Genomic DNA, 57671 nt, shown 5'->3' with positions numbered 1-57671 from the left:
AAAGGCGACATTCCAACCGCTTGTTATCAGTCAATCAGCCGTTATTCGCTTTTGAATTTTTTAGCCAAATCGTCCAATTTTGCCTGAACGTTAGCTTTAAATTCATTGAATTTTGCTTGGCGTTCTTGGGCTTTTTGAGCTTGTTCGGCGGATTTTTCGATGTTGTGTGCATCGATTTCGGCTTTTAATTTTTCTGCGACCGTATTTTGTACCGCTTGCACATCAAAACGGGCAATGGTGGTGTCGTATTGTCCAAAGAAAGCGTCTAATGTGCGTTCCTCTTTTTCGAGGGCAAGCACTAAAATCACGGTGTCGCCATCTTGCATTTTATCGGTGAGGCTGTACAAAAGCCCTGCCTCGCCTAAGGTTTCGGTTGCGCCTAATCCGCTACCGAACAACGCCCCTAATGAACCGCCGAGCAATACGCCGAATGGTCCACCAAGAATACCGACCACCGAGCCGATTAAGCCGCCCGTTAAGGCTTGATTATTGGTTTCATCAGCAAAATCATAGTTATCTAATCGGGTGATGACACCATTTTCTTTTTTTAACAAAATAGCTTGGGCAAGTGCCGTTTCTGCCGTTTGGCGATAGGCTTTCAATTCACTAAACGCTTGAAATGCTTGCGGTTGGTTATTGAACAAAGTTGCGATAATGTTTTGTTTCATTTGCTTTTCTCCATTGGGTTAAAGATATGGCTATTATAAATTTCCAGCTTGCAAATGATTGCCTAATCCTAGAAAAAATTTGCCTGATCGTCCGAAATGATTAAAATACCGTAAAAATACAGGAGATAAAATGCACCTGCACACCATTGATCACTTGCTATGCCACACCAAATTATTCAATCAGCATAACCAAACAGTGATTGACGATTTGATGATCACCGCCTTAAAACCACCCACTTTTTTCAGCGATTTAACCGACCGCACTTTTGTTTCTTTTATTATTTCAGGTATGCAAGAGGTGATGTTGGGCGAGCAAAAATTTTTAATGCAGGCGGGCGATATGTATTTTATGCCGTTTAAATTGCCCGTTTCCCTGACCTATCGCATTATCGACAAACGTCCGCAATTTCTTGCCCTCACTCTAGCATTAAATGAACAAGTGATTGTGGAAACGGTGCAAAAACACCAGCTCAAAACGCAATCTTCACTGGTAACAGGGGTAGCGGTGGCGAAAATCAATTCGCAAATTGAAAATTGTTTGACACGTTTGATTGATTTATTAGACGAGCCGTCCAATTATTTAGCCTTGGCGGATCTTTATAAAAAAGAGTTGATTATTCATTTATTAAATACGCCGTTAAAAACGCATTTAATTTTATTTGCCAATCAAAATAGCCATTTGCAAAAAATAAAAAAAGTTTGTCATTATATACAGACAAATTTAGCCGAAAAATTTTCGGTAGCACAATTAGCCCGAATGGTGAATATGGGGGAATCGTCTTTTTATCAGCATTTTAAAATCATCACGGGTTTAACGCCGATCCAATATCAAAAATCAATGCGTTTAAATCAAGCACAAAAATTACTGGCGGAAAATCAATTTTCTGTCACGCAAACCGCCTACCAAATCGGATACGAAAGCCTAAGCCAATTCAGCCGAGAATATAAACGACAATTCGGAGTCAGCCCGAGGGAAAATGTGGAGTGATAAGTGGTGGGATTTGGTAAAAGTTTTACGTTTACGAAAAATGCTTGAGAGGATACAAGGTCGCAATGCATTGCGATCCCACGGAAGATATAAGCGGTGCGATCCTGCAAATTTTTTGCCAAATCCCACCGCTTGTCTGTCAGTAAATTTATCGGCTTTGTTTAAACAGCCACTCGCGGGCAGGAGCTAGCAAATAGGCATAATCAAACGAGTACATATGCTCGCCGCCTTTGTGGGTGTTGCCTTGTGGCACAACGGTGTTTGGCGTGAAGCGGATAAAGTTGGCGGATTTGTTTTCCGCCAACATTTTGGCGACCGTTTGATTTTGCTCGGCTTGCGGCAGTTTGGCGGAAAATTCGGTTTCGGCATATTTCACGCCGTTTTTGTTCATCAATCCAATCACTTCTTTCATACCGACCGAAGCTTTCGGGTCGGCGGCGGAGACGGTGTAGATGAATTTGGCACGGGTCAAAGGTTGCAACACATTGATGTCCCACTGGCTGCCGACAAACATTGAAGCGGCAAACAAATTCGGCTCAATGCTGTTGAGATAAAACGAAATCATACCGCCCATAGATTGCCCCGTGGTGTAGAGGCGTTTGCTGTCAATCGGGTATTTTTTGGCGATTTCACGCACCAAATTCGGGGTAACTTTGACTTGGTCGCTGGTTTGCCAATCATCGCTGGTGGCTTTGGTGTCGTAGGCAGGCACCAGCACAAACGCCGGATTTTTGGCTTGGCTTTCTTCGCTCGCCCAAATAATGCCGCCCCAGCCCTGCATCAGCGGTGCTTTCGCCCCTTTGCCGGCGGTGGACGCGTCCGCAATAAACATCACCAGCGGATATTTTTTGTTCGGGTCAAGATTTTTCGGCGTGTAGAGATTGTAGGTAATTTTCACGCCCGATTTATCCACAAATTCAAACACTTGGAATTGCGGGGCGATGATTTCACGCATTTTCAGCAATTCGCTGTCGTAAGATTTGTCGGCACCGCCATATTGCGTATCCCACGCAGGATTGGTCTGGCTGACGGTTTGCGTTGGCTGATTGCTTTGCGGTGCGGTTTGGCAAGCGGTTAAAAATACACCGCAAATTGCTAATGTCATCAACGATTTTTTCATATAAAGTTCTCCTAAATTAATGGAATGAATATGTCAATTTACTGTTCAGATAATACGTTAAAACCCCGTTTTTGTGCCTGCGCCCAATCTTTTGTATCAATCGTATAGATATTGACGCTGCCCGTAGCACCGCCGCACACGGCAGGATAAACACGATTAAGCTGCCCCTTACGCATTTGATAAACCGCAATATTTTGCAACTGTTTTTTCATTTGCCCGGGCGAAATGCCTTCGCCACCACACTGCACCGATTCATCGCTTTTGTAAATGTCCATGCGTGCGCCGTTTAAATCAGGGTTTTGTGATTGGCATGCGGTCAAAAATACACCACATATTGCCAACAAAAATAAGGATTTTTTCATTTAAAAGATCTCTAAAATCAAACAAATTTAAAATGAAACATTCAATCTTTTCAATGCATCCATCGCAGGCTGGCTGATGTGGTCGCCCCTTTGGGCAGATTTTTTATACCACGCAATCGCTTGATTTAAATCCGATTTTGTTCCAATACCATTTTCATAGCAGTAGCCCAACCAATATTGCGAAGTGATGTCGCCATTTTCACCGGCTTGTTTGAAATAGGCAAAGGCTTGCCTTTCATCTTTTGCCACACCCTCGCCGTTTAAATACATCAAGCCGATGTAGCGTTTGGCTTTGAAATGGCCTGCTTTATCCGCTTGGTAAAATGCATTTAAGGCAGCCTGAAAATCTCTTTTATCATAAAAAGCAACCGCTTGATTGAGTAATTGACCTGCCTGAAATTTATCGGCGGTCATCACATCTTTGGCGGCCTTGCTCTGCATCAAAAGCCACTCGCGTGCAGGGGAAAGTTTGTAAGCATAATCAAAGGAGTACATATGCTCGCCGCCTTTGCTCTCCGTATTATTAGCAGGCAGCACAGTGCCTTTGTCAAAATAAACGATGTTAATCGGGCTGCCTTTGGCAAGCAGTGCCGACACTTGGGCATTTTGCTCATTTTGCGGCAGTTTTGCCGATAAATTTATCTGTTCAAACACCACTTTGTCGGCGTTCAGCATTTGGGTCAATTCGCGATAAGTTTTTACCGCACCCAAATCGCCATCAGCAAGCGTAAAAATCCATTTGTTTTTTTCAAGCGGTTTTAACACATTGATATCCCATTTTGAGCCGACAAAATAAGAAGCTGCAAATAAATCAGGCTCTATACTGTTGAAATAAAAGGAAATCATACCGCCCATAGATTGTCCTGTGGTATAAACCCGATTGGCATCAATAGGATAATCGGCTAGCGTTTTTTTGACTAAATCCAAAGTCATCGCCACTTCGGGGCGGGTCGTCCAATCATCATAAACCGCCTTTTCGCTGAATGCAGGCACCAGCACAAACGCAGGATTTTTGGCTTGGCTCTCATCGGTTGCCCAAATAATACCGCCCCAACCCTGCATTAACGGCGCTTTGATACCCTTGCCGGCTGTGCTTGCGTCTGCCATAAACAGCACCAATGGATATTTTTTGTTCGGGTCAAGATTTTTGGGCGTAAATAAATTGTAGGCAAGCGTTTTGCCTGTTTTCAAATCTTTAAATTCAAGCTGTTGGAATTTTGCCGCCAACATTTCACGCTGTGCCAAAAGCCCGGTGTCGTAGGATTTGTCCGCACCGCCGTACAACTCCCTATCCCAAACGGTCGGCTGTGCTTCTGTGTTACCTGTGGCGACTGGCGTTTGGCAAGCGGTTAAGGCCGCCAAAAGAGCGGTGGTTAAAATCAGTTTTTTCATTGGTTTATCCTCCGGAAAATAAAGGGGATTTTAGCATAAATGAAAATGGTTTTCAGACGGCCTGAAAACCACTTTGCAAAATTTAGATAAAAAAACACCGCTTGAACCGAAATCCAAGCGGTGTTTTGATTTGCTATTCCACCCCTTCCCACCATTTTTCAAATTGAGGGTGATCATCAAGGTAGAACACTTCGCCGATTTTTGGGGTAAGTAACGGCAAGTTTTCTTGTTCGGCAGATTGGCTTAACCGTCTCATCGGCTCGTCCCACGCGTGCTTGGCAAGGACAAATTTACTGTTATGCACCGCCACCAGTTTTTGAGGATTTAAATCTTTTACCGCTTTAACTAAATCATCGGGCAGAAAATGAATGTTTGCCCAATCCTTATCATATTGTCCATTTTCCATAATCGCTACATCAATACGGGGAAATTGATGGGCAATTTCTTTAAAAAATACATCATAACCACTGTCGCCACCCACATAAACCGTTTTACTGCCAGTTTGCACCATAAACGAAGCCCACAGTGTTTGATTTTGTTTTAAGGCACGCCCTGACGAATGGCGAGTGGGCAAAGCGGTAATGGTTAAATCGTCCAAAGTGATGTCTTGATACCAATCTAATTCAATCAGTTGATTAGGCGAAAATCCCCAGCGTTCAAAATGCGACCCATTGCCTAGCCCTGTCACCACTTGCCCAATCCTATCTTTGATGATTTTAATGGTGTCATAATCCAAATGGTCATAGTGGTCGTGGCTGATAATCAAATAATCCACGCTGGGAATATCCGAAGGCTGATAAATATCCGCCCCCTTAAAAGCCTTTCCGCCAAAAGGTAGGGGCGTTGCCGATACCAACACGGGGTCAATCAAAAAGGTTTTGCTGTTGATATTGAGTAGATAAGACGAATGCCCAAACCAAACAAAATAATCTTGGTCTTTGGGCAAAGTGTTTAAATCGGTTTTAACGGACGGTATAAACGAGCGGGGTTTGACCCGCTTGTCGGCACCGAAGAGCATATCAAAGGTTGCTCGAATCACGCTTTTGTCGCTCGTGAGCATAGGGGTATCAGAGAGATTTTGAAATTTGCCATTTTGGTAATTGGGCGACTTTTGAATGCGTGCCAGCCGTTCACCGAGAGGGTTTGCTCCAAAAACAGGTAATTGCAGATAGGCGACCACAATAAGCACCAAAATACCGATGATGAGTAAAAAGAGCATTAGCATTTTTCATTGTTATCCAGTTAAATATAAGGGCGGTATGGTAGCATTTTTTGATAGGATTTATTTGCCTAATTTGATTGAAAACTTGCCTGATTGGATAATTTTTTCAGGCAGCCTGAAAACCACTTTGTAAAATTTGAAAAGAAAAACACCGCTTGTATGGCGACAAGCGGTGTTCTACATAATGTTCTTATTTAAAGTTGGCTGGTCTGGCAAATTTTTCTGCTTTGTACCAGACAAACAAACACAGCCACGCCCCGAAAATGACGATCAAACCAGCAGGTAAAGTGCCGATTATCCCTTTAACATAGCCTCCAATCGCCACTACCATCAACAAAATATGATAGATCACTGCCACGCTGATGACGGTCGTGATAGCAAACGCTCGCTTGCCTGATTGCAAAGAGGCATAAAAGCACCATAAACCATAAGGCACAAATAATAGCCAGCTTGTGAGCAGTCCAGAATTATACCCACCTGCGGAGATTGCACTGACGGTATGCACCATTGCGTTCATCAAAACAAAACCAGCCATTCCCACAGGCATCACATACAGGCGTTTTTTCCAAGCCAAATAGCCTGCAAGTGGGGCAACAATCCAAAATAAAGGTAAATTTGTCGCCACAATCAGCCAATCGTTAATGTTCGTTTGGCTTAATTGTTTCATTTCATTGGCAAAACCATAGGTTTGACCTAGCATATTGATACCGTATTCCTCAAAATTATGTGGCAGGTAAATGATACCGCCCAGCCAGCCGAGCCAATAACGATCATAAAAGCGGGACACCGATAAATCGGTTCGCATCATATCCGTACCGAACAGCAATGCACCAAGTGCTATCGCCCCGCCCAAACCAATCCAAGCCCAGTTGTAAAAAAATAAATCAAGCATTTTTACCTCTTTCAAATTTGTATCACTCAATATGGACGAAATTATAGCGAGTTAATTGATAAAAAATACCATCAAAATTACTGAGTTCTGCTATGATAAGCATACAAATTTTAAAATTTGTATTGTTAAATAAGCATTTGGGAGCAAAATCGTTATGCCGTATGAAAAACAGGATTTGAGGGTTGTCCGCACTCACAAACTCATCAGAAACGCTTTGATAGACTTATTGAAAAATCAAGCATTTGACAAAATTACCGTGCAAGACATTGTGTACAAAGCAATGGTAAACCGTGCGACTTTCTACAAGTATTACTCGGGCAAAAGCGATTTGGCAGGCGAAATGATTAAAACCTTTAAAAACAATTTTGCCGCCTTGCAACAAGAGCGCTTAACCGCGCCAGAATTAGTGCCGTTTTTTCAAAAAGCGAGCGATTTCTATTTTAATGAACGGGATTTGTTACTGGCACTTTGGAAAATCAAAACACGCCGTCATCATTTATGGGACGATATGCACCAAATGGCCGAACGCACTTTTATTGCCCACGCCAAAAATCATTATCCCAAAAGCGATGAAAGCGAATGGCAGTTTCAAGCCTATCTGTTTGCGGTAATGCTGTTGAATACCTTGAAATATCAATTAGAAAAAGGGGAAAGATTGCAAATGAAAACGCTTTTTAAGCAATATGAACAAATCATTGAATTGATGAAAAAATAGCTTTTCAGGCAGCCTGAAAATGTTTTGCATGCTTTGTAAACAAAAACACCGCTTATATTTCTATAAACGGTGTTTTATTAAACCCAATCACTCCACCACAAATACGGTTTTGCCTTTGGGATTTAAATGCGTGTTCATCACATTTTCACAGGTCAAAGGTAGAATTTGCGTAGGATTGAATTGCAATTTTTGCTCGGCAAGTTGATTTAATATAGTTTGTAATTGTTCGGCATTGTTTTGTGCTAAGACAAAATGCGTGCGAACTTGCTTGCTGTCGGCTTGTTGTTGAAGTGTTTCACTGATGTTTTCGGCAACCGACATCAGCAGTCCACCTTGTTTGACCACCATTAAACTGTCAGCTAGCGTTTGAGCACCCACCGTGTCAATAACTACATCAACCAAATCAATATTTTTAAAATCTTGTTTTTTATAATCAATAACTTCTCCCGCTCCCAATGCTTTAACTTTGGCAATGTCATCGGTGCTGGCAGTTGTAACAACAAATGCCCCTTGTGCTTTGGCAAATTGCACCAGTAGCGAGCCGACACTACCTGCACCACCGTGTATCAAAACCCTGCTATTTGGCTGAATTTGGGCAAAATCCATTGCTTGATAAGCCGTAACCCCCACCATCGCCACCGCAGATGCCTGCTCAAATGACACGGCAGACGGTTTTTTCGCCAACACATCAGACGGCACGATCACATTGTGGGCATACGAGCCAAATCTTTGGGTAGGCACTCTGGCAGACACTTCATCTCCCACACCAAAATCTTTGACTTGACTGCCTGTCGCCACCACCACACCAGCCATATCCCAACCCAACACAATCGGCATTTCAAAAGGATAAAATTCCTGCAATGCTCCTGTGCGTAACCATTTGTCAGCTGGATTATAGGAAGTGGCTCTGACCGCTACCAATACTTCATTGTCTTTTAAATCAGGCAACTGGATTTCACTTTGGGCAAAATGATTGGGTTCGCCATATTGTGTTAAAATAATTGCTTGGGTTTTCATAACCATCTCTTGTGCTTATTGATAATAGGATTATTATAACATTTAAGAAATTTGAAAAGAATGGTAATTTTGGGAATACTGATTTTTGGTTTTGGAAAATGGATTTTCAGGCTGCCTGAAAACCACTTTGCAAAATTTGAAAAGAAAAACACCGCTTGGCTGTTTAAAAAAACAAATCCAAGTGGCTTTTCATTAAACTTTTTGATAAATCAAATGCAATGCACCGCTTTTTAATACATCGTATTTGGATAATTCATAACGCGGTAAAACATTATTTTGATCGGATTGAAATAAAGAAATGCTGTTGGCATTGCTTTCTACCAAAGGTGTTTGCACCAAAATAATGGTATCAATTAAGCCTGCCTGCATAAAACTGCCGTTGATAGTACCGCCACCTGTTAATAATATTTCATTTAAGCCTAATTTTTGATGTAATTTATCCAACATCAGCACCAAATCTAGGGGTCTGTTTCCTGCAAAAAGATACGATACACCGATATTTTGTAAATAAAGCAAATAATCATCGGCAACCGTTTCGCTTAATATGCTGACAATGTGGCTGTTTTTTAAAGTGGGGTACTGAATTTTCATTTGGGCGATATTGTCTTTTGTCCAGCCCAATTTTCCATCGGTATCCAATACGATAAAAAAGGTCGTCTCTTTATCAAATGGCACAATATAATCATCTCGTGTAATGGTTTTTCCCTTAAATTCATCGGTATTTACCTTATGATAATGAGTAAAATTTTCATCAACCGACACGCGTCCTGTAATGCCATTTTTCATTTGTTTGAAATAAATATCAAATAATTCATAATAATCGGCGATATAAGGTTCGCATTGCGGATTGTTTAAATAATTGCCACTGACTTTGCCGTCAATAGATGTGGTCATATGACAATAAAGATGATAAGGTTTCATAGTTAATACTCTTAAAAGTTTATTTTGCAAAATTTAGATAAAAAAACACCGCTTGTTTTGTTTTAAAATGCAATCCAAGCGGTGTTTTTATAATAACTTTGTAAGCCTTAGGCTAGGTGATACAAATGATTGAATTGCGGGTCAAGCAAACTCAATGTGAATTGTTCGTGATCGACCAAGCCCACCACCTTGTCGCTGGCATAGAGCTGGTACAAAAAGTCTGCCATCTCTTCGGCGGTATTAAATTTACTGAAATAAATGCTGTCATCGCCATAGGTAACGGTTTCGTCCTGCATCGCAGTTTTGGCAAAATCGGTTTTGGTGCTGGCTGGGGCAAGCACTTTGACTTGCAATTTTGCCCCTGTCATTGCCATTTCGTGAGCCAAGCCCTCGCTAAATGCACTGACAAAATATTTTGTCGCACAATAAGAGGTCGCAAGCGGAGCAAGGTTGTAGCCTGCACCCGATGAAATGTTGATGAGCTTTGCCCCGTCCACATCAGCAAAATCTTTGACAAACAAAATGGACAACACGGTCAGAGCCTCGACATTGAGTTTAATCATACTCAAAACGCGGCTGATATCGTGTTCTTTTACCGTTTCCAAAATGCCGAAACCTGCGTTGTTAATCCAAGTTTCAATCGGGTATTGGGTCAAGTCTTGATACAATTTGGGCAATTCTTCAATTTGGCTCAAATCAAAAGGCTTAACGACTACATCAATATGGGGAAAATCCGCCAAAATGTTGGCTTTGATTTCGTTCAACTGATTTTCACGGCGTGCCACCAAAATCAAATTTTTGCCTTTTGAGGCAAATAATTTAGCGCTTGCCTCGCCAATGCCGGCACTTGCACCTGTAATCACAATGTATTTGTTCTGCATAAGATACTCCAAAATCAAAATGGCTTGAAAAATAAGTCATTATTTTAAAGATTGACTGCCAAATAACGGTAGATTGATTTTATAAAAAACTTGCCTAATCCTATCATTTTTTATTTCTAGCTGACCTGAAACAATAAACTTGCCCAATCCTATTGAAATTAACTTGATTGTGCTAAAATAATCCACCTGATTTTAGGATACAGATGAGGCAAAAAATGTCCGATACCTTAACCCTGCTCGTCAATCAACTCATTGCTTATTTGCAGCCTGACGAAGTGCAAATGCTTGATAATGTCGGCTTGACCTTATACCGTGCCGATACCCCCATTTCCCGCGTCAGCTATGTGCAAGAGCCGTCTGTGTGTTTTATTTTGCGTGGGCAAAAAACCGTGTATTGGGGCGACAATACCATCACTTACGGTGATGGGCAGTTTTTGTGTTATTCGGTTGAAATGCCTCTTGTGGGCGAAGTTTTGGGGGCGAGTGCGGATTATCCTTATACAGGCATTCAGATGAAATTGGACAATGCCACTATCCTAAATCTATTAAATGAAATAAAAACATTTCCACCAAATACCACGCAATCGGGCATTGAAATCGGGCAAGTTGATGAGCCTATGCTGGACGCTTTGCACCGTTTGGTGAATTTGGCGTGTTATCCTGATGATTTAAAAGTATTAGCCCCACTTATCCGCCACGAATTGCATTATCGTTTATTAAAAAGTCCGATTGCCCCTATTTTGGCTCAAATGGGGGCAATTGGCGGACACAATCAACGTATCAGCCAAGCCATTGTTTATCTGAAAGAAAATTTTGCCCACACCGTTACCGTTGAAACGCTGGCAGACATTGCCAAAATGAGCGTCCCTAATTTTTATAAACATTTTCGTCAAATTACCGCCATCAGCCCCTTGCAATATCAAAAGTCATTGCAATTAACCGAAGCGAGACGATTGATTTTGCTCGGACAATTATCGCTTGCCCAAATCGCCCATCAAGTCGGTTATGAAAGTCCCAGCCAGTTTAGCAGGGAATACAAACGCTATTTCGGTATCAGTCCCAGTGCGGATAAATCGCAGGGATAGGCAAGTTTCAGGCAGCCTGAAAACCGTTTTGCACAATTTGCAAAGAAAAACACCGCTTGCACTCCCCAAGCGGTATTTTGCCCAACCCAATTATCCCCCAATCATCTTTTGAATGGCATTATTTCTTAATCTAAAAAATTCCTGTGCCAATGCACTATCGGGGTTAAAACTTTCAAAAGCGTGCGGAACGCCATTTAAAATATGAAACTCGGTCGGTACGCCTTGACGGATAAGTTTGTTGGCAAAATCGATATTTTCATTGACAAACAAATCTAAGCTGCCCACCGCCATAAAAGTGGGCGGCAAGCCCGACACATCAGCCACTAATGCAGGCGAGAAAAATCGCATTTTATCGCTTGCCAAATCCTGACCGCCTTGCGAAGTTGTCCAGCCCAGCTGATTGGTGGCTCTTGTCCACACCAATTCCCCAGCAAATTCATTGCGATAAATATCGTCATCGCTCCCTGTGCGGTAGTCCAGCATTGGGTAAATCAGCACCAACCCCTTGGGCGTGTATTTGCCTTGCTCGGCATTGTAAAGTGCCAAACGGCTTGCCACCGTACCGCCACCGCTTTCGCCCATTATGATGAGGTTGTGTTTATCAAAGTTTAAATGCTCTGCATTTTCAAACAGATATGCCAAGCCGTGATAAGCGTCCAACATATCGGCAGGGTGCGGAGCGACAGGGACAAGCGTATATTCAAGACTAACCACCGCCACCTTATTGGCATTGGCGAGGGCTTTTAAGGCAGCATTTTGCTGATTGGCATTGCCGACAATCAAGCCGCCACCGTGAGCAAAATAGACCACAGGCAAGCGTTCATTCTGATGGTTATCTGGATAAAACACATACAAATCCACCGCCTTTTGCGTGCCAGTGGCAGGGGCGACAAGGTGCTTATCGGCAGAGATTGGCTCACCGCCAGCCAGCGATGTCATCATTTGGTCAAGCAGAGCAAAGCCTTGTTGTTTTTTGTCGGCGGTTGGATTTTGGTGCAAGTCGTCAAAAAATTGGGTTGCTTGTTTGACTTCGTCTGATGAAAACATTTCGAGCAAAAATTGATAGTCGTCATTGAACAAATGCGCAGATTTTAAAGCGGTCATAAAAACTCCAATCAAGAATGAAAAATTACGGTCTCACTTTGGGACGCACGGTTTTGGCGAATTTGATTGCCGACATAAGCCATATCAGGCTTGCCAAACGATACGCCCAACATCAAATAGCCATCAGGCACGCCAAGCGTTTCACGCACCACATCAGGATAATAAGCCAAAGCTAGTTGGGGCAAGCTGCCAAAGCCCCGAGCGGTCAAGGCAAGCATAAAACTTTGCACCAACATTCCCATATCCATCGCAGGATAAACATTGTCATCGCTGACTTTAGGCATAAAGAAAAAGGCACAATGCGGAGCATTATAAAAACAGAAATTCCCTTCGGCAAAGTCATTGCGAGCCTTCTCATCGTCTCTGGCAATGCCGAGCGTGCCGTATAAAATTTTAGCAGAATCCATCATTCTTTGCCCATAAATGCCGACAAAATTGCTGGGTTTATAATCAAAATCGGGGCTTGGCGTGGCAGCCTGAAACGCGGTCAATAATTTATCCGACAACTTGGCAAGCGTTTGCCCCGACACAATGTGAATTTGCCAAGGCTGAACATTGGCGGCAGACGGCGAACGCAAGGCGTCATCAAGCACCGCCTGAATATCGGCTGACGATAAAGGTTCTGGCAAAAACGCACGAATGGATTTACGGCTTTGAATGGTGGTGGAAAAATCTAGCATAGTGCTTCTCTCATTGAGTTTTAAAAGTGATGCCTATTATAGAATTTTACACGCAGTAAAAGAATGGTGGTTTTTGGAAAGATAATTTTTCATAAATGGAAAAGATAAGCCGTTTTTGCTAAAATAAAGCGGTCTTTTTTTAAACTGAAACCTATGAACCTCAACACCCTTCACCTCTTCGTTGCCGTGATTCAATACGGCTCACTTTCCAAAGCATCCGAACGCACGGGCGTGCCGATTGCCACCATCAGCCGTCAAATTTCCGATTTGGAACAAGAACTCAATTTGCAACTGCTTGACCGCAAAAAATCAGGGGTCAAGCCGACAATGGCAGGGCAACGGCTGTATGAACAGGTGTATTTGCCCCTTGAACAGCTGGGCAGTGCCAAAGATGTTTTGCTGGGCGAACAATGCCATTTAAAGGGCAGACTTCGCATTTCAGCCAGCCCTGCGTGCGAAACTGTGCTCGCGTGGATTGGTGATTTTCAGATTGCCTATCCCAACATTCAGGTGCATTGTACGCTGACCGACCGTGTGCAGGATTTGTTTTCAGACGGCATTGATGTGGCGTTTCGGCTGGGCAATTTGCACGGCGAGCAGTTTATCGCCAAAAAAGTCGGCACAATGAGCAGTAAATAGGTTGCCCACCCTGATTTATTGGCAAAATCAGGCACGCCCAACTCGCTGGCTGAACTGCAACATTTTCCGATTGCGGTTTGGGAGCGAAACGAAAACCCGACGGTTCGGCTTGGCAGTGGCAAGCAAGCGGTTGAAATACCGTATCTTTTTGCTAGTAATGATAGCTATGCTATTGAATATATGGCAAAACAAGGCAAGGCGATTGCCCAATTAGCTCGTTTTACGGCGGACAGATTGATCGCAGAAAATGGGTTGGTAGAAGTGCTTGCCGATGTGGAAAGTACCAAATTGGACATCACGATGATTTACGCCCAGCACCGCTACCCACCGAGTATTGTGCGAGCGTTTGTCGGGTTTGTGTTGGAGAGGGTTCAGGCAGCCTGAAACAACTTTGCAAAATTCCCGAACAAAAACACCGCCTGTATTGCGACAAGCGGTGTTTTTATCAAAAATTATTGCAAATTTGCCTGATAAAATTTCGTTAATTTATCAATAACTTGACTGACATATTTATCTTGGTCGTATAAATCCATATGCCCTGCCCCTTTTACCAAAAACAGCTCTTTATTTTTGGCATTTTCGGCGACATTGTAAATTTCTTCACTCTGCCAGCGAGAACCAGATACATCGCCTGATACCACCAAAAGCGGTTGCGTCAAAAGTTTGTCCACATTGTTTAGGGCATTATAACCCATCATATATTGCAAACTGCTGACGGTAAAACGATTATTGGCGGTCGGATAAAAGCCTCGCTCGGTCAGATAATAGTCATAGGCTTCTGCCAAATCTTTGGGTGTGTCGGCATTCACAGGGAACAACACTTCCATCAGTTTGACTTCACCGCCTTTGGCTTCAAGACTTCTTTGTTCATTGGCGGTTTTGATGGCGGTCTCTTTTTCAGGCAGGCTCATCTCTTTGCCGTCCCAAGAATGCGTGTAGCGGTGAAACGCACTCACGGTTGCGAGAGCCTTGACACGCTTGTCGGTCAGGCTTGCCTGCGCGGTAGCCGGCACAAATACCCAACAGTGCGATTTTATCTTTATCCACATAAGGCAAAGCCGTCAGATAATCCACCGTGGCGTGAAAATCACCAATGCGGTTTTCAGGCTTTTCCAAACGGCGTGGCAAGCCGCCGCTTTCGCCTTGGTAAGATGCGTCAAAAGCAATGGCGACAAAGCCGTTTTCCGCCAAAAGTTTCGCATACAAACCCGACGCTTGCTCTTTCACGCCACCGCCGGGGTGTCCGACAATAATCGCAGGATAGCGTTTGTCTTTATCAAAATTTTGGGGGAAATACACATTGCCCACCATCTCGATGCCGTTATTGTTGTAACGCACTTTTTGCATATTTGGGGCAATGGATTTTCTGTGTGCTTCGGAATAAATTTTGCCCTGCTCAATGCTGATGCCGTAAATATTCACCGTTGCCGACTGAGTTTGTGCTGAAGCGGACTTGTTTGCGGTGCTGTTTGCAAATACGGCAGTATTCATAGCCAATGCTCCCAAAAGTGCGGTAGAAATCACGCTGGTTTTAAAAAACTTGTTCATCAGAACCCCTTATAAAATTGAAAAATAAAATTACCGAACTGATGTGCGTATTATACGGATTAAGATTGTTTTGATAATGCAGCCAAAAATGAATTCAATGGCTTGAAATTTTGAACAATCCCTTTCAGACGGCCTGAAAAAATCTTGCAAAACGGCTGTTATTTTTACATAATAGATACAAATCATAGCTATTTTTTCGGAGGAAAAAATGACCGCCACCGCAAAATTATTTTGGACTGGCAATTCCCAAGCCGTGCGATTGCCCAAAGAATTTCGCTTTGAAGGCAAGGAAGTCCGCATTTTCAAGCAGGGAAATCAAGTGATTATTGAGCCGATTGCGGACGATTGGGATTGGGTCAATGATTTGGAGCCGTTTGACGACACAATGGAACACGCCATTTTGGAACTAAAAAACGATGTGCCGCAAGAGCGGGATTGGAGCGTTTTTGAATGAAATATTTGCTGGATACCAATGTCATCATCGCTTTTCAAAAACAACATCAAGGCTTGTTGGCACAAATGAAAAAGCATTCGGTCAGCGATTTTGCTTTGTCCAATATTGTGTTATTTGAATTGGCATTTGGGGCGTACAACAGCCAAAAAGCAGATGAAAATTTGCATAAATTAAGCCGATTACGCTTTCCCACTTTGCATTTTAACAGCCAAGACGCTTATCACGCAGGCAAAATCCGTGCCACTTTACAGCAAAAAGGCACACCAATCGGTGCGTATGACACGCTGATCGCAGGTCAAGCCATTGCCCAAAACTTAACTTTAATCACCCGCAATACCAAAGAATTTGAGCGGATTGACGGCTTGAAATTGGAAAATTGGCTACGCTGACAATGCACGAACATCACGACTGGCGGCTGTTTTTATCGCTTGCCCACACCCAAAGTTTTACCAAAACCGCTCACCAGCTGGGCTTGGCTCGTTCATCTGTATCGCAAGCGGTCGGGGGCTTGGAACAAAAATTGGGCGTACGCCTGTTTCACCGCACCACCCGCCAAGTGGCTTTAACGGACGCAGGACAAGCCTTATTTGACCGCATCTCGCCCCTGTTTGCCGAAATTGACAGCCATATCAATGAAGTATTGAACCTGCAAAACGAACTGCGTGGCATGCTCCGCATTAACGGTACGCCCAATTCCATATATTTGCTGTGGGATAAATTTCGTCAATTTGGCGAACAAAATCCCGATGTGGTATTGGAACTGGCTTGCGACATCCGGTTTGTAGATATTGTCAAAGAAAAATTTGATGCCGGTATCCGCACGGGCGATGTATTAAATCAAGATGTGGTGGCGGTGAAAATTTCTGATGAAAATACTATGTGTTACGTGGCAAGCCCTGCCTATTTTGCCAAATACGGCACGCCCCAAACGCCGCAAGATTTGACCAGGCACAATTGTGTGCAAATGCGTCTGCCGACTTACGGCGGTCTTTTGGATTGGCAATTTCGCCCGCCGCAAACAGGCGAAGCGTTCACGCAAAAGGTCACAGGAAAGTGGATTGTAAATGATATACAAATGCTGATTTTATCGGCATTGGACGGTGCGGGTTTGGTGTGGATTGAACGGGCTTTGGTGCGTGAATTTTTAGAAAACGGGCGGTTGATTAGCGTGCTGGATGATTTTGCGATGATTTATCCGCCCGATTATCTGTATTATCCCAACCGCCAAATTTCGCCCACATTGCGGGCATTGGTGGATTTTTTAAGGGTTTAGGCTTTCAGGCTGCCTGAAAGCCCAAAATGCCGTCTGAAAGTGTGAGCCGCTTTCAGACGGCATTAAGCATTTTTTCTGCTTCTATTCATCATTGGCTTTATGTTACGATGATTAACAATTACTTAACCTTACATTTAATATGATGAACTATACCGAATCTGCGATTGAGCAAAAATTTATCCGAAAACTGATCGACTTGAAATATACGCACCGCCCCGATATTCAAGATAAAAAAACATTGGAACAGAATTTCCGTGAGAAATTTGAAAAGCTCAACCGTGTGCGTTTAACCGACAGTGAATTTGAACGCTTGAAGCTGGAAATCATCACGCCCGATGTCTTTGCCGCTGCCAAAATTTTGCGTGAAACCAATACTTTTATCCGTGAAGACGATACGCCGCTGAATTACACGCTGGTCAATATCAAAGACTGGTGCAAAAACGATTACGAAGTCATCAGCCAATTACGTATCAATACCGAAAGTAGTCATCATCGCTATGATGTGATTTTGCTGATTAACGGCATTCCCGTGGTGCAGATTGAGCTGAAAACCCTGCAAATTCCGCCCAAAAAAGCCATTGAGCAAATCATTGAATATAAAAATGATACTGGCAACGGTTACGGCAACAGCCTGCTGTGTTTTATGCAGCTTTTCATTGTCAGCAACGAAAGCAGCACCTACTATTTTGCCAACAATCAAAACAAACATTTTGCCTTTGCAGCCGATGAACGATTTTTGCCCGTGTATCGTTTTGCCGATGAAGCCAATCGAAAAATCAACCATTTGAGCGACTTTGCCGACAAATTTCTGGAAAAATGCACGTTGGGCAGAATGATCAGCCGTTATATGGTGCTGGTGGCAAGCGAGCAGAAACTGCTGATGATGCGACCGTATCAGATTTACGCCGTCAAAGCGATTGTGGACTGCATTCACGAAAATCGCGGCAACGGTTATATCTGGCACACCACAGGGTCGGGTAAAACGCTGACTTCATTTAAAGCCTCTACTCTGCTCAAAGACAATCCCGATATTGACAAATGCCTGTTCGTGGTGGACAGAAAAGACCTAGACCGCCAAACTCGGGAAGAATTCAACCGCTTTCAGCAAGGCTGCGTAGAAGAAAACACCCATACGCACACTTTGGTGAACCGCCTGTTGTCTGATGATTATGCCGACAAAGTCATCGTAACCACCATTCAAAAATTAGGCTTGGCACTCAAAGAAAACGGGGCTTATCGCACTCAATTAGGCAGCCTGAAAAACAAACGCATGGTATTTATTTTTGACGAATGCCATCGCAGCCAGTTTGGCGAAAATCATCAGGCGATTAAAACCTTTTTCCCCAATGCCCAATTATTTGGTTTTACAGGAACGCCGATTTTTGAAGAAAATGCCAGCTACAAACGCATTGACGGCACAGACGCGTCTTATCAAACCACCGAAGATATTTTTGAAAAGCAGCTGCACGCCTACACCATTACCAATGCCATTGACGACGGCAATGTATTGAAATTCCATATTGACTATTACAGAACTGAGGGCAATAAAGGCGTATCGGCACACCACCCTGTAACCAAACAGGCGATTGTGGATTCCGTTTTAAGCAAACACGACGCCGCCACAGACAGCCGCCGTTTTAATGCCATTTTCGCCACCGCCTCCATCAATGACGCGGTGGAATATCAGCGTATATTTAAAGAAACGCAAGCAAAATTACAGGCAGCCAACCCTGATTTCGTGCCGCTCAATATCGCTTGCGTCTTTTCTCCACCGGCCGAGGGCAATAAAGACATCGCCCAAATTCAGGCGGATTTGCCGCAAGAAGAACAGGACAACAAAAATGACCCGAACGGCAAAAAAGCTGCCTTAAAAGCCATTATTGACGATTACAACCGTCAATACCGCACCAACCACAGTATCAACGAATTTGACTTGTATTATCAGGATATTCAAAAACGGATTAAAGACCACCAATATCCCGACAAAGATTATCCGCACCAAGACAAAATTGACATCACCATTGTGGTGGATATGCTGCTGACAGGCTTTGACAGCAAATATTTAAACACGCTGTATGTGGATAAAAACCTGAAATATCACGGTCTGATTCAGGCATTTTCCCGCACCAACCGCGTTTTGAATGCCGCCAAACCCTACGGCAATATTTTGGATTTTCGCGGGCAACAGACACAGGTTGACGAAGCCATCAAACGCTTTTCGGGGCAAGACCAAGACCGTGCCAAAGAAATCTGGATTGTCGATCCTGCCGAAACCGTGATGGACAAACTGCAACAAGCGGTGAGCAGGCTGCAAGACTTTATGTCTGCACAAGGTCTGGCGTGCGAACCGTCCGAAGCCTACAATCTCAAAGGCGACACCGCACGGGCAGGCTTCATCAACCTGTTCAAAGAAGTGCAACGCTGCAAAACCCAGCTTGGGCAATATACCGATTTAAGCGAAGAACAGCGGCAAGCCATCGAATCCATTTTGCCGAATGACACGCAACGTGCTTTCAAAGGTGTATATCTGGATATGGCGCAGCAAATCAAATCGCAAACGGCACAAGAAAAAACACCGCTTGCACCCGAATTGGAACAACTTGATTTTGAATTTGTACTGTTTTCATCGGCGGTGATTGATTACGACTACATTATGAAGCTGATTGCCGACAACAGCGGCAAGCCAAAAAAACAGCAGATGAGCCGTAAACAGCTGGTTGAACTCATTGCCGCCAGCAGCGATTTGATGGAAGAAAAAGACGACATCATCGCCTATATTGACAGCCTGAAAGCAGGCGAAGCCCTGAACGAAAAAGAAGTCAAAGCAGGTTATCAGGCATTCAGACAGGAAAAAAACAATGAAAAACTGATCGCACTTTCGCAAAAACACGGCATTGCAAGCGAAACCTTATCCGCTTTTGTGAGCGAAATTTTAGAGCGAATGATTTTTGACGGCGAAAAACTCACCGACTTGCTTGAACCTTTAGAGCTTGGCTGGAAAGACCGCCGTGTTAAAGAATTGGCGTTGATGGAAGACCTTGTGCCATTGCTTAAAAATATGGCAAACGGCAAAGAAATTTCAGGCTTGAAAGCGTATGAATAGGCAGTGAGTTTTTTTCAGGCAGCCTGAAAAGATATTAAAGAGAGTAAATATGAACAAACAAAATGATAAACAAGCGTCTGTTATCCCTAAACTCCGTTTTCCTGAGTTTCGGGCTGCGTTGGGGTGGGAACAACTCTTTACTATTGGACAAACTTGTCAATCTTTTAGTGGAGGAACACCAAATACAGCAAATAAGAATTTTTATGGTGGACAAATTCCTTTTATTAGGTCAGCCGAAATTGCTCTTAATGAAACAGAATTATTTTTGACAGAAGAGGGCTTATTAAATTCTTCTGCAAAAATGGTAAATAAAGGAGATGTGCTAGTTGCTCTTTATGGTGCTAATAGTGGTAATGTTGCATTATCAAAAATAACTGGTGCAATTAATCAAGCAATATTATGTTTGCAACATCAGGATAATAATAAATTTTTGTATCAAATATTCTCACATAATCAAGATAGAATAGTTAATACATATATTCAAGGTGGACAAGGAAATCTTTCAGGAGAAATTATAAGGTCAATAAAATTACCGTTCCCTTCCCCCGAAGAACAACAAAAAATCGCCGATTGTCTGTCTTCAATTGATGAATTAATCGCACTTGAAGAACAAGCAATCAGCACATTGAGACAGCACAAAAAAGGCTTGATGCAACAGTTGTTTCCGTCAGCCGAATAAACCCCAAACAGAGATAAATTATGAGCAAGCAAGACGACAAAAAAAGAGTAACACCTAAACTACGGTTTCCTGAATTTCAGGCTGCGTTAGGGTGGGAGCAAAATATATTAAGCAATTACTCGTATATTATTAGGGGTAGTTCGCCTCGTCCTATTGAAAAATATCTTACTCAAAATACCAATGGTTTGAATTGGTTAAAAATTGGCGATGTACAAAAAGAAGACAAATACGTTACCAAAACAGAAGAGAAAGTAACTTTAGATGCACTAACTAAAACAAGACAAGTATATAAAGGGGATTTTATTCTCTCAAACTCAATGAGTTTTGGGCGACCATATATCTTAAAAATTGATACTTGCATTCACGATGGCTGGATAGCAATTACCAACATAAATCATAAGTTGAATAATGGCTATCTATATTATTTGATGTTAACATCTTCTAGCCAAAATTATTTTAAAAAGAATGCAGCAGGAAGTAGCGTTTTAAATCTAAATGCAGAAATTATTAAATTACTGCCTATTGCTTTACCTGAACTAGCCGAACAACAGAAAATCGCTGATTGCCTGTCTTCTCTTGATGAGTTGATTGAATTGCGAGAACAAAGGCTTGCTGCCTTAAAACAGCATAAAAAAGGCTTGATGCAGCAGCTATTCCCAAGCCACAATGACCTGCAAGCAAGCAAGCAAGCAAGCAAGCAAGCAAGCAAGCAAGCAAGCAAGCAAGCAAGCAAGCAAGCAAGCAAGATAGTATATCCGAAATTGAGATTTCCGCAATTTAAAAATTGTAAAGGTTGGGAGATTGTTGAATTGAATATTATCAGTGATTTTGTAAAAGAGAAAATTGAAGTTTCCAAATTGAGTGTGAAAAATTATATAAGCACAGAAAATCTATTGGCTGATTATTCAGGAATAATTTCTGCTAATAAATTACCGACCAATAACAAAGTTACAGCTTATAAAGTCGGCGATATTTTAGTTTCCAACATTCGTCCGTATCTAAAAAAGGTATGGTATTCAGATAAAAATGGTGGGGCTTCAAACGATATTATCGTCATTAGGGCAAAACAAAATATAAATGCATATTTTTTGTCTTCAATAATTAAAAATGATGACTTTATTGAGTATATGATGAAAGGGGCAAAAGGTGTAAAAATGCCAAGAGGAGATTTAAATTTAATATCCAAATTTCTTGTTGCCATACCATCATCTCCCGAAGAACAACAAGCCATCGCCGGTTGCCTGTCATCATTAGACAAGCTAATCAGAGAAGAAAACGAATACATAGGCAGCCTGAAAGCCCATAAAAAGGGTTTGATGCAGCAGTTGTTTCCAATGTTGCAATAAACAAGCGGTGGCATTTTAGGAAAAATTTTCAAAAACAAAAAGATAACTATGGCAAAGAATAATGTACAAAAAAATGATCCATTTAAGGATTTAACAGACTTAAACGATTTGGCAACACGTTTAAGGCAACAACAATCCAAATGCCTGTTGATCTTTGCCCATAATGGCACGGGTAAAACCCGCTTATCAATGGCATTTAAAGATATTGGCAGGCGAAATGATCAACGAGATACGCTGTATTTTAATGCGTTTACCGAAGATTTGTTCTATTGGGATAATGACTTGGAAAATGATACCGATCGTGTATTGGTATTAAACGATTCATCTCAATTTTTTGCTGGGATTTGGGAATTGGAGTTAGATACCCGAATCCGCCCGTTGTTACAAAAATATGTGGATTTTGATTTTAAAATCAGTAAAGAAAACCGCGGTAAAGGAAATCAAGAGCAAACAGAACGCTGGGAAGTTGCTTTTTTCCGCCATGAAAATCCTAATGACAATATCAAGATTTCTCGAGGAGAAGAGCATATTTTTATTTGGTGTTTTTTCTTGGCAATATTGCAATTAGGCTTGGACAAACAAGAAGGATCACCATATGAATGGGTCAAATATGTTTATATTGACGATCCTATTTCATCATTGGACGATAATTATGCGGTGTCTGTCGCACACAATTTAGCGACGATGCTGAAAAGCTATAAAACAGAAAACTATGATCCCAAGCAAGATATTCAGTTTGTCATTTCTACCCATCACGGTTTATTTTTTAATGTATTGTGTAATGAATTGAACAAAGCCCCCAGATATTTGTTGTCAAAAAATGATGCAAACCAATACTCTTTCCTGAAACTGGAAGGTGATACAGCTAGTTTATATCACGTTGCAATGCTGAAAATATTAAAAGATACATTGGATAATAATGAACCAATATATCCATATCATTTCAACATTTTACGAAATATTATGGAGAAAACAGCAAATTTTCACGGTTTGGCTGGATTTAAAAAATGTATTCAACTTGAAGATGCCGAATTTTATGAACGTTTGATCCCAGTATTGAATCATGGTGGCTATTCTGTTTTTGAGCCCAAAGAAATGCTGCCTGATAATAAAGAAAAATTTAAAACCGTGTTAAAAACCTTGTTGGAAACTTATCCTTTCCATTCAGACTTAACACCTGATTTATTTAGAGAAACACATCAATGACCCAAGAACAACTCAACCAACTCGGCAAAACCCTGTGGGCAATCGCCGACCAGCTTCGCGGTGCGATGAATGCCGATGATTTCCGTGATTATATGCTGTCGTTTTTGTTTTTACGCTACTTGTCCGACAATTACGAACTTGCCGCTCAAAAAGAGTTGGGCAAAGATTATCCGCAGCTGACTGAAGACGACAAACGCACGCCGCTTGCCGTATGGTATGACGAAAATGCCAATTTTGTCGCCGATTTTGAAAAGCAGATGCGTCGCAAAGTGCATTATGTGATTAAGCCTGAATTTTTGTGGGGCAGCGTTGCCGAATTGGCACGCATTCAAAGCCACGAACTGCTCAATACCTTGCAGCAGGGCTTTAAATATATTGAAAACGAATCTTTTGAAAGCACTTTTGGCGGTTTGTTTTCCGAGATTAATTTGAACTCTGAAAAACTCGGCAAGAGTTATGAAGAGCGTAACAATAAATTGGTGGAAATCGTGAAACGCATTGCCGAGGGCATTAGCGAATTTTCCACCAGCAGCGATGCATTGGGCGATGCTTATGAATACTTGATTGCCCAATTCGCTTCGGGGTCGGGCAAAAAAGCGGGCGAATTTTACACACCGCAACAGGTTTCCACCATTTTATCCCGCATTGTTACGCTGGACAGCCAAAACCCTGCAAGCGGAAATAAAGCCAAATTAGATAATGTGCTGGATTTTGCTTGCGGCTCTGGCTCACTACTGCTTAATGTGCGTCATCAAATGGCTGAAAACAATGGGCATATCGGCAAAATCTACGGTCAAGAAAAAAACATCACCACCTACAACTTGGCACGCATGAATATGCTATTGCACGGAGTGAAAGATACCGAATTTACCATTCATCACGGCGATTCTTTGCTCAATGATTGGGATGTGTTAAACGAAACCAATCCAGCCAAAAAACTGACATTTGATGCAGTAGTCGCCAATCCGCCGTTTAGTTACCGTTGGGAACCAAAGGAAGAATTGGCAAACGATTTCCGCTTTAAAAATTATGGACTTGCACCAAAATCGGCGGCGGATTTCGCTTTTTTGCTGCACGGTTTCCACTTTTTAAGCGACAATGGCACAATGGCGATTATTCTGCCGCATGGCGTATTATTCCGCGGCGGTGCAGAAGAAAAAATCCGCAAAAAATTGCTGAAAGACGGTCATATTGACACTGTTATCGGGCTGCCTGCCAATCTGTTTTATTCCACAGGCATTCCCGTTTGTATTTTGGTGCTGAAAAAATGCAAAAAAGATGACGATGTATTGTTTATCAATGCCGCCGATGATTTTGAAAAAGGCAAACGGCAAAACCGCTTAAATGATGAGCATATTGATAAAATCGTCGATTGCTACCAATTCCGCAAAGAAGAACAAGGTTACGCCAGACGGGTTGCCATGCAGGAAATTGAAGACAATGACGGCAATTTGAATATTGCCCGTTATGTCAGCAACGTTGCAGCGGAACCCGAAATTGATTTGATTGCCAACCATCAAAACCTAATGGCGTTGGACGAAAAAATCAAAACGGCAACCGAGAAACACAATAAGTTTTTAAGCGAATTGGGATTGCCGCTTTTGCCGTAATAAAACAGGCTTTGGCACCGCAAGTCATTTTAGAATGCAGTTTAAGGCACGCTTTGGCGTATCGCCACAAAGTTTTAGAAAAAGCTTTGGCGGGTAAAAAAATATCGTTTATCATAGTAGGCGGTGTTTTATTTTTAAAAATCAAGCCATCAATCCATACTTGCACGCTTTTCACTCTTATACTACAAAGTGCGTAGCGTTTCAGGCAGCCTGAAAGCCGTTTTGCAAAATTCAGATAAAAAAACACCGCTTGTCTGTTTTCAAAAACAATCCAAGCGGTGTTTTTTTAACGGTTTTTTAACCAATTTGCCGCATCAGCCAGTTCTTGCCCGTCAATCGTATGCCCTATCGGATAGCGGTTAAAGTGAACGGAAAAACCGTTATTTTGTAATATCTCAGCCGCATTTTGGGCAAGTGCAATGTCGATCGGTTTATCCTCTGTGCCGTGTGTCATCAGTATGGGCAATTTATCAGAGCGTTGCAAAGCATTGCCCAATTTATCCGCCATCGGCAAATAGCCGGACAAACATACCGCACCGCCTAGCGTGTCGGGATAGGTTAAGGCGGACAACAAAGCCAAAGCACCGCCTTGCGAAAATCCACCCAGCACGATATTTTGGGAATTAACGCCTGTTTGCACCAGTTCATCAATCAAGCAATGAAGGTAGTAATTGGCTTGGTTCAGTCCTGTTTCGTCTTGGTTTTTATCAAATCTCCCCACAGGCAAATCAAACCAAGCAGTTGCCAATTGACCGCCAAGCCAAGTTACCCTTTGGGTAGGAGCGGTGGGCAAAATGATTTGCCAATTTTGCCCAAGCCGTGCCAATAAAAACTGCCCAATCGGCACAAACTGTCTGCCTGAAAGTGTCAATCCGTGTATCAAAATCAAATGCTTATCCGCTCTTTGCCCACCCAAAATAATGGGTTTGGCAGACGGTGTAAATTCCAGGATTGCCATCAGTTGCACCCATCAATGCCACAGCTTGCACCTGTCAGACTATCCGTTTGATTATCTTGATAAACTTGGTTTAGCAGACCCAAAAGACTTCCCACAGGCATTGCTCCCGATGTGGCGGTTTTGCCGTCAAATACAAAAAACGGCACGCCTTGCACGCCAACCATTTTAGCTTCGTTCTCATCGTCTTTGACCGCTTGGATAAAATCATCAGAAGCGAGCATTGCCTTGGCATCATCGCCGTTTAAGCCGACCTCGTTTGCCAGCTTTGCCAAGGTTTCCCAATTTGCCAATTCCACATTATCGGTGAAATAAGCACGCATCAAGCGTTCGTTCATTTCACTTCCTTTATCCAAACTTTTTGCCCATTGATAGAGGCGGTGGGCATCAAAGGTATTGGTGTTTTTCACGTCTGCATAATTCATTGCCAAGCCTGCTTGCTCGCCCATTTTTTCAATATGGGCGATCATTTCTAATGCCCCTTGCGGCGTTTTGGTGTATTTTTTCTCAATGCGTTCTTGGGTGGTATTGACCGCCGTTTTGCCTGCGTGTGGATAAAGCTCAAAGGCTTTAAACTCAATCTGTACGCTGTCTTTGTGGGCGAATTGTTCAAGGGCTTGTTCTAAATGGCGTTTGCCGATATAGCAGTAAGGACAGGCATAATCTGACCAGATTTGGATTTTCATCATCATACTCCAATGGGTGATTTAAAAAAGAAAGTGAGCATATTATAATGGTGTATGATGTGAAAAAACAGTACGATACTTATCGTAACATACTCACCCAAAGGAAAGTGTAAATGCTCAATGCCCCCAATTATCAAAATATCCAATCACTCGATGAAACAGGTTTTGGCTATGCCTTGTCGCTTATTGGCGGAAAATACAAAATGGTGATTTTGTTTTGGCTGCACCGCAATCCACCCAATATGCGGTTTAACGGACTGCAGCGCAAAATCGGCAAAATCTCGGTAAAAACATTGAGCCAATCGTTAAAAGAGCTGGAAAATGACGGCTTGATTATCCGCACTGAGTATCCGCAAATTCCCCCGAAAGTGGAGTATAGTTTGTCGGATAAAGGCTTATCTTTAATACCGATTTTGGACGCTTTGTGCGAATGGGGCGAAAATAATCGTTAGGTTTTCAGGCTGCCTGAAAAACGGTTCGCTTTCGTAAGTCAGCCCATTATCGGGTCGGTAAAATGGTAAATCAAAATGGAATTTGTTTTATCGTTCAACATAGCGTCCCCCAATGCCGAAAGCAGCGATGTCGGCAAATTCCACAAAAATTCTCGCTAACTCAATGTTCAAAGTGCGGTGCAAAATTCGGCTGATTTGAGCGGTCAATTCGCCGTAGCCTATGTGGTTTTCATTGGCAAACACCCGAAACACCACCCACGCCGCAGGGCGGTTTCCGCGATACCACATTGGTTTATGCTCAAAAGCAATCAAAATACTTTGGGTGGATTGGTTGGGCACACAACCCAGTTCGTCCGCTATCAAGGCTTGTTGTTCGTTTGACGCAAGATGATTGGTTTGAATGTTGAATGACATTTTTGTTTCCTTGTGTAGGGTGCGTGTGAACGCACCGAAATGTTTGTGAAATGGTGTGTTTACACGCACCCTACGTATTACAAATTTTTCGGCAAATTTGACCGCTTGTCGTTACTTATCCAACCCTTTTTCTTTTAACCATTTTTCCATCAAATCCGCCAACTGTTCGTTGTTTTTCTCGCCCATTAAAAAATGTGAGTTGCCTTTGATGCCGATTTCAGACAGATGAACCAAGGTTGCATCGCCGTCGTGGCAGTTAATAGTGGCGACAAATTGCTTCGCCATTGCAAGTTCCGTTCCCCATTTGTTTTCGCCCACGTTGTTTGAGCCAAGTTTGATGTGGTCGCCGTAGTACAGCACAATCGGGATTTGGGGCAGTTTTTTAAATTCCGCCATCGGCACGCCCACGGCGATTTGCAGCCAGTGGGGGGGCAGTCATATGGATTTTGCAGGTGAAATCGTCAGTCAGGTGGAATGGCATTTCGGTAAACAGGTGCTTGGAGAGCAAAATACCGCTGATACAAGCGGTCAAAAAAAGCAAAAAAGTTGCAAAATTTACTGCCGTTTGAAAGGTACGATAACCGTGGTATTCGCTTGTAAACAGCTTTTTCAGCCACCACGTATTGAGCGTTAAATGGGAAATAATCAGCGCAAAAAATACCAGCCCCAGCCACTCGTGGGTGATTTCTTCGTATAAGTGATAGCCGAATAAGGACAACAGTGCGGTGGTCATTATCAGGTCTTGGGCGAGTTGGAAAAGGTATTTCTTCTTCATAATTGTACTGCCCAGTACGAGCCGTACTGGGTTCGGTAAACCAAGCCGCTCTGCGGCTTTTGCCGATTGAAAATAGCCCCAACGGGGCTAGGTTTATAGAGCCTTGCACGGTGCGAGGTCGGCGCTTTTGTGCAGGTAGGCTTCAAAGCCGTCTTTGACGGTGGCGTTCGGCTCTAATTTTTCAACTCACGATCTGTACCGCTGAAACGGCTGCCGCCGTGTCCGACAATCGGCACAATGGTTTTACCACTGAAATCGGTCTGTTCAAGCAAGCTGTACCACGCCATCGGTGTTTGATACCACCAGATCGGATAGACCAAAATCATTTTGTGCGTAATCCAACAACGGTTGGTGCGCGGTTGGATAAGGCTTGACGGTTTCCAAACGGAACAAGTCGCCGCCTGCAGTTTTCTAAATCTCTTTGGCAAGATATTCATTCGCCCCAAGCATGTCATTGTTTTTAATCAGCTTGCTCGCACCCGACACACCGTCCACCAGCTGATCGGCGGTGTAATTTTCAGGCTGCGAAAAGTAGATAATCAGGTTCTTCGTCTGTGCCACCTGCGCGGCAAACAGGGCGGTAAAAAGTGCGGTCACAAAAAACATTGTTTTTTAAACGTTGGTAAAGCCAACGGCGGCGAAGCTGTGAACAATCCAGTCAGGGATTGTGAATAATTTTTTCATCGTTTTTCTCCCAAGTGAGTTTATGAATGTTGTTTTGCAATTAGTTTAACGAAAGTATAGCCCTTTGATTAGCTAGGTAATTTTGATTAAGGTAATGAATAAAATTCATAAATAAATGCCGTCTGAAACGAAATTCAGACGGCATTGTTTTTATCGCACTTCCGAGAACTTCAAAATCGCTTCGGGCAGGCGGTCGCCTTGAATGGTGATGGCATCTAATTCTTTGCGGAATTGGGCGAGTTCGTCGGCGGTGAAACTCACGGCAGTTGAACCTAGGTTATCAAACAAATGGTTGATTTTGGTCGTGCCTGGAATCGGCACGATGAAATCGCCTTGAGCTTGCAGCCACGCCAGTGAAAGTTGGGCTGGTGTGCAGAGTTTGGTTTGTGACCATTTGCGGATAAGTTCCAGCAATTTCACGTTATTTTGCCAGTTTTTCGCTTCAAATCTCGGCAAGATTCCACGCAAATCCATTCTCGGATCTGAACCGAAATTGGTGTCGGCATTCACATAGCCACCGAGCGTTCCCATCCCCAACGGCGACCAAGGCACAAAACCGATACTAAGTTCTTGACACACAGGCAATACGTCGTTTTCACGTCCACGGAAGAGAAGTGAATATTCACTTTGAATCGCTGCAAGCGGTTGAATTTTATGGGCTTTGCGAATGGTTTCAGGGCTGACTTCGCACAAGCCGTAACCCAGCACTTTGCCCGCTTTCATCAAATCTTGAATTGTACCAACAACTTCTTCCACCGGTACTTCTGGGTCGGCACGGTGTTGGTAAAGCAGGTCGATGCGATCGGTTTGCAGGCGTTTGAGCATATTGTCCACCACCATTTTGATGTGGGCTGGTTTGCTGTTTACCTTGCCTGTGCGTTGCCCTGTTTTTTGATCGATGTCCCAGCCGTATTTGGTCGCCAGTACGATTTGGTCACGGAACGGCTTAATCGCTTCGCCCACCACCAACTCGCTTTTGAACGGCCCGTAGGCTTCGGCGGTGTCAAAAAAGGTTACGCCGTGGTCGAACGCTTGACGAATCACGTTAATGGATTGCGCTTTTGACGGCTCTGGCACGCCGTACATATTCTGCCCGAAACCCTGACAGCCCAAGCCCACCGCCGACACAGTCAAATTACCCAATTTGCGTTGTGGCAACAACGGATTTTCTGCTGCTTTGCCTGTGCGAGCGGTCGGATTTACCGAATTTTTTGCAAAACCTGCGGCACTCAAACCTAAGCCCAATGCGACTAAACCGCCTGATTTAAGAAGATCACGTCTGTTCATTTTGTTTTCCTTCTGATGAATCATTTTGATGGCATCATTCTAATGATTTGACTATTGAGAGAGAAGTGCGAATTTGAGAAAAGAGTATTGTGTAATTTGCAATAATGGCAAATCGGAAACGAAAGCATTTCCGACCGCACTTTTATTTGCTCAACTGAATCACTACAATGCCGCTTAGCAAAATCGCTAGTCCTAAAATCTGCCAGATATTGATAGGCTTGCGAGTAGCACCGAGTAAGCCGAATTGGTCGATGATGAGACTGCCTGCAATTAAGCCGAAAAGTGAGGCGATAATCGCTCCGCCTGTGCCGATAAGCGGTACGAGTAAAATAATACCGAAGACATAAGCTGCACCAAGCACGCCGCCTGTCCATTGCCAGAAGGCGGTGTTATGGCAGGCGGTGGCAAGGCGTTGCCACGCAAGGGGTTCGGTTAAACTGACGAAGAGTGCCAGCAACACGGCAGCGGTGAAAAATGGCACGAAGGCGGATTGCAATGGAGAGCCAAGCGTGTGGCGTAAGGCGGCGTTTACCGCAGGGGTCATTCCCACCAATACGCCGCCGAAAATGCCGAGCAACTGCCAGCCGAGCAGCGATTTTTCGTCATTTTTGACCGCACTTTTGGCTTTCAACGAGGGCAAAATGATTGCCACAAAAATGCCGAATAGCACTAACGCTACGCCTGCTAATCGCAACCAACTGAGAGCAAATTGGGGCGATTGGAACAAGCCGAAGGTGTCGATAATCACGCCTGTTACCACCTGCCCGAGAATCGGCATCACGGCGGTTTGCACGCTGCCTAAACGTGGGAAAATCAGGATATTGATGGTCAATCCGCCCATTGCCAACACCCCACCAATCCAGCTCCACCAAGGCGAAGCGGCGATTTGTTCAGATGAAATCAATAAGCTGTCGCCCTGTACCAAGGTTGCCACGCCCAACGCCACCGCCCCGACAGCAAGGGATACAAACGACGCCAAAAACGGCGACACCACCGCTTGGCGTAACCGCACGTTAATGGCGGTTTGAAAGGCGATCATCACGCCCAAAGCGATAGCAAAAAGTGATGTGAACATCGTTTCTCCTTATATGAAAGCGGTCGATTTTTGCCAAAACGTTGCAAAAACCGACCGCACTTTTATCCCATTTACCGACTGAACTTAGCCACGAACCTCCGCCAACCATTTGATCATTTTCGGATCTCGGTGGTCGAAAATGGCGGTGTTGGTGTTGATTGTGGCGATGTCTGCGAGATCTTGTGCATCTAACTCAAAGCCGAATAAATCACGGTTTTCGATGATGCGTTCCAATTTCACGGATTTCGGGATAATCGCCACGCCGCGTTGATTCAACCAGCGAAGCACCACTTGTGCCACGGATTTGCCGTGTTTAGCGGCGATTTTGCCGAGCACAGGATTGCTGAAAATCTCGAATTTACCTTCCGCCAACGGACCCCAAGCTTGTTGCACGATGCTGAGTTCTTTGTGGAACGCCACTTCGTCTTCACGTTGGTAGAACGGGTGGGTTTCGATTTGGTTTACCGCAGGCACGATGTCGTGGCAGGTGACCAAGTCCATCACACGATCCATATGGAAGTTACTCACACCAATCGCACGGGCTTTTCCTGCTTTGTAGGCATCTTCCATCGCACGCCATTCTTGGTGTACGTCGCCGAACGGTTGGTGCATTAAATATAAATCCACATAGTCCAAACCAAGGCGTTGTAAAGATTCGTCTAAGGCTTTTTGCGTGCCTTCATAGCCGTTTTCACGCTGAATCCAAAGTTTGGTGGTCACGAAAATTTCTTCACGCGGAATACCGCTCGCCTTAATCGCACGTCCTACACCTGCTTCATTGCCATACACCGCTGCGGTGTCGATTAAACGATAGCCAGCTTGCAAGGCTTGCAACACCGCTTTTTCCGTTTCTTCATCGCTCACTTGATACACACCAAAACCGACCATTGACATTTCGATACCGTTGTTTAATTTCACTGATTGCATCATCTGTTCCTCTGTTTGGTAAAAATTTAGGTCATTCCGACCGCTTGATGAGTGCATTATAGGCGTAAGATCATTGAGTGTTAATCGCTAAAAAACGAAAACAGTGTTGTGGAATTTGCAATAATATGCAATTTATATTTTAAACTTCATGTATAATTTATAAAAGTTTTAATTATAATTGAAACTTTTTTATTTAAAGATAAAGTTTCAATCATAAGAAAAGGAATTCTATGAAGAAAGATTTAGTGTACCGCCAGAAATACCTTGAAAAAGTTCATCCGTTTATCGGCAAAAGTTTAATTAAGGTGTTCACAGGGCAGCGTCGCGTGGGCAAAAGTTATTTGTTGTTTCAGATTATGCAAGAGATTCAAACGGCGGATAAAAATGCCCACATTATTTATATCAACAAAGAAGACTTGGCATTCAGCCACATTACGACTGCTGAAAACCTGAATGATTTTGTACAGGAACAGAAAAAGAGTGGTCAAAAAAATTACATTTTTATTGATGAAATTCAAGAAATTACAGGTTTTGAACAGGCACTACGTTCGCTTTTATTAGATGATGAATTGGATTTGTATTGCACGGGCAGCAATGCCCATTTGCTCTCACGTGATATTGCTGGAGCATTGAGCGGGCGGTCGATTGAAATCAACGTTCATTCCCTTTCCTATTTTGAATTTCTTGAGTTTATGGAATTGGACGATAGCGATAAGTCGATGTCGCTGTTTTTGAAATATGGTGGTTTGCCTTATTTGAAAGACCTGCCGTTGCAAGACAACATCGTGTTTGAATATCTGCGGAATATCTATTCCACCATTGCAATTCGTGACATTGTAAACCGTTACTCATTGCGGAATGTGCAGTTTTTAGAACAACTCACCCAATTTTTGGCGGGCAATATCGGCAATCTGTTTTCCGCCAAAAAAATCTCTGATTTTTTGAAATCGCAGAAAATTACCACTTCAAGCACGCAGGTGCAAAACTATGCAGAATACCTTGCCAACGCCTTTTTGATTCATAAAGTACCGCGTTATGACATTGAAGGAAAACGTATTTTTGAGATTGGCGAAAAATACTATTTTGAAGATTTAGGCTTGCGAAATGCCTTGAGCGGCTATCGTGTGCAAGAGCGTGGCAAACTGCTCGAAAACTGCATATTCAATCATCTTCAAATCGCAGGTTACGATGTCAAAATCGGCGGTTTAAATAGCCAAGAAATCGACTTCGTCGCCGAAAAAAACGGCGAACGTATTTATGTGCAAGCCACACTCACCATCAATGAAGAAAAAACACTCGAACGGGAATTTGGCAATCTACTGAAAATTCAAGACAACTACCCGAAATATGTGGTGACGATGGATGAATTTGAAGGAAATACGTTTGATGGAGTGCAGTGTTTGAGTTTGAGGGAGTTTTTGAAGGGATTGGAGAAAAAATAACTATGGACATTGAATACCAGTTTGAATATTTATGTCATTCTATGAGAATGCAACTTGAGCAAATTATAAAATATCCAAATTTAGTTGATGTTGATGAAAAAGAAGCAATATTTAATATAGAAATTATTGTGAAAAGTGTTCTTGATGCTTTTCATAATGTATACGATGCAATTCAAAAACTATCTAATAAACAAATAGATTTTTATAAATATCCAGAGTTACATTTGATTTTATCTATAAGAAATGCCAAACATCATAATAAAAATATGAAAAGTCTTTTATTCACAAAATTTGATGCTGTATATGTTGATTTTATTGATAAAAATGCTTTTCCTTGCATCATTTATCCTGTTAGATGGTCTGATATATCAGATTATATAAAAAGCGAACGAAAAGGAGTAGACAAATTTCCATTATTAGCAAATTATCTAAATTTAGCATGTATTGAAGAAAAAATGCGATTGATGAATTTAGATAATAAAGATGTATATATGAATATTATTCCACTAATGCTAAGGGCTGGAAAAATACTTGTTAAAGTGTCGAAAGAATATATTCCCAATGTTTTAAATAGTGTGGAGGCTAAGTTCTTTTTTAAACACTTTGAGAATATTACAGATAATTACCAAGTGAAGGTTGTTTATCCATATAATAAAGAAGTTTATAAAAAAGATATTAATAATATTATAGCCTTTTCAGATAAGCTTAGTGAAATGATGTTTGGCGATAATAAAAATCCATATCTAGAAGATATAAAATATTCACCCAAATATTGATTTAACAAATGCCGTCTGAGAACTCACTTTCAGACGGCATTTTTTAGTCTGATTGATAACCCGGATTCAACAACGCCGACAATTTCGCATCGTGTTTGTGTCTTAATTCCATTTTGTTGTCAAAAATCATCGTTGTGCCGTCGGCTTGGGTGTAATCGTCCCATTGCGGTAAATCTCCGCCGTTTGCGGATTTGCCACAAAACGGTCATTGGTTGCCAACGCTGTCGGACTTGCCGTTAATGCAAAAAGTAAAGTTGGGATTTTTGAAAGTTTCATTGCCTGTCCTTTGTAAAATGTTAGAAAAATCAAACCGCTTGGTGGGTTGATCATAAGCAGGATTTTGTTGCGTGATAACCGTAAATTCAAGAAAACAGAGCTGTGGGATTTGCAATAATGGAAGAGGATATATTTTGCAAAAGCGGGTAAAAGCAATGGGCTTATACAGTATTGATACTGGTTAAATATTATGATTGAATATCCACTGATTTTTTAACAAGAGAAAACAATGAAAAATCAAAATCCCATAGAAATTTATCAAGTCGATGACGGCTCAACGCAGGTTGAAGTGCGGTTTGAAAATGAGACGATCTGGCTGAGTTTACAACAAATGGCTGATCTGTTTGGTCGAGATAAGTCAGTGATTTCACGGCATTTACGCAATATCTATGCCGACGGTGAACTTGAACAAACTGCAACTGTTGCAAAAAATGCAACTGTTCAAAAAGAAGGGAATCGCCAAGTAACTCGTGAAATTGAGTATTACAATCTTGATGCGATTATCTCTGTTGGCTACCGTGTTAATTCGGTATTAGGTACAAAATTCCGCATTTGGGCAACGGCTCGCTTAAAAGATTACCTAACCAAAGGCTACGCCATCAACCAACAGCGTTTGAGCCAAAATGCACACGAGCTGGAACAGGCATTGTCGTTGATTCAGAAAACGGCGAAATCGTCGGGATTGACGCTGGAAAGCGGTCGGGGTTTGGTGGATATTGTCAGCCGTTATACGCAGACGTTTTTGTGGTTACAGCAATATGATGAAGGCTTGCTTGCCGAGCCGAAAGTGCAAACAGGCGGTGTGCTACCGACTTACAGAGAAGCCAAACAAGCCTTGCAATCGCTGAAAAATCAACTGGTTGAACGTGGCGAAGCCTCGGATTTATTTGCGCGTGAACGTGATGACGGCTTATCCGCCATTTTAGGCAACTTAGACCAAACCGTCTTCGGCGAACCTGCCTACCCCAGCATTGAAGCCAAAGCCGCCCATTTGCTCTATTTTGTGGTGAAAAACCACCCGTTTTCAGACGGCAACAAACGCAGCGGTGCATTTTTGTTTGTGGATTTTCTCTACCGCAACGGGCGTTTGTTTGATGAAAACGGCGTGCCGGTGCTCAACGATACAGGCTTGGCAGCCTTGACTTTACTGGTCGCCGAATCCGACCCGAAACAAAAAGAAACCTTAATCCGCCTTGTCATGCATATGCTCAAACAAGCCGACTAAACAAACCGTCTGGGATAGAGACAGACGGTTTTTTATTGCCTACAAGCGGTGGAAAAATGGGGGAATTTTGCAAAATTGGTAGTTATAAATTGGAAGTGTCGTTCCAATTTGTATGGGTAATAATTTAAGATATACTCAATAGCACACACGAAACTGGCAATTAGTACAAAATATTGGTTACAGGCAGATATCTACCTGAAAAAGGATTGATGGTGTGCTGATAGGTTATGCGACAAATTAGCCTGGGGGGGGTAAATCGTGTAAAAATCCAGCAAATCAACTATTAAAGTTAAAAACTTATATCAATTCACTCAATAACGATAGGGTTAGATAATTATGGCAGACAATAAACTATTATCTCTTAATGAGATTTTTAACGAAAAAGTATTTCGTATTCCTGATTTTCAGCGTGGCTATTCTTGGGAATATCCGCAATTAACAGCTTTTTGGGAAGATTTACAAAATCTCAAAAATAGCAGAACGCATTATACAGGTCTATTGACCGTTGAACAGTTAAAAGAAATTAAAAATGACGATGATAAATGGCTTTTTGAAAGTGGGTTGAAATTTTATTATTTGATTGATGGGCAACAACGCCTGACAACATCAATTATTTTAATTCAAGTTGTTTTAAATTCATTGGCTGATGATGAAGATATTCTCTTTAAATCAAAAGCGGATTGGGAAAAGAAATTTTTATTTCAAGAGTATAAAAATTCTCACAAATCATATATCTTTGGTTATGAAAAAGACAACCCAAGTGATGAATTTTTTAAAACTAAAATTTTAGAACAACAGTCATCTACTGCTGATAAAGTACCTGAACATACGCTTTATACCAGTAATCTGATGAATGCTAAATTATTCTTTAAAAATAAAATTACGCAATTAAATACTAAAGAGCGAGAAGAAGTTTTTAAAAAAATGGTTTCGCAATTTAAATTTAATTTCTATGAGATTGATAATGAATTAGATGTTTTTGTAACCTTTGAAACGATGAATAATCGTGGAAAACCTTTGTCTAATCTAGAATTATTAAAAAATAGATTGATTTATTTATCTACATTATTAGAAATTGATGACAATGAACGCCGTACTTTGCGTGACAATATCAACGAAGCCTGGAAAACCATTTATGAATATCTTGGTAAAAATAAAGATAAGCGTTTGAATGATGATGATTTTCTAAGTGATCATTGGGCTGCTTATTTTAAATACAATCGTACAGAAGCACAGTCTTATGCAAAATTTTTACTAAATGAACATTTTACAGCAAAACAAATTTTGGATAATAAAATTTCATTCAATAAAATAAAAGAATATACAGCCAGCCTGCAAAAATTAGTTAAGTCTTGGTTTTATTTGCACAATCCACAATTTTCAACATTTGGCGATGATACAAAAGAATGGTTGTTTAAATTAAACCGTTTGAGCATGAGCGCATTTGCTCCATTACTGATGGTTGTATTGGCAAATGAACGAGATGAAAAAGAAATTGTACGATTATTGAAATCGGTGGAACGCTTCATTTTCTTGGTATTTTATGTTTCGCAACGCCGTTCTAACACTGCTAATACTACAATTTATCGTTATGCCCATGAATATCAAAAAAATAATTTAGCATTAGCACAACTTATTGAAAATATTGATTATCTAACCGATGGCAGTTATCAAAATGATAATAGTGAGTGGGTTTATGATGGTTGGACTAATATAGAGTATTTCATTGATTACATAAAAGATTTAAATACCAAACAGCAGGGATTTTATAATTGGAATGGATTGCGGTATTTCTTGTATGAATATGAATTGGAATTACAGAAGATTGCTAAAGGCGATAACAAAGTTTCTTGGCAAGAATTTAGTAAGCGTAAAAAAGAAGAAACGATTGAGCATATTTACCCACAAACACCTGATGATGAATATTGGAAAGAGTATTTCTCAATAAAAAGCTCAAACCAAAAAGCGATTATTCTACATAGTTTGGGTAACTTGGTATTGTTAAGTCGTTCTAAAAATTCAGAATTACAAAATTTTTCTTTCCCATACAAAAAACGCCATACTGACAAAAATGGTGTTGAACGTGGTTTCTTTAATGGTTCGTATAGTGAAATTACGGTGGCTAAGTATGATGATTGGACACCAGAAACGATTAAAGAACGTGGCGAAGAGATGCTGAAATTTATGGATAAACGTTGGAATATTCAATTTGATGAATGGGAAATTGAAGCTAATGATATTTTACAGTTTCCACAATTAACATCAAATTAAAAGCAATGCCGTCTCAAACCAAATTTTCAGACGGCATTTTTCTCTGAAAATCTAGCGTAGGGTGGACGTAAGTCCACGCACAATAACGGTAAAACGTGGACTTACGTCCACCCTGCAAGCGGTCAAATTCCCCCCAAATTTTGCAAAACGCTCTCAAAACCAACCGCACTTTCCGCACAAATCCCTACACAATCAAGAATTTTCCGCTATACTTTGTTCATAATTTATCAGCCAAACAGGAGCCGATTATGACCCCATCACAACTTATTCAAACCAAGCACGCTGAAATTATGGCGATTAGTCATCAATTTGAGATGGCGAACTTGCGTGTGTTCGGTTCGGTGGCAAAAGGGCTGGGTACGGAAAACAGCGATTTGGATATTTTGGTGGATACCACACCGAAAACCACGATGTTTGATTTATGCGGTTTGCAGGTGGAGTTAGGAGATTTGCTAGGCATTAAATTTTCTCCCTACTTATCCAACCCCTTCTCTTTCAACCACCCCGCCAAATGTTCCGCCACTTGTACGTTGTTGGTATCAGACATCGGGAAATGGGTATTGCCTTTGATGCCGACTTTCGGCAGTTCGATCACTTCCACCTTGCCGCCGTGTTTGTTCACCACGTCCGCCCATTGTTTGGCGAGGCTTAAGCGGATACGCCATTGGTCTTCGCCTTGATTGTCGGACGGTTTGTCGCTGATGAAATCGCCGAAGTAAATCACAATCGGTAATTTGGTCAATTTCGCATCGTGTTTGTGTCTTAATTCCATTTTGTTGTCAAAAATCATCGTTGTGCCGTCGGCTTGGGTGTAGGCTTCCCATTGTGGTAAATCGCCACCGTTTGCGGATTCGCCACAAAACGGTCATTGGTTGCCAACGCCGTCAGCCTTGCCGTTAATGCAAAAAGTAAAGTTGGGATTTTTGAAAGTTTCATTGTCTGTCCTTTGTAAAATGTTAGAAAAATCAAACCGCTTGGCGGGTTGATCATAAGCAGGATTTTGTTGCGTGATAACCGTAGAATTGAGAAAACAGAGCTGTAGGATTTGCAACAGTTGCAATTTTCCTTAAAAAAGTGTAAAAGCGGTTCAGGCATTCAGGAAAACCAAATCATTCATTACTGCCAAACACTAGTATTCGATACTAACAAACACTTTGCTTATCTCTCTGTTTTTAGCATAAAATAGTTTCCATTAGTATCAAACACTTTGTTCGTTAATAATGAACAGATTGATAAAGAGTTATTTTATGCTGTTAAAATCAGAGCTTACCCGAGCTATTACAAGCCAGCAACAGCAGTTATTATCGCAACAAACCTACCCGCGCAAAATGCTGGAGAGAATCAAAATGTTGCCTGATTTTGCCTTGGCAGTGTCAGGTATTCGCCGTAGCGGGAAAAGCACATTGCTTACTCAACTTATTGAGAAACAAGCAGAAAACAGTTATCTCTTTCTCAACTTTGACACGCCGCAGCTTTTCAATTTTGAGTTTGGCGATTTTGCCTTACTCGATGAAATCATTGCTGAAAATCCACAGGTTAAAACGCTCTATTTTGATGAAATCCAAGTGATTGACGGCTGGGAAATGTATGTGCGTGGCAAGCTCGATCAGGGCTATCAAGTGGTGGTAACTGGGTCTAATGCGTCTTTGCTCAGCCGTGAACTCGGCACAAAACTGACAGGACGGCACATCAGCAAAGAACTTTTCCCTTTCTCTTTTGTGGAATTTTGCGAATTTCTCGGCAAGGCGAAAAATGCCGACGCAGTATCGGATTATTTGGCTCTCGGCGGTTTTCCGCAGTATCTGCAATTCAATGAAGACGAGATTCTAAACGCCTTGATTAACGATATTTTATACCGCGGTATTATCGTCCGTTTCGGCATTCGTGACGAACGTGCGATGAAGCGTTTGTTGCTTTTCTTGGCGGGCAATATCGGCAACTTAGTTACCGCAAACAAACTCAAACAAAGCCTTGAAGTGAAAAGCACTTCTACCGTGCAGGAATATCTTTCGCATTTGGAGCAAGCCTATGTGGTTCATCTGCTGCCGAAATTTGCCTATTCCTACAAAACCCAGCTCGCCAACCCACGCAAAGCTTATTTTATCGACAATGGTTTACAACGTGTGATTAGCCCGTCTTTCAGCCAAGATCTCGGCAGAAAGCTGGAAAATGCCGTATTTTGGGAACTCAGACGACAATTTTCAGAGCTGTATTACTACAACGAAAACAACAAAGAATGCGATTTTGTCGTCTGCCAAAACAGCACCCCGACACAACTTATCCAAGTCTGCCGGAAACTAAACGCCGAAAATACCGCCCGAGAACGAGACGGCTTAGTTGATGCGATGAATTTCTTTAAATTGGAGCAAGGTTTTATTATTACCTTTGATCAGGAAGATAAAATGATTGTTGATGGAAAAGTGATTGAGATTGTGCCGTTTTGGAAGGTGTTTGGGGCTAAGGCTAGAGAAGTACAAATTTGAGAAGGAAAAATCGCAGTATTTTCAATAATTAACTTACAATAAATAAATTCAAATACATTTCGAAAATATAAAAACAGGACAATTTATGGTTACCCACACAGTCATTATCAGCGACCGAGCAAAAGATAATATTACCGTTTATACCAAAGAACCTGCATTTTTAGTGATTGCCGATCGCACGGATTTAAAAGCATTAAAATATTTGGAAGAAGCCAATAAAGCAGGGATTTATATTTTATTAGGCGAAAATCAGCGTTATGTCGGGCAAGCGAGCAATAAAATTTATGAACGCTTGGCCGCTCATCATCTTGATGAAAATAAATCTTGGTGGAACCAAATTATTTTCTTTGGGCGGGAAGACGGGCATTTAGATAAATCGCAAACGGATTATCTTGAAAAGAAATTGATTGAAGAATTTAAGAAAACAGAACTTCAATTAGACAATAATACCGTGGGTAATCGTTCTTATATTGAGAAAACAAGTAAAATTAAAGCCGATAACATTTGGAATTTAGCTCAAGAAATTATGGATGAAGTGGCACATATCAATATTTTTGAAACTGCTGTTACCGATGAAGAAAATAGCACCGGACAGTATTTTATTGAATTAGAAGATCATAAAATTTCAGGGAAAAGCTATCGGGATAATCAAAGACAATTCTTTTTGTTTTTATTAAAAAACAGCCGTTATCGAAAATTAGTTGAAGATTTCTGTTTGAACGGTAAGCCAACAAACAGCCACTGTATTGGCAATGAGCCGAGCTTCCGCCCCAATGGAATGAAATATACAACCGAATTGAGCAAAGATATGTATCTTTATCATAACCTATCAATGAAAGATCTTCGCAAATCCATTCAAAATTTTGCCGATGCAGTCGGTTTGAAAATCATCTTTCACTGGGATTAAAACATAATGCTGTCTGAAAACTTTTTCAAACGGTCAAATTTTGCAAAAATTTTATCGATTCAGACTGCTTGTTATTGATGAATAGCATTATTTTAAGGCAAAAGTCGTTGTGTAATTCGCAATATCTGCAACTTTCCTTAGGGGAAGTGTAGTAATTCGTCGCTTTTTCATTGGAAAAAGCGTGGTCTATACCTATATTTTCCTTTGGAAAAATATAGGTATAGACATAGCTTTAGAATAACCAGTAAGTAGATAAATATGGGCAAATTATGCAACAGGAAACTAGATTGGTTGTAAATTAAGCGAGTGTTGCAATTGGGGGGGGGAAATCTGCCAAGTGTATGGGGAGCAGTTCCAACCAGATCAAGCAGTTCGGTTTTCAATGGCGGATTATCGGGAATAGGATTGGATGGTGAATGTGCCGTTGTATGGTTCTGAAGGCCTATTTTAAATATAATAAGTGATAGTTTATTAGTCGTATATTTAGCAAAGTAAAAATTAATTATTTTTAAGGAATATCTATGGAAGTACAAGATTGGGGTGGTGGTTTAGCCGATCATGAAGTTGCTGCTATTGAAAAAATGAAGCAGGTTTTTAAGGCAGTTGTAAATAACAGCAAAGGAAAAGGGAACGGCTTTGATTCGTTAAAAAATTTGCAATCCATTTTCCCTTGGAAAGGCTATTCAGGCTTTCGCTTTGCTGATGTTAAAGAACGCAAAGAAGGCGAATTTGATTTAGTGATTGTTACGCATTGCAATGTTCTAATTATTGAATTGAAGCATTGGAATGGCGCAATCACATCTCACAAAGATAAATGGTATTTAAACGAAAAGGAAATGGGGCGTTCGCCTATTTCCGTTACTCGCAATAAGCAATTTTTGTTAGAAAAGAAACTGGACAAGTTCAAACCACAATTCACTAATAAAGGATTTCGCCCACAGGTGCATTTTTTAGTGGTGATGACGGGTAATGCGGATTTTAGTCAGTTACCTGACAATGAAAAAATGCACATCCTCACTTTGGCAGATTTTTTAAAGCTCAAAAACGAACACGAATTTAACAATCGTTTCCGTCCACACCCTGACAGTAAAACCTTGAATCAAGATTTTGAATTATTTGATAAAAAAATCTTCGGCAGCAACACTGTTAAACTCAAAAATATCAGTGTTGGCGGTTATTTTGCCGAAGATATGCCCATTTTTGACCATCCAAAACATATTTTTCAAGAGTATCTTGCCCAAACTGAAAACAGAAAACATCAAGATCAAGCATTATTGCGTCGTTGGGATTTTGCAAAAATTAATCGTCCCGAAGCACAAACGCCTGATGGACGTTATCGTTTGGTCAGCCGTGAATACGATGTATTGAATCATATCAAAGTACAAAACCAAGAGTTGTATCATGCCTGCCTGAATTACAAATCCACACCGCAAAAAGGTGAAATTACTGCTGAACATATTGATTTGTTTGAACTGTTTCCACAGCAAAAACGTTTTAATCAATTTGTCGGCGGATACAGCGGCGAAAATTTAAGTATCGAACGCCGTTTAGGATTAGTTCAACTGTTATTGGACAAATTTGCCCAGTTGCACAAAATCGGCATTGCTCATCGGGATTTGGGCGAACACAGTATTTGGTTGTCAGCAGATGACAAAATCACGCTGTCGGGATTTGCGACCGCATATTTTAAAGATGAGCAAACTGTCGGCGATATTCGTGAAATTTTGGAAGTATCGGGCGATTTAGCAAAAACGGTTTTTCCGCTTTCAGACGGCTTCAAGCCTACACCATATCAATATGATGTGCGGTCGTTGGCTGTTTTGGCGTGGCACATCATTCAGGCAAAACGCATTTCGCCAGCCAGTATTGACGAAATGAAAAACCAATTGGCTGATGAAACAACGTGGTATGCAGAAGTCTTGCGTACGGCGTTATCAAGCACGCCTTATGAAAGTGCGGTGGATTTTTTAGAGAAATTCAATCAAGCTAAACCTGAACAAGCGGTAAATTTTTCCTTTGATTTTACTAAATTAGAGCAGTTTGTCCATGACATCAACCACTCCCGTGCTTATCGTGAAGATAATGATTTTATTATAGAAAGCAGCGAAAAAGAAGTTTACCGTTCTAATGGTTTATTGATTAAAGCGTGGCTCAATGCAGACCCACAGAAAGACCAAGCCAAAGCCCGAGTAGTATTAAACTGGCTGGAAAATATAGCGAAATTGGCAAAATTATCGCCCGATTATGTGCCGAAAATCCGAGAATTCGGCATTGCCCAAAAATCTGGCTGTCTGTTTGCCGTAAGTGATTTTATTGATGGGCAGACGTGGCAAGCGGTTTGTCAATTAGATTTGCCTGACGAACAAAAATTGACGATTATTCAAAAATTTATTCAGAATATTGAGCACTTGCACAGTTTGGGTTTTACGCACGGAGATTTGAAACCTGACAATGTGTTGGTAACGCTTGATGACGATAATTTTCAGCTTCACATTTTGGATATTTTGGATTTTTCGCCAAGCGGACAAAGCCATTTCAATACCGAATATTCACCAGAATTTGACCATGCTACTGAAAAGCAACGAGATAATTTTGCCGTTATGAAAATGGCGTGTGAATTATTGGGCTTGGTATGGAATATGCCGTCTGAAAAATTTGCTGACATCGCCGAAGTTGTACGGAAAGAATATTCAGACAGCCAAACCGCATTTATTTCGTTGGCAAGATTTAAAGAAGCCCTTAATCCTAAACCGACCACACCGATGATTAATATCACAGTGGGCGGACGTGATTCGTTTTTACCGATTGAGCTTTATCCTGAAAATGGCGAATTGTTTGTTCAATTTAAAAAAAGCAAACGCTATCCAGATGAAGAAATCGATATTACTTTTATTGGCTTGGGTGGCAAAATAACCGCTTTTTATACCATTCTCGAACAAAAATTCCGACACGCTACATCGCCGTTTGAACGCAATCATATCAGTCGAAATGACCGTGATGAGAGTAAATGCAGTTTACAAATTGGCCTGAGTATTACACGTGGCAATTACAGTAATTTAGATGAACTCAATAAATTCATTACGAATAACGAGATATTTAAACAAACCATTACTCAATTTGTTCAAGAGCAATATTTCAATCAGCCTGAAAAAGAAGAAATTGAACAAATTGCTGTTGTTGAAACTGAAATTGCCGATATTGATGTTGCAGAAGCCGTTATTGAACAACGCCCAAACATTCAAAAACTTTGGCAGGCGATTTTGGATACTGAAACCGAAGCCTTACCGTCTGTTACCGCAAATGGAGCAGTACAAAAAACTGAAAACGGCGAGATCTATATCCCGTATGACGGCGAGGTCAATCCTATTGATCAGTTTAAACGTGATGAGATTGTGGAAGCGATCGGTAAAAGTGAAGATGGCGAAAAAACCTTTAAATATGGCGTGGTAGATATTGGTAAAAGCACGCTTAATGAGGTGCATTTAAAATTAAAAAGTTTAACTAATTCATCAGGAAATATTGGAGAAAATACGCCTATCTATTTCCAAAGCAAACAAAACAAAGCATCTTATACCCGCCGTAAAAATGCTTTGCAACGTATTTTAGACGGCGAAAGTGCAGTTAAAAATTTGGTACATTATTTTGATGAAAGCTGTACGTTGCCGTCTGAAAAATACGAGATTGAAGTCAGTAATGAACAATTTGCTCGTTATGACCAACCTGAAAAGGGCGTGAGTTTAAACGAAGCTCAACGCTTTGCTTTTCAACGCTTGATAGCCAATGGTCCATTATCTTTATTACAAGGTCCGCCAGGCACGGGCAAAACCGAATTTATTTCCGCTTTTGTGCATTACCTGTTTGATGTACAAAAGGTTCGCAATATTTTACTGGTCAGTCAGTCGCACGAAGCGGTGAACACTGCCGCCGAACGCATTCGCAAACACTGTCAGCGTTTGGGAACGGATTTGCAACTGGTGCGGTTTAGTAACCGTGAGGTTGCCGATTCTGAAATTTTGGAAGACGTATTTTCGCCGAATTTAGTCAGCCAAAAACGGGCACAATTAAATGTGAACAAGATTGGTAATATCTGTCAGCTTGGTCGTAGTATGGGGCTGCCTGAAAAATATTTGCGTGAACGTGCCGAACTGACCTTTGATATTGGCACGCAAATCCGCCGTTATGAAAAAATCGTTAAATCAACCAAAGATGAAAACATTGATGAAGACGAAAAACGCTTACGTAAAAAATTAGAAAAAAGCATTAAAGAACAAGCCCAAGCAATGGGATTGCGTGAATTGGTAGAAATTGATGAGATTTTGCCGAAATTGATTGGCGAATTAAATCAAAAACACAATATCCAGCCACACGAAGATATTCAGGCAGGCAAACTGATTGATTTAACTCAAGATATGCTGGAAGCCCTTTCTAACGAACGCACCAATTACGATGAGTTTTTGGCCCGCTCCCGTCAGCTTGTAATTGGTACTTGCGTGGGAATTGGGCAAAAGCATATCGGTATTGCCGACAATCTTTATGATTGGGTAATTGTGGACGAAGCAGCCCGTTCCATTTCCAGTGAGCTGGCGATTGCCATGCAATCAGGTACACGGATTTTATTGGTAGGCGACCACAAACAATTACCACCGTTGTATTCCGAAGAGCATAAAAACGCACTTGCTCGCCGTTTAGGGATTTCAAAACGTGGCGAAGAATTAGATCAAGCATTAGGTAGCGATTTTGAACGGGTATTTTTGTCTGAATACGGCAAACAAACTTGTGCCACGCTCAAAACGCAATACCGTATGGCTCCTGCGATTGGTAGTTTGGTATCAGCTTGTTTTTACGAAAATGTTCTGGAAAACGGTAAAACCGATAATGATGTACCTGATATTTATTTCAGGCTGCCTGAAAAACTCAAATCCTGTGTAACATGGTTGGACACGTCTTCATTACCGAATTCGTATCACGAAAAAGCTAAAAACGGCAGTTTGTCCAATCGTGCTGAAGCTGAAGTCATTATTGGTTTATTGCAAGATTTGGAAAACGATGAAACCTTTATGAGTAGCGATATCGTGCAAAAATGTTTGGCTAAAAACGAGCAAGCCATTGGTGTAATTTGTATGTATGGCGAGCAGAAAAAACTTATCCGCAAAAAATTCAACGAACGCAGTTGGGACGATAATTTCCGCCGTTTGGTCAAAATTGACAGCGTAGATAGTTATCAAGGTAAGGAAAATCGTGTGATTATTTTGTCGCTAACACGCCATGATAAAGAATACAGCATAGGATTTTTACATTTGCCAAACCGCATTAACGTAGCGTTGTCTCGTGCAATGGATAAGCTCGTCATTGTCGGGGCAAAAACCGTTTGGGAGCAACCTAAAAACAGCAAAACACCATTAGCAAAAGTCTTACAATTTATGCAAAAGCAAACTAACAAACAACATTACGCTATTAAACCCCTGAAAAATGGAGCGAAAAAATGAGTGAACAAAAAACACCTTATAATCAAATAGATTTTGTGGTTAAAGCTCCACGTTTTCGCATTGTGTTTTCCTATATGAGCGATAAAGGCGTGGCATTTGTACGTGAATATTTGTTGCGACTGTTGAAAATAACACCGTGCAAACCTGCACAAATCGCCCAATATTTCGGGTTTAACCAGCATGAAACCGAAGTGGCTCTTGCTGATTTGGAACAAAACAAATGGATTATTTGGCAAGATGACAGTTTGATTTCCTTATCGGCAGAAGGTCAGCGTTTATTTCAAGATAATGGGCAAGATGTCCCCAAAATTCCCACCTTAAAAGAATTTGGCGGTGAATACCGTATGGAGTTGCTGGACAACAACTTTTTGCAGAAAAAAGATTGCAATAATGTCCGTCAGCAAGCAATTGAACTGGAAATTGAACCGAAAGTGCTGTCTGAAAGTAGTGAAATTGCTCGCAAAGCATTTCAAAACCGTTTCCGTCAGTTAATGGAAGATAACATCATCAATTTAGACGAAAAAGACATTTCGTTATATAAAATTGATGTCATTGAACCCAAAGGTGTACCTGAATATTTTCGTTTTACTCAATCTTTTGAGTTGCTACCTGAAACAGGCGAAGCCAAAGAGCGCGACGACGTAGATACTATTATTCATCAGGATAATATCCAACAAGCCATTACCACCCAACTGGAACAGTTTGGTAACCGTGATAATTTGCGTGAATTACGCAAAAGTATGGAAGAAATTGGCGATGATGATACCTTGAAAGTGCTGTTTGGCGGGCGATTAGATTTTTCAGAATTTCTGAAAGTCTATGAAAAATATGAGCAACAAAAAGGCTTGTATTTTTTAGGACAGATTTATCATCAAGAAAATTTGTTCAAACAAATCAATCAAATTATTGCTAAATTAGATAAAAAGCAATCCCCAAAACTCTATTGGCTTGCCCCAAACGATATTTATTGGGGAAAACAACGCAAAATCCACGATAAATTGCAAAATTTAATTGAAAAATCAAAAGACAAATATGATTTTCGCCTGTATTTACCTTTGCCAGCAGAAGGAAATAAACGTGAAGCACTGGAATGGAAAAACCAATTCAGAGATATTTCTGAAAAAATATTGTATGGTTTTCATGAAGATTTTTTAGATGGCAATACAGAAATTTTGTTTTTAGAAGATAAATTTGCGGTAGTTTGTTATCACTCTAAATTAGCTGATTATCCTGTTACATTGCCGATCGGGTTTATGACAACCAAAGCAAATGAAGTACGTTTTATTCAGGATTTGGTTCAAAAATATTTATCCAGTTTTCAATCATATGAAAGTATGAACGACTTGGGCTTGTTAAGCAAGATTTGAGCATTCACATTAAAAATTATAAATACTGTCTGAAATTTCAGACGGCATTGTCATTTTGCGAGCTTGCTTCCATAAAGTTTTTATCCAGTATTGATACTGGTTGTCGTTTATGATTGAATAACTGAAAAATTAAACAGTAGAAATTGAAGATGAACAATATCAGTACGCAGAATTATCAAAGCCTGATTACCGACATCGGTACGCTGCTTAACCGTGGGCGTGAGCAGGTTGCCCAAACTGCCAATACCGTTTTGGTGCAGACTTATTGGCTGATTGGTCGGCATATCGTGGAATTTGAACAGAATGGACAGGATAAGGCGGAGTATGGTTCGGATTTGTTGAACCGGATTTCAAAAGATTTAAAAGATCGCTATGGTGCAGGTTTTAGCCGTTCTAATTTGCACTATATGCGGAAATTTTATCTCTCATTTCCAAATTGTGAGACGCTGTCTCACAAATTAAGCTGGTCGCATTACTTTGAGATTTTAAAAGCGGACAATCCGTTAGAAATAGGCTTTTACAGCAAGCAAACAGAGGTGGAAAATTGGAGCGTGCGAGAGTTGAAACGGCAGATGAAATCAATGCTGTTTCATCGTTTGGCGTTAAGTAAAGACAAAGACGGTGTGTTGGCATTGGCGGAGCGTGGGCAGGAAATTGCACGTCCGCAAGATATTTTGCGAGACCCTGTGGTGCTGGAATTTCTCAACATTTCGCAAGCCCATCAAATGCAGGAAAACGAGCTGGAAGAGCAGCTGATTTCCAGCTTGCAACATTTTCTGCTTGAACTTGGCAAAGGCTTTGCCTTTATCGGGCGGCAATACCGCATTTCGCTTGGCGGCAAACATTTTTATGTGGATTTGGTGTTTTACCACCGTATTTTGAAATGCTTTGTGTTGATTGATTTAAAGCGTGGCGAAGTCAATCATCAAGACATTGGGCAGATGAATCTGTATCTCAATTATTTTCGCAAAGAAGAAAACGTGGACGGCGACAATGAGCCGATCGGTATTGTGCTGGGCGCATATAAAGATAAGCTGTTGGTGGAATATGCGTTGGATAACATCGACAACCAGCTTTTTGTCAGCAAATATCAGCTTTATTTGCCGAATCGGGAAGAACTGGAAAGAGAGTTGGAGCGATATTTGGGCTAAAACAAGGCCGTCTGAAAAATTTTTCAGACGGCATTATTATCTACAAGCGGTCTGATTTTGCCAAAAATCTGCAAGTCCCACCGCTTACAAATTCGGCTCTTTCACCACGCCAATCAACTCGTGCGGTTGGTAGGGTTCTTCCAAATAGGCAACTTCTTCTGCCGTCAATTCCACCTCAAAGGCTTGAATGGCTTCGTCGATGTATTCGGTTTTGGAGCCGCCGATGATTGGCGCGGCGACGGGGCGTTTTTGTAGCAGCCACGCCAGTGCGATGGCGGAGCGGCTTACGCCTTTTTGTTCGGCGAGTGCCTTTACTCGCTCGGCGATAGCTTTGTCTTGTTCGAAAGTGCGGTCGAATTTCGCTTTGGCGATTTGATCGGTTTCGGCGCGCAAGGTGTGTGCCTGCCAGTCACGAGAAAGGCGACCTGCGGCAAGCGGTGCGTATGGCGTGGTGGCAACGCCGTTATCACGGCAAAAGGCGTTCATTTCCCGCTCTTCTTCACGGTAAAGCAAATTCTGCTGATTTTGCATCGAAATAAACTTCGTCCAGCCGTTTTTCTCCGCCACAAATTGCGCTTTGGCGAACTGCCACGCATACATCGAACTTGCGCCGATATAATGCACTTTGCCTGATTGCACCAAGTCGTGCAGGGCTTTCATCGTTTCTTCAATCGGCGTATGGTAGTCCCAACGGTGGATAATCAACAGGTCGATGTAATCCGTTTGCAGGCGTTCAAGCGATTGTGCCACTTGGGAGAAAATATGCTTGCGGGAAAGCCCTTGTCCGTTTGGTTTGGCGGTTATTTTGCCTTTTGTGGCTTCGGGTTTGACCATCGAAAAATAGACTTTGGTGGCGATGACTACTTCGTCGCGGTTCGCCCATTGCTTGATGGCTTTGCCCAAAATGCGTTCGCTTTCGCCGAAAGAATAGACGTTCGCCGTGTCGAAAAAGTTAATGCCTGCGTCTAAGGCGTGTTTGATCACAGGCAATGCCTGTTCTTCTTCCAGCACCCAATCCGCCCAGTCTTTGTTGCCAAAGCCCATACAACCCAAGCAAATGCGTGAAACTTCCAAGCCTGAATTGCCTAATTTGGTGTATTGCATGGTGCTCTCCTTATTTTTTCAGCACGGTTTTCAACACCGTATCCGCTTTCTCCGCCACTATTTTATCCTGTTTTGCCAGCTCGGCAATCACACGGTTTAACTCGGTTTCATTCAAGCCCAAATTATGCAAAATGGTGAGATGCGAACGCAACTGATTCGGCACGGTTTCCAAGCCTGAGATGGTAGAAACGGTAACGATTTCACGGTTCACAGGGCTGAAATTGTCCCTTGCGAACAGGTAGCCAAACAGGTGCGATTTGAGCGTGTAATCCACGCCTTCAAAATTTTGCAGCAAAGCAGGGGCTTCCCGCTGGGTCAAGGTGCTGAGCATTTGGCTGCCGCGGCTGTAAAAATCTTGCGGGGCAAGTGCGGTCGGTTTTGTGCCAGTTTCATCTTGAATGCCTTTTTCTTGACGTGCTTTTAGCAATTTTTGGAACGTCTGTAAACCGTTTAACGCACGGGGGAAACCTGCATAAGCGTATTGGTGGGCGAAAATTTCATTGATTTCCGCCACCGTCAAGCCTGCTTTCAAGCCGTTTTCAAGGGCAGGCGTGAGCGAATCCAAATTGCCTTTCACGCTGAATAAGGCAATCGGCACAATGGCAAGCTGCTTGTCTGTAAGCGGTTCAATTTGCTGAATTTTTTGCAAATCCGCTTTCAAATCGGGAGCGGTAGCTTTCGGCAGCTCCACCCGTTCTAACCACGTCGGTTTGTTTTCCGCCGCATTCGGGGCGATGGCAATGTGCGTCATCGCCGAATGTTCCGCCGCACCGTGCCAGTGTTTCACATTCGGCGGACACCACACCACATCGCCTTTTTTAAGCACTCGAATTTCGCCGCCCCATTCCTGCGTGCGACCTTCGCCTTCGGTAACAATCAGATATTGCCCCTGCGAATGAGTGTGCCAGTCGGTAATGGTGTTCGGCTGAAATTCTACCACCGCCTGAGCGTCTTGGCTGTTCGGCATTTTCGGCAGATAGGCAAACTGTGCCTTGCCTGTAAAATGCTCGGTCGGGGCTTGGATAAATTTCAGCTCCGCACGGTGGGTGATAGTTTGATGATTATCCTCCGCCAATGCGGTTTGGCTCATTACGGTTGCCGCAAGTGCGGTCAAAAAGAGAGATTTTTTCATACGGCGTTCCTTACAAATTCTTGCCAAAGAATCCTGTCAATTTCTCGCTGATTTCTTTCACATATTCAGGTTTCCAGTAGGTTTGAATATGGGTTGCACCTTTAACTTTGTACAGCTCTTTGTTGTTTGTGCCTGTGGCGTTTTTGAACACTTCTTCGGTCATATACAGGCTGTCGGCTTTGTCGCCAGCAATCATTAAGAGCGGTTGGTTGATTAAATCCACATTGGTATTTACGTCAAATTCCATCAAATCCAACAGACTGGAAAGCGTGTAGTTGGTTTGTGAATTTGGGTGGGCGTGGCTTTGAGCGTAGTATTCGTAGCCCTCACGATACATATCGTACGGCAGTGCTGCCACTTGTTCTTTGGTCATCCCTGCGGCGAAAGCAGGCGAGTATTTCACTTCGCCTGTGGTGGCTTCCAGTTTGCGAGCTTCTGCCGCTTCGGCTAAGCGTTTTTGAATGGTGTCGGTTTGCGAACGCATAAAGCCGTTGCGGCGTGCGTCGCCTGAGTTGAACATACTGATGGTTGCCACCGATTTGAAGCGTTTGTCGGTTTCTGCCGCTTTAATGGTGTAACCGCCACCGCCGCAAATGCCCAACACGCCTAAGCGGTTGTTGTCCACGCCTTTGAAAGTGCTGATAAAATCTGCTGCGCCACGAATATCGTCGATACGGTTTTGCGGTTTGTCCACATAACGGGGGGCACCGCCGCTGCCGCCTTGGAATGCCGCATCAAAAGCGATGGTAATATAACCTTGTTCTGCCAATTTTTGTGCGTACAAACCTGCCACCTGTTCTTTCACGCCACCATTCGGGTGTGCCACCACAATCGCTGGGTATTTTTTGGCTGCGTCAAAATTCGCAGGCGTGTACACATTCGCTACCACGTCGATGCCGTTTACTTTATATTTCACCGATTGCAGGTTCACTTTGCCCGCTTCGTTTTTGGTGATGGCGTTGTCGTAAGTTAAAGTGAATGGATTGTTGTGATAATCGGCTGCCATAGCGTTGCCTCCCAGTAACATTGATGATGCGAAAATGGCTGAGATAAGGGTTTTCTTGAACATTATTAAACTCCTGTATTTGCAAAATTTTCGGCTTTTTTCACCGCTTGTTAAGGGCATTATAGTGCTGGATTTGTTGCGTGATAATCGCTAAAATCACAACAGTTATTGCAAAAAAGAGAATAATAGAATGGATAAACTCGCTGCACTCAATTATTTCGTAACCGCCGCCGAAACGCTCAACTTCCGTGAAACGGCGGTGCGGTTGGCGATTTCGCCGTCGGTGGTTACACGCACTATTGCCGAACTGGAAACCCATTTGGGCGAACAGCTGTTTAAACGCAACACCCGTTCCATCGTACTGACCAGTTTTGGCGAGAGCTTTTTGCCCAAAGCGGTACGACTGCTGGAAGACAGCGACCAGCTTTTTCAGACGGCAAATGATGAAGAGGAAATGAGCGGCATCGTGCGGATTACTTCGCTGCGGATTACCCATCACGAGCAAATTTTGTTCGATCTTTTGACCGCACTTAAGCCTTATCCGAACCTGTTTATCGACTGGCGACTCGACACAGCGAAGCTTGACAACGTGCAACACCGCATTGATATGGGCATTCGCATTGGGCGTGAACCCGCCCCGAATTTTATCATCAAACCCCTTGCGTGGAGCCAACATCTGTTCGCTGCTTCGCCTGAATTAGTGGCAAAACTCGGTGCCCCAAAAGACTTGGAAGACCTGCGTCAGCGTTACCCGTTCAGCAGTTTGCTCAACCCCGAAACAGGCAAAGCGTGGGATTTGGTGCTCAGCGGACAAGAAACCTTCGTGCCACGCCACGTGGAATTTTTCACCACCGACCCCTATGCGGAAGTTCAATCCGCACTAGCAGGCAAAACCGTGGTGCAATCCAGCGATCTCGCCTGCCGAGAGCATTTCAAAGCAGGGCGTTTAGTGCAATTGCTACCCGAAGTCCCGCAAGAAAAATGGCAACTTTACCTCTACCGCCCCTACCAAACTACCACGCCGAAACGGGTGCTGAAAGTGTTTGAGATTTTGGAGGGGGTTTTGCGGAAATACATATCCTAAAAATAACCGCATTTTGAATAAGCAGTTAATGCGTTCAAAGTGCGGTTAAAACCCGTTAAATTTTTACCAAAATTTTCCCCATTTGTGCATTGCTTTCCATATGGCGATGTGCCGCTGCCATTTCATCAAAGGCAAAAACCTTGTCAATTTCAGGCTGTAATTGACCGCTTGCCAAGCCGTCAAACACAAATTTTTTCGCTTTGGCGAGTTTTTCCGGCACGGTGGTGATTTCAAACAGTTCATAGCCTCGCACCGTGAGATGTTTGCCCAAAATTGGGAACACCGGCACGGCAATATCATCGTGGCTTAATGCACCATAGATGATGTATTTGCCGTCTTGTGCCATTGCATTGATAATTTTTGCCGCTTCTTTACCGCCCACTGGGTCAAATACTAAATTCACACCTTTGTCGCTAGTGATTTCTAGTAATTTAGCCGTAACGTCATCTTCTTTAGTGGCAATCACAAAATCTGCGCCTTTTTCTAGTAATACATCGCCTTTGGCGTGGGTGCGAGACAGGGCGATCACGGTTGCCCCTTGCTGTTTGGCGATTTGAATTGCCGCCAGCCCCACCGAACTGGTCGCCGCCCCCAGCACCACAAAATCGCCTGCCTGAATGTTGCCGAATTCCACCAATCCGCCATAAGCGGTAACGAACATCATCCAACTGGCGGCGGCTTGTTCCATTGTGAGATTGTCAGGGTGTTTTACCACAGCATGAACGGGCATATTCACGATTTCGCCATAAGTGCCGTATTCGGTAAACATAAATGACGGAATCACGCTAACTTTGTCGCCAACGTTGAACTCGCTCACGTCTGCACCGACCGCTGTTACCATGCCTGCACCTTCGTAACCCATCGTGGCAGGGAAAACAGGTTCAATCACATACGCCCCTTCACGATACATCATTTCCGCACGGTTTAAGCCTAACGCTTGCATTTGAATTTGCACTTCGTGAGATTTCGGTGCAACTACCTGCACATCAGCAATTTGTAACACGTCTGCTGAGCCAGTTTGATTAAATTGAATTTGTTTCGTCATTTTTTGATCCTTTAATTTGTTTCATATTGATATAGGTATTATAGGTTTTTCAGAAAAAATGATAATATAGCGAAAAAGCAATTTAATTTTGCGTTAAACGCAAGGATGATTATGGACTATTTTTCAGCGTTACAAATTTTTCATTCGGTTTGTGAAACCACTAGTTTTACGGCAACGGCGAAACAGCTCGGAGTGGCGGTGTCATCGGTTACACGCCAAATCGATAATCTTGAACAATCGCTTGGTATTGCGTTGCTTAATCGTTCTACTCGCAAACTCTCGCTCACGGCGGCAGGGATTCGTTATCAACAGCAAACTAAATCAATTTTGGACGATTTACAGCAAGTCAATCAACAACTAAAAGACGAAGTGCTTGAACCGCAAGGTAAGCTCCGTATTACGTTCCCCAACACTTATGGCGCTTGTAAATTTTCGCCGCTGTTGGCAGAGTTTGCTGCTCGCTACCCTAAAATTGAATTGGAGTTGATTAGCTCTGATGATTTTGTCGATCTGTTCAGTCAGCCAATTGATTTGGCGATTCGTTTGGGGCAAATCAATGATGAGCGTTTGATCGCTAAAAAACTCGCCCCGCAACAGCGTTTGTTAGTGGCAAGCCCAGATTATTTACAACAGCATGGCACGCCTGAAAATCCGCAAGATTTAACCGCACTTAACTGCTTGCCGTTTACTTATCGTGGCTTGGCGGCGAAATGGTATTTCAAGCAAGGCGAGAAAACAGAAAGTATTTGGGCAAAGGGCAATTTGTCGGGCAATAATGCTGAAATGTTGCTCCAAGCCTGCCTAGATGGGCAGGGCATTACGCATTTGCCCGATTGGTTGGTTGAACCTCATTTACAAGCGGGCAAATTAGTGCAAATTTTTGCAGATTGGCAAATTACGCCAACGGATACTGCAGAGAATGACGGCATTTACTTGGTTTACACCCCAAACAACCGTCAAATGATGAAAATTAATGTGCTAAGTGAGTTTTTAGTGGAAAAATTAGGATAAAAATCTGAGGAATGTCCTCAGGCTGTTTTATGGCTTCACAAACATTTTTCGGCAAATTTCTGTGAGTAAATCAAATACTTTTAGCACGCGTGTTGGGGTTATGGTTTGATAAGGGCGATAGAGATAGAGCTGCCAGTGATCAATGGAAATATCAGGGAAAAGCTGAATTAATTGACCGTTTGCCAGATAAGGCTTTGCCATAAAATCGCTAATCAATCCAGCACATTGCCCCATTAAAATAGCTTGTAAGGCACTGTAATTGTCTACCGAGTAAAAAGCGATGTTGCGTGGGGTGAGCGAGGTTGTTTCATTGAGTGTTAAATTCCACGGGCGACCTGTGTTGATGTTAATCGGTGCAGTGAATGGAAAATGGCGTTGGAAAGCCTCAAAATCGGTTGGTTTTCCCCATTTTTCAAGCAGTTGCGGAGAGCAAACCAACACATCGCCGATTTCCGCCACTTTCCGCACGATAAAATTGGGGGCGGGTTCTAAGCCGATACGCAAGCCAATATCAATGCGTTCCTCAACGGTGTTGAGTTTGCCCATATCTTCCCGCCAGTCCAACACAATGTCAGGATAGGCTTCAAGGGCGGTCAATAATTGACGAATAATTTCATCATTTTCCCGCCACGCTGGCACGGTAATGCGCACAATGCCCGCCAAGTCATCATTTTTTGCTTTGCCCATTTGAAACAGACTGTCACTGTCTGCCAAAAGCTGCTGCGCTTTCAGTAAAAACTGTTCGCCAAAGCTGGTCAGCTGAATGGAGCGTGTGCTGCGTTTAAACAGCGGCTCGCCCAATTCGGCTTCCAGTTCGTTAATCACTCGGCTGATAACAGACGGCGAAATCGCCAAACGATTCGCCACTTCACGGAAATTTAGAGTTTCGGCAGCCAAGCAGAAGTATTTTAAGGCAGTATAACGGTCGTTCATATTATTCTCATTTCAAGCACAGTTTATTCTCATTTTATTGATTATCAACGCACAAAACAATCTCTATAATGCCCTTATTCAAACAAAACAAGGATACGCAATGAAACTGAAAACCTTAACTACCGCATTATTGTTCAGTACATCTTTAATGGGAGCAAACGCTATGGCAGCATTACCACAAAACGCAACGGCAATTGAAATGCCTGCGCAAAGCATTCAACTTACGCAAGAATGGGACAAAATTTTCCCGAAATCCGACCAAGTAGAACACCGAAAAGTTACTTTTAAAAACCGCTATGGCATTACGCTTGTGGGCGATTTGTATGCACCGAAAAACGCCCAAGGTAAGCTGCCAGCGATTGCAGTGAGCGGTCCGTTTGGGGCAGTGAAAGAGCAAACCTCGGGCTTATATGCGCAGCATATGGCGGAACGTGGTTTTGTTACCATCGCTTTTGACGGCTCGTACACTGGCGAAAGCTCAGGCACACCGCGCAACGTGCCGTCGCCTGAAATCAACACCGAAGACTTCTCGGCTGCGGTGGACTTTTTAGGTTCGCTGGACAACGTAAACCGTGAAAACATTGGCATTTTAGGCATTTGCGGCTGGGGTGGCTTTGCCTTAAATGCGGCGATTTCTGACCCACGTATTAAAGCGGTGGCGGTCAGCACCATGTACAATATGACCCGTGTAACGGCAAACGGCTACGAAATCAAACTAGATCCGAAAGGGCAATACGACCGCTTGCCAGCAAAAGCAGCGGAAGATCGCAACGCAATGCGATTGGCGATGAGCAACGCCCGTTGGGATTCGG

General features: G+C 42.3%; 55 protein-coding genes and 6 pseudogenes (2 of these 61 running past the window's edge). 30 read left to right on the top strand and 31 right to left on the bottom strand.

Features of this window, described 5'->3' with window-relative positions:
- A protein-coding gene (locus C228_RS14990; protein ID WP_281109855.1) for a hypothetical protein crosses the window boundary here: on the top strand, positions 1-87 show its 3' portion. The gene continues 45 nt to the left of window position 1, outside the view; only the last 87 of its 132 coding nucleotides appear in the window; the start codon falls outside the window, past its left edge; its stop codon occupies positions 85-87.
- Here the strand turns inward: C228_RS14990 and C228_RS0102465 are convergent.
- Positions 42-668: a DUF456 domain-containing protein gene (locus C228_RS0102465; RefSeq protein ID WP_018651129.1), complete on the bottom strand. Its 627-nt coding sequence runs from the start codon at positions 666-668 to the stop codon at positions 42-44. The genes C228_RS14990 and C228_RS0102465 overlap by 46 nt on opposite strands.
- 130 nt (positions 669-798) lie before the next feature.
- Here C228_RS0102465 and C228_RS0102460 point away from each other — a divergent pair, with 130 nt between their 5' ends.
- Entirely contained in the window at positions 799-1656 is an 858-nt protein-coding gene (locus C228_RS0102460) for an AraC family transcriptional regulator (protein WP_018651128.1), read from the top strand.
- A gap of 148 nt (positions 1657-1804) precedes the next feature.
- On the opposite strand, the gene C228_RS0102455 is transcribed toward C228_RS0102460, so the two are convergent.
- The 5 genes from C228_RS0102455 to C228_RS0102435 all read right to left on the bottom strand — a co-directional run bounded on the left by C228_RS0102455 (position 1805) and on the right by C228_RS0102435 (position 6644).
- A complete protein-coding gene (locus C228_RS0102455; RefSeq protein WP_018651127.1) occupies positions 1805-2776 on the bottom strand; it encodes an alpha/beta hydrolase-fold protein in 972 nt (323 codons plus the stop codon).
- A gap of 38 nt (positions 2777-2814) precedes the next feature.
- Positions 2815-3138, bottom strand: coding sequence for a hypothetical protein (locus tag C228_RS0102450; protein ID WP_018651126.1), 324 nt, complete (start codon positions 3136-3138; stop codon positions 2815-2817).
- Between the two features lie 27 nt (positions 3139-3165).
- Positions 3166-4530, bottom strand: coding sequence for an SEL1-like repeat protein (locus C228_RS14755; protein WP_018651125.1), 1365 nt, complete (start codon positions 4528-4530; stop codon positions 3166-3168).
- Positions 4531-4663: 133 nt separating this feature from the next.
- A complete protein-coding gene (locus C228_RS0102440) occupies positions 4664-5749 on the bottom strand; it encodes an MBL fold metallo-hydrolase (RefSeq protein WP_018651124.1) in 1086 nt (361 codons plus the stop codon).
- Between the two features lie 193 nt (positions 5750-5942).
- Positions 5943-6644 carry an HXXEE domain-containing protein gene (locus tag C228_RS0102435; protein WP_018651123.1) on the bottom strand — a complete coding sequence of 234 codons (702 nt, stop codon included), beginning with the start codon at positions 6642-6644 and terminating at the stop codon, positions 5943-5945.
- A gap of 154 nt (positions 6645-6798) precedes the next feature.
- On the opposite strand from C228_RS0102435, the gene C228_RS0102430 reads away from it, so the two are divergent.
- Positions 6799-7359: a TetR/AcrR family transcriptional regulator gene (locus C228_RS0102430; RefSeq protein ID WP_018651122.1), complete on the top strand. Its 561-nt coding sequence runs from the start codon at positions 6799-6801 to the stop codon at positions 7357-7359.
- Positions 7360-7446: 87 nt separating this feature from the next.
- Here the strand turns inward: C228_RS0102430 and C228_RS13205 are convergent, their stop codons facing one another.
- The 3 genes from C228_RS13205 to C228_RS0102415 all read right to left on the bottom strand — a co-directional run bounded on the left by C228_RS13205 (position 7447) and on the right by C228_RS0102415 (position 10178).
- The gene (locus C228_RS13205; protein ID WP_169334413.1) at positions 7447-8376 is read right to left on the bottom strand and encodes an NADP-dependent oxidoreductase; all 930 of its coding nucleotides are present in this window, start codon (positions 8374-8376) and stop codon (positions 7447-7449) included.
- A 192-nt stretch (positions 8377-8568) separates the two neighbouring features.
- The gene (locus tag C228_RS0102420; RefSeq protein WP_018651120.1) at positions 8569-9297 is read right to left on the bottom strand and encodes a dihydrofolate reductase family protein; all 729 of its coding nucleotides are present in this window, start codon (positions 9295-9297) and stop codon (positions 8569-8571) included.
- A gap of 107 nt (positions 9298-9404) precedes the next feature.
- A complete protein-coding gene (locus tag C228_RS0102415) occupies positions 9405-10178 on the bottom strand; it encodes an SDR family NAD(P)-dependent oxidoreductase (protein ID WP_018651119.1) in 774 nt (257 codons plus the stop codon).
- 215 nt (positions 10179-10393) lie between these two features.
- On the opposite strand from C228_RS0102415, the gene C228_RS13200 reads away from it, so the two are divergent.
- A complete protein-coding gene (locus C228_RS13200; RefSeq protein ID WP_018651118.1) occupies positions 10394-11263 on the top strand; it encodes an AraC family transcriptional regulator in 870 nt (289 codons plus the stop codon).
- Positions 11264-11353: 90 nt separating this feature from the next.
- On the opposite strand, the gene C228_RS13195 is transcribed toward C228_RS13200, so the two are convergent.
- Together C228_RS13195 and C228_RS0102400 are read right to left on the bottom strand one after the other, a co-directional pair.
- Complete coding sequence (locus tag C228_RS13195) at positions 11354-12367, bottom strand: alpha/beta hydrolase (protein ID WP_018651117.1); 1014 nt, start codon at positions 12365-12367, stop codon at positions 11354-11356.
- Between the two features lie 11 nt (positions 12368-12378).
- Positions 12379-13047 carry a nitroreductase gene (locus tag C228_RS0102400; protein WP_018651116.1) on the bottom strand — a complete coding sequence of 223 codons (669 nt, stop codon included), beginning with the start codon at positions 13045-13047 and terminating at the stop codon, positions 12379-12381.
- Between the two features lie 153 nt (positions 13048-13200).
- Between C228_RS0102400 and C228_RS13190 the strand changes: the two are divergent.
- Positions 13201-14070, top strand: a pseudogene (locus C228_RS13190) (LysR family transcriptional regulator).
- A 68-nt stretch (positions 14071-14138) separates the two neighbouring features.
- On the opposite strand, the gene C228_RS13875 reads toward C228_RS13190, so the two are convergent.
- On the bottom strand, positions 14139-14597 hold the full coding sequence (locus C228_RS13875; RefSeq protein WP_018651113.1) for an alpha/beta hydrolase: 459 nt from the start codon (positions 14595-14597) through the stop codon (positions 14139-14141).
- Positions 14584-15234: an alpha/beta hydrolase gene (locus C228_RS13870; RefSeq protein ID WP_050560371.1), complete on the bottom strand. Its 651-nt coding sequence runs from the start codon at positions 15232-15234 to the stop codon at positions 14584-14586. Before C228_RS13870 ends, C228_RS13875 begins: the two co-directional genes overlap by 14 nt.
- Before the next feature lie 208 nt (positions 15235-15442).
- Between C228_RS13870 and C228_RS0102385 the strand changes: the two genes are divergently transcribed.
- The 10 genes and pseudogenes from C228_RS0102385 (at position 15443) to C228_RS0102350 (ending at position 24905) form a co-directional block, all read left to right on the top strand.
- Positions 15443-15688, top strand: coding sequence for an antitoxin (locus tag C228_RS0102385; RefSeq protein ID WP_018651112.1), 246 nt, complete (start codon positions 15443-15445; stop codon positions 15686-15688).
- A complete protein-coding gene (locus C228_RS0102380; protein ID WP_018651111.1) occupies positions 15685-16077 on the top strand; it encodes a type II toxin-antitoxin system VapC family toxin in 393 nt (130 codons plus the stop codon). Before C228_RS0102385 ends, C228_RS0102380 begins: the two co-directional genes overlap by 4 nt.
- A complete protein-coding gene (locus tag C228_RS0102375; RefSeq protein ID WP_245552742.1) occupies positions 16065-16961 on the top strand; it encodes a LysR family transcriptional regulator in 897 nt (298 codons plus the stop codon). Before C228_RS0102380 ends, C228_RS0102375 begins: the two co-directional genes overlap by 13 nt.
- Before the next feature lie 139 nt (positions 16962-17100).
- Positions 17101-20064, top strand: a complete 2964-nt coding sequence (locus C228_RS0102370; RefSeq protein ID WP_018651109.1) for a type I restriction endonuclease subunit R — start codon at positions 17101-17103, stop codon at positions 20062-20064.
- Between the two features lie 49 nt (positions 20065-20113).
- Positions 20114-20743, top strand: coding sequence for a restriction endonuclease subunit S (locus C228_RS0102365; RefSeq protein WP_018651108.1), 630 nt, complete (start codon positions 20114-20116; stop codon positions 20741-20743).
- 20 nt (positions 20744-20763) lie between these two features.
- Positions 20764-21309, top strand: a pseudogene (locus C228_RS15125) (restriction endonuclease subunit S); the annotation flags it as partial.
- Between the two features lie 107 nt (positions 21310-21416).
- Positions 21417-21524, top strand: a pseudogene (locus tag C228_RS15120) (hemagglutinin); the annotation flags it as partial.
- Positions 21505-22089 carry a restriction endonuclease subunit S gene (locus C228_RS15115; protein ID WP_245552744.1) on the top strand — a complete coding sequence of 195 codons (585 nt, stop codon included), beginning with the start codon at positions 21505-21507 and terminating at the stop codon, positions 22087-22089. The pseudogene C228_RS15120 and the gene C228_RS15115, both read left to right, overlap by 20 nt.
- A 48-nt stretch (positions 22090-22137) precedes the next feature.
- Complete coding sequence (locus C228_RS0102355) at positions 22138-23295, top strand: AAA family ATPase (protein WP_018651106.1); 1158 nt, start codon at positions 22138-22140, stop codon at positions 23293-23295.
- Positions 23292-24905 (top strand): type I restriction-modification system subunit M, encoded by a 1614-nt coding sequence (locus C228_RS0102350; protein ID WP_018651105.1) that lies wholly within the window; start codon positions 23292-23294, stop codon positions 24903-24905. Before C228_RS0102355 ends, C228_RS0102350 begins: the two co-directional genes overlap by 4 nt.
- Before the next feature lie 286 nt (positions 24906-25191).
- On the opposite strand, the gene C228_RS0102345 is transcribed toward C228_RS0102350, so the two are convergent.
- Together C228_RS0102345 and C228_RS0102340 are read right to left on the bottom strand one after the other, a co-directional pair.
- Positions 25192-25863, bottom strand: a complete 672-nt coding sequence (locus tag C228_RS0102345) for an alpha/beta hydrolase (protein ID WP_018651104.1) — start codon at positions 25861-25863, stop codon at positions 25192-25194.
- Complete coding sequence (locus C228_RS0102340) at positions 25863-26546, bottom strand: DsbA family oxidoreductase (RefSeq protein ID WP_018651103.1); 684 nt, start codon at positions 26544-26546, stop codon at positions 25863-25865. The genes C228_RS0102345 and C228_RS0102340 overlap by 1 nt, the downstream gene beginning before the upstream one ends.
- A 113-nt stretch (positions 26547-26659) precedes the next feature.
- Here C228_RS0102340 and C228_RS0102335 point away from each other — a divergent pair, with 113 nt between their 5' ends.
- On the top strand, positions 26660-26998 hold the full coding sequence (locus tag C228_RS0102335) for a winged helix-turn-helix transcriptional regulator (RefSeq protein WP_018651102.1): 339 nt from the start codon (positions 26660-26662) through the stop codon (positions 26996-26998).
- Positions 26999-27085: 87 nt separating this feature from the next.
- On the opposite strand, the gene C228_RS13180 is transcribed toward C228_RS0102335, so the two are convergent.
- The 8 genes from C228_RS13180 to C228_RS0102295 all read right to left on the bottom strand — a co-directional run bounded on the left by C228_RS13180 (position 27086) and on the right by C228_RS0102295 (position 32163).
- Positions 27086-27412: a tautomerase family protein gene (locus C228_RS13180; RefSeq protein WP_018651101.1), complete on the bottom strand. Its 327-nt coding sequence runs from the start codon at positions 27410-27412 to the stop codon at positions 27086-27088.
- A gap of 111 nt (positions 27413-27523) precedes the next feature.
- Positions 27524-27808 carry an alpha/beta hydrolase family protein gene (locus tag C228_RS14430; RefSeq protein ID WP_018651100.1) on the bottom strand — a complete coding sequence of 95 codons (285 nt, stop codon included), beginning with the start codon at positions 27806-27808 and terminating at the stop codon, positions 27524-27526.
- The gene (locus tag C228_RS13995; RefSeq protein WP_169334410.1) at positions 27795-28187 is read right to left on the bottom strand and encodes a DUF4405 domain-containing protein; all 393 of its coding nucleotides are present in this window, start codon (positions 28185-28187) and stop codon (positions 27795-27797) included. Before C228_RS13995 ends, C228_RS14430 begins: the two co-directional genes overlap by 14 nt.
- 173 nt (positions 28188-28360) lie before the next feature.
- Entirely contained in the window at positions 28361-28624 is a 264-nt protein-coding gene (locus tag C228_RS14735) for a flavodoxin (protein ID WP_245552741.1), read from the bottom strand.
- A complete protein-coding gene (locus tag C228_RS14730; protein WP_026313148.1) occupies positions 28599-28793 on the bottom strand; it encodes an NADPH-dependent FMN reductase family protein in 195 nt (64 codons plus the stop codon). Before C228_RS14730 ends, C228_RS14735 begins: the two co-directional genes overlap by 26 nt.
- 228 nt (positions 28794-29021) lie before the next feature.
- Complete coding sequence (locus C228_RS0102305) at positions 29022-30158, bottom strand: aldo/keto reductase (RefSeq protein WP_018651098.1); 1137 nt, start codon at positions 30156-30158, stop codon at positions 29022-29024.
- A 142-nt stretch (positions 30159-30300) separates the two neighbouring features.
- Entirely contained in the window at positions 30301-31233 is a 933-nt protein-coding gene (locus C228_RS0102300; RefSeq protein ID WP_018651097.1) for a DMT family transporter, read from the bottom strand.
- Between the two features lie 84 nt (positions 31234-31317).
- A complete protein-coding gene (locus tag C228_RS0102295) occupies positions 31318-32163 on the bottom strand; it encodes an aldo/keto reductase (RefSeq protein ID WP_211214888.1) in 846 nt (281 codons plus the stop codon).
- Positions 32164-32390: 227 nt separating this feature from the next.
- Here C228_RS0102295 and C228_RS0102290 point away from each other — a divergent pair, with 227 nt between their 5' ends.
- Positions 32391-33602, top strand: coding sequence for an ATP-binding protein (locus C228_RS0102290; RefSeq protein WP_018651095.1), 1212 nt, complete (start codon positions 32391-32393; stop codon positions 33600-33602).
- Positions 33557-34378 (top strand): hypothetical protein, encoded by an 822-nt coding sequence (locus C228_RS0102285; protein ID WP_018651094.1) that lies wholly within the window; start codon positions 33557-33559, stop codon positions 34376-34378. The genes C228_RS0102290 and C228_RS0102285 overlap by 46 nt, the downstream gene beginning before the upstream one ends.
- Positions 34379-34504: 126 nt before the next feature.
- Here C228_RS0102285 and C228_RS14280 read toward each other — a convergent pair whose 3' ends face one another.
- Positions 34505-34654 (bottom strand): hypothetical protein, encoded by a 150-nt coding sequence (locus C228_RS14280; protein ID WP_018651093.1) that lies wholly within the window; start codon positions 34652-34654, stop codon positions 34505-34507.
- A gap of 229 nt (positions 34655-34883) precedes the next feature.
- Between C228_RS14280 and C228_RS0102270 the strand changes: the two genes are divergently transcribed.
- From C228_RS0102270 to C228_RS15030, 3 genes and pseudogenes are all read left to right on the top strand, one after another.
- The gene (locus C228_RS0102270) at positions 34884-35879 is read left to right on the top strand and encodes a virulence RhuM family protein/type II toxin-antitoxin system death-on-curing family toxin (RefSeq protein WP_018651092.1); all 996 of its coding nucleotides are present in this window, start codon (positions 34884-34886) and stop codon (positions 35877-35879) included.
- A 336-nt stretch (positions 35880-36215) separates the two neighbouring features.
- Positions 36216-38150: a DUF262 domain-containing protein gene (locus tag C228_RS0102265; protein ID WP_018651091.1), complete on the top strand. Its 1935-nt coding sequence runs from the start codon at positions 36216-36218 to the stop codon at positions 38148-38150.
- A gap of 248 nt (positions 38151-38398) precedes the next feature.
- A pseudogene (locus C228_RS15030) lies at positions 38399-38545 on the top strand (nucleotidyltransferase family protein); the annotation flags it as partial.
- Between the two features lie 77 nt (positions 38546-38622).
- Here C228_RS15030 and C228_RS0102260 read toward each other — a convergent pair.
- Together C228_RS0102260 and C228_RS14425 are read right to left on the bottom strand one after the other, a co-directional pair.
- Positions 38623-38895, bottom strand: a pseudogene (locus C228_RS0102260) (hypothetical protein); the annotation flags it as partial.
- Between the two features lie 41 nt (positions 38896-38936).
- Positions 38937-39086, bottom strand: coding sequence for a hypothetical protein (locus C228_RS14425; protein WP_018651089.1), 150 nt, complete (start codon positions 39084-39086; stop codon positions 38937-38939).
- A 311-nt stretch (positions 39087-39397) separates the two neighbouring features.
- Between C228_RS14425 and C228_RS0102250 the strand changes: the two genes are divergently transcribed.
- The 6 genes and pseudogenes from C228_RS0102250 (at position 39398) to C228_RS0102230 (ending at position 49544) form a co-directional block, all read left to right on the top strand.
- Positions 39398-40633, top strand: coding sequence for an ATP-binding protein (locus C228_RS0102250; RefSeq protein ID WP_018651088.1), 1236 nt, complete (start codon positions 39398-39400; stop codon positions 40631-40633).
- 85 nt (positions 40634-40718) lie between these two features.
- The gene (locus C228_RS0102245) at positions 40719-41540 is read left to right on the top strand and encodes a GIY-YIG nuclease family protein (protein WP_018651087.1); all 822 of its coding nucleotides are present in this window, start codon (positions 40719-40721) and stop codon (positions 41538-41540) included.
- A 334-nt stretch (positions 41541-41874) separates the two neighbouring features.
- Positions 41875-41943 (top strand): annotated as a pseudogene (locus C228_RS14725) (DUF4143 domain-containing protein); the annotation flags it as partial.
- Between the two features lie 118 nt (positions 41944-42061).
- Positions 42062-47026 carry an AAA domain-containing protein gene (locus tag C228_RS0102240; protein ID WP_018651086.1) on the top strand — a complete coding sequence of 1655 codons (4965 nt, stop codon included), beginning with the start codon at positions 42062-42064 and terminating at the stop codon, positions 47024-47026.
- The gene (locus C228_RS0102235; protein ID WP_018651085.1) at positions 47023-48393 is read left to right on the top strand and encodes a hypothetical protein; all 1371 of its coding nucleotides are present in this window, start codon (positions 47023-47025) and stop codon (positions 48391-48393) included. Before C228_RS0102240 ends, C228_RS0102235 begins: the two co-directional genes overlap by 4 nt.
- A 149-nt stretch (positions 48394-48542) precedes the next feature.
- Positions 48543-49544 carry a PDDEXK nuclease domain-containing protein gene (locus C228_RS0102230; RefSeq protein ID WP_018651084.1) on the top strand — a complete coding sequence of 334 codons (1002 nt, stop codon included), beginning with the start codon at positions 48543-48545 and terminating at the stop codon, positions 49542-49544.
- A gap of 84 nt (positions 49545-49628) precedes the next feature.
- Here the strand turns inward: C228_RS0102230 and C228_RS0102225 are convergent, their stop codons facing one another.
- Genes C228_RS0102225 through C228_RS0102215 form a run of 3 tightly spaced genes read right to left on the bottom strand, consistent with a single transcriptional unit; the run spans position 49629 to position 52849 of the window.
- A complete protein-coding gene (locus C228_RS0102225; protein WP_018651083.1) occupies positions 49629-50648 on the bottom strand; it encodes an aldo/keto reductase in 1020 nt (339 codons plus the stop codon).
- Positions 50649-50658: 10 nt separating this feature from the next.
- Positions 50659-51780 (bottom strand): cupin domain-containing protein, encoded by a 1122-nt coding sequence (locus tag C228_RS0102220; protein WP_018651082.1) that lies wholly within the window; start codon positions 51778-51780, stop codon positions 50659-50661.
- 10 nt (positions 51781-51790) lie between these two features.
- Positions 51791-52849 (bottom strand): alpha/beta hydrolase, encoded by a 1059-nt coding sequence (locus C228_RS0102215; RefSeq protein WP_018651081.1) that lies wholly within the window; start codon positions 52847-52849, stop codon positions 51791-51793.
- A 127-nt stretch (positions 52850-52976) separates the two neighbouring features.
- Here C228_RS0102215 and C228_RS0102210 point away from each other — a divergent pair, with 127 nt between their 5' ends.
- Entirely contained in the window at positions 52977-53870 is an 894-nt protein-coding gene (locus tag C228_RS0102210; protein ID WP_018651080.1) for a LysR family transcriptional regulator, read from the top strand.
- 55 nt (positions 53871-53925) lie between these two features.
- Here C228_RS0102210 and C228_RS0102205 read toward each other — a convergent pair whose 3' ends face one another.
- Positions 53926-54915 (bottom strand): zinc-dependent alcohol dehydrogenase family protein, encoded by a 990-nt coding sequence (locus C228_RS0102205; protein ID WP_018651079.1) that lies wholly within the window; start codon positions 54913-54915, stop codon positions 53926-53928.
- 111 nt (positions 54916-55026) lie between these two features.
- Here C228_RS0102205 and C228_RS0102200 point away from each other — a divergent pair, with 111 nt between their 5' ends.
- Positions 55027-55926 (top strand): LysR family transcriptional regulator, encoded by a 900-nt coding sequence (locus C228_RS0102200; protein WP_018651078.1) that lies wholly within the window; start codon positions 55027-55029, stop codon positions 55924-55926.
- Positions 55927-55953: 27 nt separating this feature from the next.
- Here C228_RS0102200 and C228_RS0102195 read toward each other — a convergent pair whose 3' ends face one another.
- The gene (locus C228_RS0102195) at positions 55954-56859 is read right to left on the bottom strand and encodes a LysR family transcriptional regulator (protein ID WP_018651077.1); all 906 of its coding nucleotides are present in this window, start codon (positions 56857-56859) and stop codon (positions 55954-55956) included.
- 100 nt (positions 56860-56959) lie between these two features.
- On the opposite strand from C228_RS0102195, the gene C228_RS0102190 reads away from it, so the two are divergent.
- Positions 56960-57671, top strand: partial view of an alpha/beta hydrolase gene (locus C228_RS0102190; RefSeq protein WP_018651076.1) — the 5' portion only. The gene runs 416 nt beyond the window's last position; only the first 712 of its 1128 coding nucleotides appear in the window; it begins with the start codon at positions 56960-56962; the stop codon falls past the right edge of the window.

Origin of the sequence: Actinobacillus capsulatus DSM 19761 (genome assembly GCF_000374285.1) — a bacterium.
In the GTDB taxonomy this organism is placed as follows: Bacteria; Pseudomonadota; Gammaproteobacteria; order Enterobacterales; family Pasteurellaceae; genus Actinobacillus; species Actinobacillus capsulatus.
The sequence above is the reverse complement of the archived record's forward strand: the minus strand, read 5'-3'. Positions and strand labels throughout refer to the sequence as shown.

Coding starts and splice junctions, on each gene's coding strand:
- C228_RS0102295 (WP_211214888.1), bottom strand. CDS start 32,163: ATGATGCAATCAGTGAAATTAAACAACGGTATCGAAATGTCAATGGTC.
- C228_RS0102225 (WP_018651083.1), bottom strand. CDS start 50,648: ATGCAATACACCAAATTAGGCAATTCAGGCTTGGAAGTTTCACGCATT.
- C228_RS0102205 (WP_018651079.1), bottom strand. CDS start 54,915: ATGACGAAACAAATTCAATTTAATCAAACTGGCTCAGCAGACGTGTTA.
- C228_RS0102265 (WP_018651091.1), top strand. CDS start 36,216: ATGGCAGACAATAAACTATTATCTCTTAATGAGATTTTTAACGAAAAA.
- C228_RS0102435 (WP_018651123.1), bottom strand. CDS start 6,644: ATGCTTGATTTATTTTTTTACAACTGGGCTTGGATTGGTTTGGGCGGG.
- C228_RS0102245 (WP_018651087.1), top strand. CDS start 40,719: ATGGTTACCCACACAGTCATTATCAGCGACCGAGCAAAAGATAATATT.
- C228_RS0102450 (WP_018651126.1), bottom strand. CDS start 3,138: ATGAAAAAATCCTTATTTTTGTTGGCAATATGTGGTGTATTTTTGACC.
- C228_RS0102455 (WP_018651127.1), bottom strand. CDS start 2,776: ATGAAAAAATCGTTGATGACATTAGCAATTTGCGGTGTATTTTTAACC.
- C228_RS0102365 (WP_018651108.1), top strand. CDS start 20,114: ATGAACAAACAAAATGATAAACAAGCGTCTGTTATCCCTAAACTCCGT.
- C228_RS13995 (WP_169334410.1), bottom strand. CDS start 28,187: ATGAAGAAGAAATACCTTTTCCAACTCGCCCAAGACCTGATAATGACC.
- C228_RS0102420 (WP_018651120.1), bottom strand. CDS start 9,297: ATGAAACCTTATCATCTTTATTGTCATATGACCACATCTATTGACGGC.
- C228_RS0102235 (WP_018651085.1), top strand. CDS start 47,023: ATGAGTGAACAAAAAACACCTTATAATCAAATAGATTTTGTGGTTAAA.
- C228_RS0102305 (WP_018651098.1), bottom strand. CDS start 30,158: ATGAACAGACGTGATCTTCTTAAATCAGGCGGTTTAGTCGCATTGGGC.
- C228_RS0102380 (WP_018651111.1), top strand. CDS start 15,685: ATGAAATATTTGCTGGATACCAATGTCATCATCGCTTTTCAAAAACAA.
- C228_RS0102415 (WP_018651119.1), bottom strand. CDS start 10,178: ATGCAGAACAAATACATTGTGATTACAGGTGCAAGTGCCGGCATTGGC.
- C228_RS0102220 (WP_018651082.1), bottom strand. CDS start 51,780: ATGAAAAAATCTCTCTTTTTGACCGCACTTGCGGCAACCGTAATGAGC.
- C228_RS14430 (WP_018651100.1), bottom strand. CDS start 27,808: ATGGCGGAATTTAAAAAACTGCCCCAAATCCCGATTGTGCTGTACTAC.
- C228_RS0102270 (WP_018651092.1), top strand. CDS start 34,884: ATGAAAAATCAAAATCCCATAGAAATTTATCAAGTCGATGACGGCTCA.
- C228_RS0102215 (WP_018651081.1), bottom strand. CDS start 52,849: ATGTTCAAGAAAACCCTTATCTCAGCCATTTTCGCATCATCAATGTTA.
- C228_RS0102460 (WP_018651128.1), top strand. CDS start 799: ATGCACCTGCACACCATTGATCACTTGCTATGCCACACCAAATTATTC.
- C228_RS0102440 (WP_018651124.1), bottom strand. CDS start 5,749: ATGCTCTTTTTACTCATCATCGGTATTTTGGTGCTTATTGTGGTCGCC.
- C228_RS0102465 (WP_018651129.1), bottom strand. CDS start 668: ATGAAACAAAACATTATCGCAACTTTGTTCAATAACCAACCGCAAGCA.
- C228_RS13870 (WP_050560371.1), bottom strand. CDS start 15,234: ATGAACAAGTTTTTTAAAACCAGCGTGATTTCTACCGCACTTTTGGGA.
- C228_RS14280 (WP_018651093.1), bottom strand. CDS start 34,654: ATGAAACTTTCAAAAATCCCAACTTTACTTTTTGCATTAACGGCAAGT.
- C228_RS0102385 (WP_018651112.1), top strand. CDS start 15,443: ATGACCGCCACCGCAAAATTATTTTGGACTGGCAATTCCCAAGCCGTG.
- C228_RS0102355 (WP_018651106.1), top strand. CDS start 22,138: ATGGCAAAGAATAATGTACAAAAAAATGATCCATTTAAGGATTTAACA.
- C228_RS0102370 (WP_018651109.1), top strand. CDS start 17,101: ATGATGAACTATACCGAATCTGCGATTGAGCAAAAATTTATCCGAAAA.
- C228_RS0102290 (WP_018651095.1), top strand. CDS start 32,391: ATGAAGAAAGATTTAGTGTACCGCCAGAAATACCTTGAAAAAGTTCAT.
- C228_RS0102240 (WP_018651086.1), top strand. CDS start 42,062: ATGGAAGTACAAGATTGGGGTGGTGGTTTAGCCGATCATGAAGTTGCT.
- C228_RS14755 (WP_018651125.1), bottom strand. CDS start 4,530: ATGAAAAAACTGATTTTAACCACCGCTCTTTTGGCGGCCTTAACCGCT.
- C228_RS13195 (WP_018651117.1), bottom strand. CDS start 12,367: ATGACCGCTTTAAAATCTGCGCATTTGTTCAATGACGACTATCAATTT.
- C228_RS13205 (WP_169334413.1), bottom strand. CDS start 8,376: ATGAAAACCCAAGCAATTATTTTAACACAATATGGCGAACCCAATCAT.
- C228_RS0102350 (WP_018651105.1), top strand. CDS start 23,292: ATGACCCAAGAACAACTCAACCAACTCGGCAAAACCCTGTGGGCAATC.
- C228_RS13200 (WP_018651118.1), top strand. CDS start 10,394: ATGTCCGATACCTTAACCCTGCTCGTCAATCAACTCATTGCTTATTTG.
- C228_RS14425 (WP_018651089.1), bottom strand. CDS start 39,086: ATGAAACTTTCAAAAATCCCAACTTTACTTTTTGCATTAACGGCAAGG.
- C228_RS0102340 (WP_018651103.1), bottom strand. CDS start 26,546: ATGAAAATCCAAATCTGGTCAGATTATGCCTGTCCTTACTGCTATATC.
- C228_RS14730 (WP_026313148.1), bottom strand. CDS start 28,793: ATGTTTTTTGTGACCGCACTTTTTACCGCCCTGTTTGCCGCGCAGGTG.
- C228_RS0102210 (WP_018651080.1), top strand. CDS start 52,977: ATGGATAAACTCGCTGCACTCAATTATTTCGTAACCGCCGCCGAAACG.
- C228_RS0102430 (WP_018651122.1), top strand. CDS start 6,799: ATGCCGTATGAAAAACAGGATTTGAGGGTTGTCCGCACTCACAAACTC.
- C228_RS0102400 (WP_018651116.1), bottom strand. CDS start 13,047: ATGCTAGATTTTTCCACCACCATTCAAAGCCGTAAATCCATTCGTGCG.
- C228_RS0102250 (WP_018651088.1), top strand. CDS start 39,398: ATGCTGTTAAAATCAGAGCTTACCCGAGCTATTACAAGCCAGCAACAG.
- C228_RS0102195 (WP_018651077.1), bottom strand. CDS start 56,859: ATGAACGACCGTTATACTGCCTTAAAATACTTCTGCTTGGCTGCCGAA.
- C228_RS14735 (WP_245552741.1), bottom strand. CDS start 28,624: ATGAATATCTTGCCAAAGAGATTTAGAAAACTGCAGGCGGCGACTTGT.
- C228_RS13875 (WP_018651113.1), bottom strand. CDS start 14,597: ATGAGCCTGCCTGAAAAAGAGACCGCCATCAAAACCGCCAATGAACAA.
- C228_RS0102300 (WP_018651097.1), bottom strand. CDS start 31,233: ATGTTCACATCACTTTTTGCTATCGCTTTGGGCGTGATGATCGCCTTT.
- C228_RS0102230 (WP_018651084.1), top strand. CDS start 48,543: ATGAACAATATCAGTACGCAGAATTATCAAAGCCTGATTACCGACATC.
- C228_RS0102345 (WP_018651104.1), bottom strand. CDS start 25,863: ATGGCAATCCTGGAATTTACACCGTCTGCCAAACCCATTATTTTGGGT.
- C228_RS0102335 (WP_018651102.1), top strand. CDS start 26,660: ATGCTCAATGCCCCCAATTATCAAAATATCCAATCACTCGATGAAACA.
- C228_RS13180 (WP_018651101.1), bottom strand. CDS start 27,412: ATGTCATTCAACATTCAAACCAATCATCTTGCGTCAAACGAACAACAA.
- C228_RS0102200 (WP_018651078.1), top strand. CDS start 55,027: ATGGACTATTTTTCAGCGTTACAAATTTTTCATTCGGTTTGTGAAACC.